This window comes from Legionella gresilensis (assembly GCF_900639865.1).
Taxonomy (GTDB): domain Bacteria; phylum Pseudomonadota; class Gammaproteobacteria; order Legionellales; family Legionellaceae; genus Legionella_C; species Legionella_C gresilensis.
On sequence record NZ_CAAAHX010000002.1, the window covers coordinates 173,014 to 230,684 of the forward strand.

The window sequence follows — 57,671 nt, forward strand, 5'->3', positions numbered from 1 at the left end:
TTGGTGCGTATATCGCTGATGCTTTATATTTTACTTTAGGTTATTGTTGCTTTTTTCTATCGATAGGTCTTCTTTACATTGCTTGGCTTGTTTTAAAAGAACAACGAATTATGCAATCTGTGAATAAGCATGTGCTTTTATTAAGATTTATTGGTTTTACTTTTGCCATTATTGGTGGCTGTGGTTTATTAAGTTTAGATGCGGTTATTGTTAATGCTAGTCATATTAGCAATGCAGGTGGCCTTTTGGGAAATTGGATTGCAAAAGGTTTTTATTATGCCTTAAATTTACAAGGTGCTTCTTTATTACTTTTAGCTATCGTGTTAGTCGGCGTAACATGGCTTACAGGCTTTTCTTGGTTAATGCTTTCAGAATCTATTGGTCTTTATACTTTAAGTGCTGGTAACTGGCTTATTTTAAAATTAAAAACCATGATAGTAAGCTTAACTCACTCTATTAAAGAGCTTATTAAATTTGATAAATCTAATGTACAACCAGTTAGGCAAGACAAACCACCTTCGCTTTCTATAAGAAGAGAGCCTGAGAGGAAAGAAAGGGCAGAAAAAACAATTCCTATTCTTATTTCTCCTACATCGCAAGCTGCGCCAATACCAGCGCTCAATGCAAATGAAAATTCATCGGCAGTAAATAATAAAGCTAACCCTTCAAAAGAAAAGAAAGCAAAATCGCCTATTGCAAGTGGATTGCCTTCATTAAGTTTGCTTGATAAAGGCCAAGTTGGTAAACCTTTAGGAGGATATACTCATCAGGAGTTAGAAAGTCTATCGCGTGAGGTAGAACAGCACCTATTAGATTTTGGAATTCAGGCAGATGTTGTTGCTGTGCATCCAGGACCTGTTATTACCCGTTTTGAATTGCAGTTAGCTGCAGGTATCAAAGTCAGTAAATTAACAGCATTAGCTAAAGATTTAGCACGCTCATTATCTGTGATTAGTGTTCGGGTTGTTGAAGTAATTCCCGGTAAAACGGTAGTAGGCCTTGAGTTACCTAATCAACATCGAGAAATTGTACGCCTTTCATCTGTATTATCAGCAGATGTTTATCAACATGCTATGTCACCGCTTACCTTAGCGTTAGGTGTTGATATTGCAGGTCATCCAATGATAGTTGATTTAGCAAAAATGCCTCACCTATTAGTTGCAGGTACCACGGGTTCAGGTAAATCTGTTGGTATTAATGCAATGATTTTAAGCTTATTATTTAAATCTAGCCCTGAACAAGTTCGCTTAATTATGATTGACCCTAAAATGCTGGAATTATCCGTTTATGATGGTATTCCGCATTTATTAACCCCTGTTGTAACAGATATGAAAGAAGCGGCTAGTGCCTTACGTTGGTGTGTCGCGGAAATGGAAAGACGATATCGGTTAATGGCTTCTATGGGTGTACGTAATTTAACGGGTTTTAATAATAAGGTAAATGAAGCTATTGAGAGAGGCGAGCCTTTAGCTGATCCCTTGTGGAAGCCAACTGATGGTGTAGATAGTAGTGCACCTTTATTACAGCCATTACCTTATATTGTTGTTGTTGTGGATGAACTTGCTGACATGATGATGGTTGTTGGTAAAAAAGTTGAGCAATTAATTGCTCGAATCGCACAAAAAGCACGTGCCGCAGGTATTCACTTAATTTTAGCTACGCAAAGACCTTCGGTTGATGTATTAACAGGTTTAATCAAGTCCAATATTCCTACACGAATGTCATTTCAAGTTTCTTCTAAAATTGACTCTCGTACTATCCTTGATCAGCAAGGTGCTGAACAATTATTAGGTCACGGCGACATGCTATACTTAGCTCCAGGTACAGGCGCGCCTCTACGCGTGCATGGCGCTTTTGTCGATGATAAAGAAGTGCATCGAATTGCTGATGATTGGCGCACACGTGGTGAACCTGATTACATTGATGAAATTACGCAAACGCTTGATAGTTCGGAGGGTGGGGTTGGTGATGATGGTCAAGAAACCGAAGATACAGATCCGTTGTATGATCAAGCGGTAGAATTTATTATACAAACTCGTAAGGCGAGTATCTCTTCGGTACAGCGTCGTTTTAAAATAGGTTATAACCGTGCTGCTCGTTTAGTAGAAGAAATGGAGCGTACAGGAATTGTTGGACCCTTAGATGGTGGCTATAGAGATGTTCTTGTATCAGCCGTACCTGATGAATAAAGAGGAAAAATATGAAAAAAATAATCATTTTAGCGTTAATTACTTGCCTAACTAGTGTTTGGGCGCAAACACCTGCTGAGGAAGTACAAGCTAAATTAAATGCAATCCGTAGTATGAGTGCAGGTTTTGATCAAATTGTAACCGCTGGTAAGCGTGAAGTTTCACAATCTTCAGGTAAAATGGCTCTGGTTAGACCAGGTCGGTTTCGCTGGGAAACCCAAAGTCCTTTAGAACAACTTGTTATTGCTGATAGTAAACGTCTCTGGGTTTACGATATAGATTTAGAGCAGGTAACTGTTAAAAAACAAGAATCAGGTTTAGGTGGAACCCCTGGCCTTTTTTTAAGCGGTTATGATGATAGCGTGACTCGCGACTTTGATGTGACAACAAAAGATAAAAAGGGAGTAAGAACTTATATCTTAAAAGCTAAGTCACCGAAAGAAAATTTTCAAACGGTACAGTTAACATTTAAGGGTGATGCACTAAGTGTCATTGAGTTTTTTGATCAACTTGGCCAACACACGATTGTTACATTAAAAAATGTAGAAACCAATCCGTCCTTGGCAACGAAGTTATTTCAATTTAAACCGCCTAAGGGTGTCGATGTTGTTGAGCAATAAATAAAAATGGAACAATTCATACCATTAGCGGAGCAATTAAGGCCTAAGCATTGGGATGAAGTCATTGGACAGACACACCTATTAGGGCCAGGTAAACCCTTACGTTTAGCATTTGTTTCTGGTAAGCCTTATTCTATGATTTTCTGGGGCCCACCTGGTGTTGGTAAAACGACATTAGCAAGATTAAGTGCTGAAGCTTTTGATTGTGAATGGATAGCGCTGTCGGCAGTATTAGCCGGAGTAAAAGATATTCGAGCAGCGGTTGAGCAGGCGCAAGTTAATTTAACCTATCACCGCCAAACATTGCTTTTTATCGATGAAATCCATCGTTTTAATAAATCACAACAAGATGCCTTATTGCCTTATACTGAATCAGGTTTATTAACTTTTATAGGTGCAACAACAGAGAATCCTTCTTTTGAAGTTAATTCCGCCTTACTCTCTAGAGCACAAGTTTACGTACTTAAGCCTCTGGCAGACGAAGAACTTAGTTTGTTAATACAAAGAGCGCGAGAAAAGGTTTTTCCTGATCTTCAATTTGAAACCAAAGCATTAGATTTCATTATCCATTATGCTGATGGCGATGCACGTCGACTTCTTAATCTTTTAGAGCAAATTAATACAGCCGCAAAAATGGAAGGTATTAATGATGTAACATTGTCTTTTTTACAGAATGTTTTAGCGCCAAGTGGCCGCCGCTTTGATAAAGGCGGAGAAAATTTTTATGATCAAATTTCTGCTCTACATAAATCAGTTCGTGGCTCAAATCCTGATGCTGCTCTCTATTGGCTAACTCGCATGCTTGATGGTGGTGTTGATGCTCGCTATTTAGCAAGGCGAATTATACGAATGGCATGGGAAGATATAGGGCTTGCTGATCCACGTGCCATGCAATTAGCAAATGATGCCGCATTAACTTATGAACGATTAGGGACGCCTGAAGGTGAGCTTGCTTTGGCTGAAGCTGTTATTTATCTTGCTTTAGCGCCGAAAAGTAATGCTGCTTACCTAGCATACAAGCAAGCACTCGATTTTGTAAAAAAAGATAAATCGCGCGAAGTTCCTTATCATCTTCGTAATGCACCCACTGCTTTGATGGATAAATTAGGATATGGTCACCAGTATCGTTATGCCCATGATGAACCCTTTGGTTATGCAGCTGGTGAGACTTATTTACCCGAAGGACTTAAGAGTCTTAAGTGGTATAAACCAGTTGATAGAGGCTTAGAAGTCAAACTCAATGAAAAGATGGCTTTTTTAAGATCACTAGATAACGAATATAAACAGAAAAATAATAAATCAAAAAAATAAATTCTCTTACCTAGCCATGCGCTTAAATATCCGATAACTTATCAATAGTGGCTTTAAAGTTAAGCTACTTCTTGATATGGCTGATTTCTGGATTCCGCGAACAAGTCGCGGAACGTAGGGAGAAGTGTGGGTAGATTGGGCTAAGCACAGTGCAGCCCAACAGTTTTAGTCTTAGGGCGTGAAGTTTAATCATAATTTGTTGGACTGCACTCTCCTTAGATAGCTTCCTCTAAATAGGCACCTTTTTCCTACCTACGTCCCGCGGCTTGTCCGCGGGATCCAGCAGGTAAGTTAGGCTAAACGCAGTGCAGACCAATAAGCATAAATAGTCTGCTTTATAACTGAAAAAGTGTGAAGGGTTTAACGTATGTTAACTTATAAAGGATAATAATAAATTAGGGATGAATAACTTACACCATGAAATATGCCAGCGTCTTCCTTGTGGTCTAGTGGTTATTAATGCGCAAGGTGTAGTTATATGGTTTAATCATATCGCCGAGGATTTACTGGGAAATGAACTAGAAGGCGCTATATGGTCAGATGTTATTAAGCGCTCTTTTGCTCCTAAAGAAGATGATGGCTATGAAGTATCTTTAGTAGATGGTCGACGAATTAGTGTAGCTATTTCCTCATTAAATAGCCTGCCAGGTGAGCTAGTAACTTTAACCGATTTTACAACCACAAGGCAATATGAAGAAGAAAAAGCTGAATATGGACGCTTTTTAGCTTTAGGCAGAATGACAGCTCAACTTGCCCATCAGATTCGTACGCCCTTATCCTCAGCAATGCTTTATACAGAGCATTTATTAAATTCAACTAAAGCACAAGAAGAGCGAACAGCTAAATGGATAAAGTTAATTCAAGATTGTCACACTAGTATTGAAAAACAAGTTCAAAATCTATTGTCTTTTGCGCGCGGCGAAGCCATTGAACTTGCAAATGTTAGTGTTGTTGAATGGGGAAGAGAATTAGAAAAAAGAATTTATTCTTTAGCGCTACCACCAACTTTAAAGTTAGTTATTGACAATCAACTTCAAACAGGCTCTTATTGTTTACATACTGAATCCCTAATAGGAGCAGTTTTAAATCTCATTACAAATGCAATTCAGGCTGGTGCAAATTGTATTGAAGTGGCACTGAGTTATATTAAAAATAATTTAATAATCAATATTAAGGATAATGGCTGTGGAATGACTGAATCCGTAAAAGCGCAGGCATTTGCTCCATTTTTCACAACAAAAGCAGAAGGAACCGGTTTAGGATTAGCTGTAGTAAAAGCGGTGGTAAGAGCCCATCATGGTGATATTAGTCTTGAGTCTTCTCCAGGGCAGGGATGTTGTATAAATATAAGTCTTACTCAATAGATTTCCAAAGAAGTCTAAAAGTTTTTTAAGGCGCTATTTGCCACAACATTAATAAAAGGAATATCAATGATGAATGGCGTATTAATTGTAGAAGATGATCCTGTTTTACGTGAAGCACTTGCTGAAACAATGAGTTTAGCAGGGCACTCTTATTTGGCTGCTAAAGATGGTAAAGAAGCATTAGCAATGCTAGAAAAATACAGCCCGGCGGTTGTGCTTACAGACATACGCATGGATAAGCTTGATGGCCAACAATTACTTAGTGAAATTCAGCGTCGCGCACCAGGTATGCCTGTTATTTTAATGACTGCTTATGGATCAGTTGAGGATGCTGTAAAAGCCATGCAACAAGGCGCTGTTGATTATCTAGAGAAACCATTTAGTGCACATAAACTTACTGAGAAAATTAACCTCTATATTGGTGCTACTTCCGGTGAAGAGGATAATGAACCTATTGCCAAAGATCCTAAAAGCCAAGCTTTACTTTCTATGGCCCTGCGTGTTGCTCAATCTGATGTCGGTGTGATGATTACAGGTGAGAGTGGGACAGGTAAAGAGGTACTTGCCCATTTCATTCATGATCATTCTGTGCGCAGGCAACAACCGTTTATTGCAATTAATTGTGCAGCAATCCCAGAGCAGATGCTTGAAGCAACTTTGTTTGGTTATGAAAAGGGTTCCTTTACGGGCGCTTATAAATCAACACCTGGAAAATTTGAGCAAGCACAAGGCGGTACAATTTTATTAGATGAAGTAAGTGAAATGAGTTTAAGTTTGCAGGCGAAACTGCTGCGTGTTATTCAAGAAAAAGAAGTTGAACGTATTGGTGCCAATAAGCTTATCAACTTAGATGTTCGAATACTAGCCACCAGTAATAGAGAATTAATAGAAGAAGTAAAATTAGGACGCTTTCGTGAGGACTTATATTATCGTTTGAATATTTTTCCACTACATTGGTTACCCCTAAGAGAGCGAATATGTGATATTATACCGTTGGCAAATTATCTGATTCGTCGTCACTGCAAAGGAAAATCATTAAGAATTCCTTTATTAAGTGAAGAGGCTATTCAATTGCTTTTAAGTTATTCTTGGCCAGGAAATGCCAGAGAATTAGACAATGTAATACAGCGGGCCTTGGTGTTACAAACAAATGGTATAATAAACCCTACTCATTTACAGTTGTCAACGTTAGGAACAGTTAAGCCTACGTTATTTGATGGTATTAAAATGAAAAATTTACAAGAACATGAGTTTGATGTCATTGCTCAAACTTTAAAAGCGCATGGGGGCAATCGCCAACAGGCAGCTGCAATTTTAGGAGTAAGTGAGCGTACCTTACGCTATAAATTAGCAAAAATGAGGGAAGAAGGTTATGTTGTTTAATCAAGAGCTTATTTTAATAAATAGTCTAGGCTCAAGGAGTGCCTAGGCTATATTTCTTTATAATTTATTTACTATGTTTCCAAGTTTAAAATCGTTTTTATCTAAATTTTTCAAACGTTGTTGGCTGATTTTTGCAGTTTGTATTATTGCTGGCGCTTTAATATCTAGTCTTTTTCGGGCTTTAACACCTTGGGCTAAACAATATAAACCGCAGCTGGAACAGCGTTTGACCACTCTACTAGGTGAGCCTGTTACGATTCAACGAATGGAAACAAGCTGGTTTTGGTTTGAACCCGTCATTAAATTAAAAAATATTAATGTTCAAAGTGCTCATAAAATCATTCACTTAAAAAAATTATTAGTGGGCATTAACCTTTTTGAATCACTTTGGCATTGGCAATTACAGCCAGGAATTTTATATGTTGAAGATCTTAACTTAACTTTACGTCAGTTAAATGATCAATGGCAAGTTGAAGGTTTAACAAATATTAATAAAGGTAATACAGTTCTTAGTAATGTTGCACATGCGCCTATTTTAGCGTGGATCTTTGAACAAAAGAAAATTATTATTAAAAATCTTAACTTACAAGTTTATTTACATGATAAAACGCTTTTACCCTTAAGGCACTTTAACTTAACAATTACCAATCAATCTGGCCAATATGCCATTAAAGGAAATGCTTACTTAGCTCAAAAGCCTCTTACGTCTTTTAAATTATTAGCAAAAATGCAGCTGGATCCCTATAAATTAAATAAAGCACAAGGGCAGGCTTTTTTTGCTGTAAAGCACTTACAACTTACTCAGTGGGATGTATTTTTACCGCCGACAAGGACGCAGATAAAAAATGGAAAAGCAAATCTTTTATTATGGCTTGATTGGCAAGCTGGGCGCCTAAAACAAATTCAAAGCAAAGTTGAGTTAAAGAAATTAGCATGGCTTGATAAACAAACTCAAGTCGAACAAAATCTTCCTTATTTTACAGCGAATTTAGCTTTAAAACCTACAGAATTGGGCTGGCAGTTTGCTGGAAATAATATAAAAATGCAATTAGAGGATGTAAAGTGGCCTGATAATGAATTCTTAATTAATTATAAGCGTAATGATCAAACCTTTGATATCTATGTTAAAAATCTTATCTTAGAATCATTATTACCCATCGTTCCTAGTTGGCCTAATCAATTTAATCCAATGCTTGCTGTTAGGCCGCAGGGTTCTTTACAAGATACACGACTTACATTAAAAAACTATGAGCCTTTATTGCTGTTAACTAAATTTAATCATTTAGGTTGGCTAGCTCAGAAATCAATACCTGGAATACAAAACTTAGCAGGTTATTTATATTGGACACCGAATGAGGGTAGCTTAAAGCTTGATAGTCATCAGCTAACTGTAAACTTTCTTGCGAAGCCTCCCATTGAACTTAGTCAATTAAACAGCTCTCTTAATTGGCAATCTTTAGCTCAGAATTTGCAAGTGAATTTAGAGCATTTCGTATTAACCAGGCCAGATTTAAAAGTCAATGCTGAAGGAAATATAAGCAATATCACTAAGCAGTCAACGGGACAGGTTAATTTGAATGCACAAGTAGTTGCTGATAATGCAGAGCAATGGTTGCAATACCTGCCTGCAAAATATTTGAAACACAGATTAGATTTGTGGCTTAAACAGGATATTAAGCAGATAAAACAAATGATCGCCGAAGTATCTATTCATGGTTTAGCATCTGATTTTCCTTTTGATGGTAAACCGGGTGAATTTACAATTAAAAGCTATATAGATGGAATGGATTTACGTTTTGCACCACATTGGCCTTTACTTAGTGATATTCAAGGTTATTTAAATATAAATAAACGTTTACTTGCGGCTAATATTAAACAAGCTAAAACAAACAATATCATCATCAAAGATGCTAATTTACAAATACCTGATGTTGGCTTAGATAAAGAGGCATTATTGGTAAGAACAACAATTAATACCACTGCTGATAGAGCGTTAGCTTACGTTCGTTCCTCACCATTAAAGCAAAAATTATCAGCTTTAAAGATATTACAGATGAGTGGGGAGATAGATCTAGATTTGCAATTAGAAGTTCCTTTTTACACCTTACCAGGTCATGATCATGTGTTAGTACTGGGCAATTTAGTTTTTAATAAAGACCAGGTGGCAGTAAATCATATTATTAATAATATTAAATTAGATAATCTAGAAGGCTCCTTACAATTTGATGAAAAAGGTATTTTAAATAGCAGCCTTAATGCCGCTATCATGAATTATCCAATTAATTTAGTCATTCAATCGGTTCGCAATCCTAATCCGTATACAGAAATAAAAATTAAAGCGACTACGACGAGTGATGTTTTAAGAGAAAAATTTAAATTAACATGGCTTTCATTATTAGAAGGTGAAGTAGACTTAGAAGGTATTTTAACGCTGACCAATGATCCTAACGATCTTGATCATTTGCAAATTAAAACCTCACTTTTAGGTATGGCAATTAATCTCCCATCACCAGTAGGAAAAGCAGCTTCAGCCTTAGCGCCGCTAACAATTGACGTTAACTTTAATCCACAAAAAGCGTTACGTTTACGTATTGCCTATGACAACAAACTTAATAGTGATCTGTGGTTCTCCTGGTTAAATAATCAATTTCTTTTAGAAAGAGGAGAGATTCGATTAGGTCAGGGTCAAGCCTTTTGGCGTGAACGTTCAGGCGTACAAATAATAGGTACCCTAGACACGTTTAATCTAGAGCAGTGGAAAAATGCATTAGCAAATATATCTTTTGATAATAAAAGTGCTAATAGTATTCCTATTAATTCAATTAATCTTTTATTAAAACAAGCAATATTAGGTAGTCAAAACTATCCTAATTTAAAAATAGAGGCTACAAAGGTAAATAATAGCGAATGGGCTATAGGGTTAAATCAACAAAAAATAGCTGCTAAATTACGTTATCAACTAAGAAATAATAACTTAAGCGGTACTATCGCTAGATTAAAAATTGATAAAACTTCATCACCACAAACTAATCATTTATCTTCTATCAAAATAAAACAAGTTCCAAATTTAAATTTAATTATTGAAGAATTACAATTCAATGGCCTAAATTTAGGTAGAGCAGCTATTAAAGCAATAGTCAAAGACGATGTCTTGCATATAGATACTTTTAATTTAAAAACACCGGAGTATGCTTTACAAGCTCAGGGCGACTGGCAGCAAACAGCAAAAAGTAATTTAACTAGTATGCAAGGATCGGTCTATATTAATAATTTAGCCCAGGCCTTGCACCGTTTTAAAATAAGTCCTGTTGTTGAAGCACGTCAAGGCAAGTTAAATTTTAAAGGGCATTGGCCCGGTGGTTTTCAGGATTTTTCCTTACAACACCTTAAAGCAGATTTATCCATTTACTTTAAAAATGGTCGTATTACAAATCTAAGCCCAGAAACAGAAGAAAAATTAGGCGTTGGGAAACTGTTAAGTGTTTTAAGTTTGCAAACGATCCCGCGACGCTTAAAATTAGATTTTAGTGATTTAGCGCAAGATGGTTATAGTTTTGATGAATACAGAGGCATGTTTGAAATTCATGATGGCATTATGTCTACCGAGCAAAGCCATATCGACGGGCCAGTAGCTTATGCAAGTATGAAAGGTAACCTTGATATTATTAATCAACGTTATAATCTAGATTTAGAAATTGTGCCACACATCACTGCAAGTTTACCTATTGTTGCCACCATTGCTGGTGGACCTGTTATTGGTATGGCGACTTGGGTAGCAAGTAAGATCATAAATCACGGTATGCAGAAGATAAGTGGCTATACTTATAAAATTTCGGGGCCATGGAAATCGCCTGTGGTAGAACAAATGAGTATTAAGAAAGTGAATTTAGCGTATAGCAAATTAATCCAGTAAAACTAACTAATCCTTTATTCTAAATTTGCATCAGATAAAATCTTAAAAATAATTAATAGTTTTTCTCAAGGAAATGGCTAAGCTTGGTATAAATTAGTTAAACCTTTTTATTGTAAACAACGCTAATTTATATAAAGTAATCAATACATGACTTGTGCCAATTTAATTGTTGGCCTAAACTTGTTCTTAATATTGCTGATGTAATTTATAGATACCTCTTTCAAACATTAAAGGTATATAAAGTGACTGACTTCAGTAAGTTAAGTCTTCTTTATCTTTTATATTTTTATATCTGACACAAAGATTTTTAATAAACAAAATGAGTCGCTGATATATTTATAAGTGTTTTTATTGATTGACTTAAAAGGCGTTAAGTTGAAATAAATTAATGCCATTAATAAATGGGAATGGTACTACTATGTGGGGCATCCTTTTAAAGCGCTATTGGCAAGTTACCATTTTGAAAGAAACGCCAGCAAATACACCTTATTCTTTCTTTTTATTAAGTTTAGTTACCTTACTTTATCTAATTATTTTAGTTACTCAATGGACAATAGCAGATGTAAAAGGCACTTATACTCTCACAAATTCTATCTTAACAGGCATATCTCTTTTGCTATCTTTCGGTGTTTTTACAAAAATAATTCTCTATTTATATAAAAAAGGTAATCGATTTGCACAAACAGTGACATCATTATTAATGAGTAACTTAATTATTCATTGCTTAGCTTTTCCTCTGTTATTTATGACTGCTTATTTCTTGCAGGCTGATTTCAAGCAAACCCATATGTTATTATTCACATTTATTTATATAATGAGCACTCTAATTTTAAGTATTTGGCAGTTTATAGCTATAACACATATCTATCGGTGTGCTTTAGAATTGAGTTTTTTCCCGGCGATGTTAGTTAGTGTTGGCTTGCTAGCAACTAATATTTTAACTGTTTCAATTTGGCGATGAGAAAATGCATTTACATATTTTAGGAATTAGTGGCACATTCATGAGCGCATTGGCTTTGCTAGCACGCGATGCTGGTCATCAAGTAACAGGGTGCGACGCTAACTGTTATCCGCCAGTAAGTGATTTATTAGAAGCAAAAGGTATTCGTTGGTCTGAAGGGTATGAAGACTCTACAGATGCTTTAAAAGCCGATGTTGTTATTGTTGGTAATGCAATTAAAAGAGGCATGCCTGTATTAGAAGCCGTCTTAAATGCAGGTAAAAACTATACATCAGGACCTCAATGGCTTGCAGAAAATATCTTACCTCGTTTTCGTGTTTTAGCTGTTGCAGGAACGCATGGTAAAACAACAACTACCTCTATGTTAGCTTATATTTTAGATCAGGCAGGTTTAAATCCTGGTTTTTTAATCGGTGGAGTTGCGCCTAATTTTAATACAAGTGCTAATTTAGGCCAGGGTGAATGGTTTGTTATTGAGGCAGATGAATATGATAGTGCTTATTTTGATAAACGGCCAAAGCTTATGCACTATCGACCTGAAATTGCTATTCTTAATAATTTAGAATTTGATCATGCTGATATTTATGCGAACTTAGAAGCAATACAACAGCAATTTCATTATTACCTAAAAACAATTCCTAGCAAAGGCATGATTATCAAACCGCGAGATGATGCAGCTCTAAATACTGTCATTGCGCGTGGGGTTTTTTCAAATTTAGAAGATACTGCTATTGATGGAAAAGCAAATTGGCGTGCTGAAATTTTAAACGACAGTGGTTCTGCATTCCGGGTTTTATATAAGCAAGAAGAAATAGCACAAATCACTTGGTCTTTAATAGGTCGATTTAATGTGGAAAATGGTTTGGCAGCAATGGCTGCGAGTTATCATGCAGGTGTAAAACCAGAAGTAGCAGCTCGTGCGCTCGCTTCATTTAAACCAGTAAAAAGACGACTTGAAGTTAGAGCTAATCAGTATGATGTTACTGTTTATGATGATTTTGCCCATCATCCAACAGCTATTTCTAAAACGATTCAAGCCCTACGCCAAAGTAAACGTCATAAACGTATTTTGGTCGTTTTAGAATTTGCTTCTTATACCATGCGTTCAGGCGTCCATGCAGAAAGTATGGCTAAGGCTTTAGCTCAAGTAGATAATGCTTTTATATTAAGCCCAGAGCAATTTGATTTATCAAATTTAGCGCATGATTGGACGTGTACTTTTAAAATTCTACCTAATACCCAGGCTATTATTGATACCGTCGTGCAATGTGTTGCGCCAGGTGATGCTGTCGTTGTGATGAGTAATCGGGGCTTTGATAATATTCACCAGCAGCTCATTAAAAATATTGCAAGCCGTTTTAGTATGGAAGAAAATTTTTCTGCTTAAATAATAGCTTTGAATGGGTGTATTTGCTTTGCCTATATCTGGCTGTTTTTATATTTATACTGTTAGGCTTACGAGTGATGGTTACTAACTTGCGTGGTGCGGCTTTTTGTTTTTCGTGCCACAATTCTTTACCCAACAACTTTATCTGTAGGTGCTATAAACCTTATCCTAGGTTTACGAACCCTTATCTATCAGTACAAGAACTTTCAGTCTATAGACGCTACTTTAACTTCAGGTACTACAAACCTATATACTTAAGTACAGAGTCTCGAATCTGTAAGTAACACAAAACTAATCCACACGCGCTAGAAACTCAAATCTGCAGTTGCCGGAAACCAATCTCTAGTTGCTACGAACCCATATCCCTACGTGCCGCGACTTGTTTGCGGCATTCAGCAGGGGGGAAAGTTAAATTTAAAGATTTATTTGTTAATTAATAAAAAAAAAATATAAGGTTTATAATAAATATAAAAATATACTTGTACTGACATTGATTGTTTATAAATGAATATGTATCTGATTAAGTATCTCTGGATGCCGCGAACAAGTCGCGGCACGTAGGCTTAGATAAAAGTCGATGCGTAAGTTTAGGTAGGAGTGTAAGGGCAAGGGAAGTTATGTGTAGGGCATACGGCGCATAATTTAGAAGGGAGATTTACGACAGGGTGCAAGATATTTATAACCCTCTGATTAAGATATTAGATTTATGGCTATTTAGTGTCTCCTTGCAAATTATGTTATACATTGTTATAAATAAATTGACAGGTAGATCGAGTAACGATCTAGAAACTTTCTTGAATAAGTCTGATATTCCGCATTTGTAGCTGCAAAAAGGTTCAAGAAAGTAAGAAATAAGTCCTGTCGAAGATTCAACCTTAGGCTACATGCTTGCATGTTCTCGTAATGTGAGTAATGAATTGCGGAGGAAATCTAATATGCTAACCTTTGCTCAGCTGCAGCAAAAAGCCGAGTTTTTACCTACAAAGCTATGCAACTCGTATACTAAGCTAGGTACATTAGGTGGTCTTTTTTGTTCTTGCCTTCCTCTTCTTCCTTCTCAACTATTTCAAGATGCCAACTTAATTCAAAATATTGCTAAAAGTCTAAATTACTATACTGCCTTAGAAAAAGAAAAATTATCGGTATTGCAAGGTGCTTATTTGTATATTTGGGAGCGTTATCAAAATTCACTTCAAAAAGTGCTTAATAAACCGCTTATAGATACTCTAAAGGCTCATTTAGAGATTGATTCAATAGAAGAACTGGATAAATATATCTATGAGGAGAGCTATCAAGCGTTAGATGATTTTTGTGGTTGGGTATATCGCAATCGTTCTCATCCTGAGTTAGGTGAATTGTATCGAGCTTTTCCTAATGATATGCAAGCAAACATTCAAATGCGCAATTATCAACCGCAAGAGGATGATACTTCATCATGGGGTTACACTATAACAAGCTTATTGAAGAATATAGGGATTAATAGGTTATTTTAAGGAGATCATATGCCATATGACGCCCCAGATTTTACATTCTTAAAAGATAAAACTGATAATTTACAGCAATCGTTTGCTCAAATAACAAAGCGATATATTTCTCCTAATTATTTAGATTTAAGGGAAAAATTATTAAAGCTAGAGGAATTATATAAAAAGAAAATAAAAGAGAAGCAAAAAGGACGTTGGATTAAATGTGAACCAGATAAAACTAGACTTGAGCAAATCGGATGTATCACTCAATTAGCTAATAATATGCCAAATGAGCAAATAACTCGTAATAAAGCAGTAAGCTTTGAGAGAGCGCAATCTATTCTAATAGGCTCTTGCTTATATCGTTATGCACGTATTAATCATTCCTATGACATACTGTTAGGTTTTTTTGGTCAAGCAGATGACAATAGTGCATTAAATATGGCTCTTCAGGATGTATTAGGTTTATCTAATGAAAATAATATGGATCCCTTAACTTGGGCAAATTGTTGTAGTGATTATCGTGATTATCTATTAAAAGATGATAATTATACCAGTTACAGCTACATAAATAATGATAAAGATATCTTTTTTTCTAACTTAGAAAAGATGATTGTCAGGGAGAAAATCAAAGCACAACCTATCGATAAACAAATTCAATATATTTTATTTATTCAGTCTACACTTAAAATGCTTAATGATTACCCGCAAAAAATAACGCAAATTACTAGTAAATTAAAAACCTTCCTTACTAGCCAAAAGTCAAAAATTAATTATCCGGTTGATAAAACTAAGCTTTTAGATTATTTAAAAAGCCTTAAAGTGGGTAATAATTTATATAATCTATTTACTCAGTTTCTGCCTGAAAATTATTATATTACCTTATCAGAAGCCAAATTAGTGGCGGTTGACGATAGTGAGGCGAAAGAATTAGAAAGTGATATCTTGGAAAGAATTACCATTTATCGTCAATATGCGCTGCTAGCAGCATATATTTTGGTTTTGACCAAAATAAATGAAGTGCAAAAAATAAATGGGTCTTATTTATATAATGTTGACTATAGCGAAAGAGGGCTTATTGAGGATTTAAAAAAAGCATTGAAATTTGCTATTTCAGAACATGGCAATAATCAAATAGAGGATGATACCCGTAACCTAGCTCTAACTGCTTTGCAAGTCTTTATTGATTTAAATGATCAAGTTGAAATTAATACAGAAGTTTGGGGCGGCTTTGAATTATTTAAAGGTGAGTTACATCGGCAATTAATTAATGTAAGGCATCGTTTAAGTGAGTCTATTGATGCTAATACCACTATAGCCTCCGTGATATGAAAAGAGTTTATTATGTTGATTTTAAAAGCTAACTGCGCAAAACATTAATCTTTGGGTTATCCACAAAATCTGTGGATAACGTTGTGTGGAATATGTTTAATGACTGAATATTAAATCCTTAAGCATTAAATGCTACTTCCGTTAATAATATCTTGTAAATCAAAGCCCTACTTCAGTAGACCTTTAATTTTGTTAAAAATTTAATCAATTTTCATTAAAAATTTACTCCAAGCGCTATACTATTAATAAAAAAGCAAGGAATATCTATGGATAAATATCAAGACCGACAAGCTGCCGGTAAAGTTCTTGCTAAGCACTTAAAGGAATATGCCAACAAAGCAAATACGATAGTGTTAGCACTTCCTAGAGGTGGCGTTCCAGTTGCGTATGAAATAGCAAGCGCTTTAAATTTACCGCTCGATGTTTTTTTAGTTAGAAAGCTAGGTGTACCTTGGCATAAAGAATTAGCAATGGGTGCTATTGCTTCGGGTGGCTGTAAATTTTTTAATCAAGAAGTGATAGAATCATTAATCATATCGCAAGATGATATTGATAAAGCTATCCTTAAAGAAGAAAAAGAATTAAAACGTCGTGAAGTACTTTATCGGGACAACCGAGCATTTCCTAGTTTTTATAATAAAAACATCATCTTAGTCGATGACGGTATTGCTACAGGTTCAACCATGCGAGCAGCAATTAAAGCATTAAAAAATAGAAAACCCGCTAGCATGTTAGTAGCTATACCTGTCGCAGCATTATCAACATTCAAAGAAATGACAAGTTTAGTAGATCGGGTTATATGCCCCTTAAAACCTGTGCATTTTTATGCAGTGGGTCTTTGGTATGCCCATTTCCCGCAGATTTCAGATACAGAAGTAACAGACTTACTTAGGAAGGCAAACGAAAATTACTTAGCAAATGCTTCATGAGGTAACTTATGGGTTTTCATTCTTTAGACAAAGCAAAGCAAATTACGATATTGACTGCTAATACTACTTTATCCGGCTTTTTATTTGTTCCTAAAGAGGCTATAGGGCTTGTTTTATTTGTTCATGGTAGTGGAAGTAGTGCACGTAGCAGTCGTAATCAATTTGTTGCAAGTTTTTTAAATGAGGCTAACTTAGCTACTCTTTTATTTGATTTATTAACGCCACAGGAGGAAAAGGTTGATAATATTACTCGGGAATTACGTTTTAATATTTCTTTCTTAGTAAAACGTTTAATAGAAGTGACACATTGGAGTATAAAACAGTTCCCTAGCTTAAATTTAGGTTATTTTGGCGCAAGTACAGGTGCTGCTGCCGCACTTGTTGCCGCAGCAAAAGAGCAAAAAATTATTAAGGCTGTCGTTTCTCGTGGTGGACGGCCAGATTTAGCGGGCGATTTTTTATCAGAAGTAAAAGCACCAACGTTACTTATTATAGGCGGAAGAGATAAAGTAGTTATTGATTTAAATCAATTAGCTTTGGAACATTTAACGTGTACTAAGCAATTAGAAATTGTGCCTGGTGCAACTCATTTGTTTGAAGAAAAGGGCGCTTTACCACAAGTTGCTGAGCTCGCAAAAAACTGGTTCACTACACATCTTTCTATTTAAGCAGCCTTATCGGAGGAGACATGGATGCCTACCATAAAGTCATTCAAGTATTAAATGAAGCAATAAAACCTTTGTCTGGCCATAAGCAGGATTATTCTGAATTGATTGCAAGAATAGGCGATAGACGTTTTGTTTTGCTAGGGGAAGCAACGCATGGCACTGAAGAATTCTACCAAGCTCGTATAGACATTACTAAACGTTTAATTGAAGAAAAAGGATTCATGGCAGTTGCCATTGAAGGTGATTGGCCTGATGCCTACGGCATCCATCGTTATATTCAAGGTAAAGGAAATATTAATGACAATGAGAAGTCATTAAGCCAATTTCAGCGTTTTCCTACGTGGATGTGGCGAAATACCACTATGTCACCTTTTGTCAAATGGTTGCGAATGTATAACGATAAATTAGCAGCAAATCAGAAAATTGGATTTTATGGACTTGATTTGTATAGTCTAAATGCCTCAATTACAGCTGTAATTAATTATCTAATGAAAGTTGACCCTAAAGCTGCCAAGCAAGCTATTGAACGTTATGGTTGCTTTGATTATCAACGTTTAGATGCTCAATCTTATGGCTATTTAGCTAACTTAGGTATTAAAAAGAGATGTATAAAAGAAGCCTTAGCTGTTTTAGTTGATTTACAGCAAAATGCGTTTGACTATTTACGTCAAGACGGGATTCAGCTTGAAGATGATTATTTTTTTGCAACTCAAAATGCTCGTATTGTAAAAGACGCTGAACATTATTATCGCTCTATGTTTGAAGGTTACGCTTCTTCATGGAATATCCGCGATCAGCATATGGCAGAAACAGTAAACGTTTTAGCTGATCATTTAGAGCGACGATTGCAAAAACCAGCAAAAATAGTTATATGGGCGCATAATTCTCACGTAGGTGATGCACGTGCTACAGAACGCAATGATCAGGATGAAATTAATATAGGACAATTAATAAGAGAACAACATGATTTAAGTACTTATTTATTAGGCTTTTCTACTTACGAAGGATCTGTTAGGGCAGCTTCAGATTGGGATGAGCCTTCAGAATGTAAGCAAATAGTACCCGGACTTAAAAGCAGCTATGAAGAATTATTTCATCAGTTAACTTACAAAAATTTTATTTTATATCTACCTGGGGATGAACAATTAAAGCACTTCTTGAAAATTCCCCGCTTACAACGAGCTATTGGGGTAATTTATAGGCCAGAAACAGAACGTTTTAGCCATTACTTTTTTACCCATTTGACTAATCAATTTGATTGCTTAATTCACTTTGATAAAACGAATGCTCTACAGGAGCTTGCAGTAGAGCAAGTAAGCTAATCTAGCTGTAACTTATAAGGTAACAGACTATAATTTAATTATATTTTTTTAGCAAAAATCATTGGCAATATGCTATTCGATTTATTTATTGGTGGCGCTAAGCTTACTTCCATTGCAAGGTTTTTAGGCTATAGAGGTGGGTAAATAATGGATAGAGACTTAGGTTATTGGGAAACAATTAAAGTTCTCATGCATGATTTATTTGCTGGTAATGATTTAGTTGTGGTGGCTTTAAGATTACAAGGAAACATCGAAGTTGATTTATTAAAGAAAGCCTTAAATTTAGGTTTTCAGCGCCACCCTTTATTACGCGCTACCATTAGACCTAAGGCTGATGGATATTGTTTTAAAGTTGGAATAGATTTCATGCAAGTGCCGATTCTTATTTTACAGCAAACACACCCAGACCAGCCGCTTGAAATCCTTGAAAAAGAGATAAAAACGCCTTTTCTAGTCGATCAATATCTATGGCGTGTTACTTTATTAAAAGCAAAAGAAAGCTGTCATTTAATGCTATCTTTTCACCATGCTATATGTGATGGCACGGCTATTTTTACTTTTATCCATGAACTATTATCTTATTATGACATGCTAGAGCATAAGTTAGAGCCTAAATTTAAAGTATTAGAGTTACTAAAGCCACAGGAAAATTTTCTTCTAGAAAAAATTAATTGGAGTAACTACTTAAAGCAAGTGATAAAATACCAAGCTATAAAGAGAAAAGGTTGGCAATTTGATACCCCTGCTCCACTGCAGCAGCGGGTACCTAAATTAATTATTAAAAAAATTTCCATAGAATTAATAAATAACTTAGAAAAACTGTGTAAAAAAAATAAGGTTTCGTTAAATTCTCTGTTTAATGCCCTTACATTAATAACCAAGTATAACTTAGATGGGTATCCTTATAATGGAACTTTATGTACTTGGGTTAATACTCGCGATATTTGTTATCCAGCTATAGAGCCACACAATTTTGGTTATTTCGTCAATTATATCGCCACTAAACATCATATTACTAAAAATACTAATATTTGGGATTTAGCTAGGGATTATCATTCACAGCTTAAAAGTCGCTTACCAGAATTAGGGGGCTTTCCGGGAAAATTTAATTTAAATCAAGCAAAAAAAAATTATAATATGAAATTTTTAGAGAAAACAGATCATTTTCTATACGATTTCACTTTATCTTATTTATCTAAAATACCATTAGCAACCCATTATGGTTCGTTAACGTTGGCGGATTTAAGTATAGGTGTAAATATCGTCTCAGGGTTCGCCGCTATGGTGCTAGAAATTTTTAATTTTCAAACAGAAGTAGCCTTTGCTTGTTGTTATGTAGAGCCACTAATTAATCGAGCATGGGTTGCAGAATATATGTCTAAATTTCAGGATATACTCATCAGCCTAGAATTTTGAGCAAATGGATTTAAAATTTCCAAATTAGAATGTTTTTTTATAAATGACGTAAAAAAACAAGATTTTTAATATTGCCTTAATGATAATTTTTTATAATATCCTTAATTGATAAAATAATTGGAAATAAAATGTCCGGTTCGGTCGGAAAAAAAATTAATAATTTATCTAATATTGATAAGCTTAATTTAAATTCATCAGTAACATCTCAATTAGATATTAGCAATAATAAAGAGCGTCATTTAAGTATACGTTTATTATGTAAAGCAGAGATTTCGCTGGCCATAGGCGCTTTTTGTGGCATGCTTGCTGTTATTTCTCTTGTATTCTTACCTATGTCTACTTTAGTATCACCTGTTATTATTACATCTACGTTTGTAGCTGCTGTATCAGCCATTACAGCACTAGTTCTGTTAGTGATTTCATCTTCTATAGTCGGTATAAAGAACAACAATATAATGGTAGAACAGGAACCGGTATCAATATATCAAAGCATTGCTGAAGCTAATTATATGGAAGAAGAAGTGGCTTAATTAAGGATATATACTTCGCTCTCAAACTAATCCTTTTTTTGTTTATTTTTAAGGTATTAACCTAGACTAAGGTAAATTAAAAACAGGAATAACAGAGTTCAGCAAATTAAAAATAAAGTAGAAAACCAATTTTGTGTTTTACCTTAAGAGAGGCTAATTAAGACAATAATTATTGTCAAGTGCTCAAGGACTTCTCGTATTATTAATTGGTTCCCTAGATTTAATCCTTAAGCAATTAATATTTAAGCCGAAATAATAAATAACACCTCTTTAATAAACATCATAATTAAGTAATACTCTACTATAGTTAGAGTTAATTATTTTTTTAAATATTGCTGTCTTAGGGAATGTATACCAATTAAATATGAAAAATACGGATAAAAAAAGGGATGTTACGCTGGGTTCAACTATCGCTGCATTAGGGGTTGTCTATGGCGATATAGGTACGAGTCCACTTTACGCATTGCGTGAGTCGATAGGTGGGCTACCCGTCAATGTAGTAGATGTTTTAGGAATTTTATCCCTCATTTTTTGGTCGCTGGTTATCATTATTTCAATTAAATATTTAACCGTTGTTTTTCGAGCAGATAATAATGGCGAAGGCGGTATACTGGCCTTACTTGCTCTTTTAAAACAAAAAAGTACTAAACACGAAAAATTTTTCTATTTATTAGCTATTTTTGGCGCCGGCTTACTTTTAGGCGATGGCATGTTAACGCCTGCTATTTCGGTCATGTCTGCTGTAGAAGGTTTAAAAACTTTTGCACCTGATCTTGATAGTTATATACTTCCTATCTCATTTTCTATTCTTTTTTTATTGTTTATCGTTCAAGAAAAAGGTACAGGTAGGATAGGGGCAATATTTGGCCCTATTATTCTTATTTGGTTTATTACTATTGCTTGTTTAGGTATAGCGCAAATCATTCACAATCCTAGTGTGTTACGTGCAATTAATCCTTCTTATGCTGTTCACTTTTTAATAAGCTCAGGTTGGCAGGGTTATTTTTTATTAGGTGGAGTTTTTCTAGTCGTAACAGGAGGTGAAGCGCTTTATGCTGACATCGGTCATTTTGGTAAAAATTCGATTCGTATAAGTTGGTTTAGTGTGGTCTTTCCTAGTTTAATTTTAAATTATTTTGGCCAAGGAGCTTATTTATTAATAAATCCTGAGGCTATTAGTAATCCTTTTTTTATGATTGCCCCCACTTGGTTTGGCATCCCACTTTTAGTCATTGCCACCCTAGCAACAATTATTGCCTCTCAAGCGGTAATAACAGCAACCTTTTCACTGGCTAGGCAAGCTATGCTGCTGGGCTTTTGCCCACGCATTCAAATTGTTCATACTTCTAAAGAATACCAAGGACAAATATATGTGCCTCAAATTAATTTTATCTTGGCATTAGGCACATTCTTTCTACTACTGACTTTTCGAAGTTCAAGTAACTTAGCACATGCTTATGGTATCGCTGTTAACTTAGATATGTTGCTAATTAGTTTAATGGTTGCTTATACAGCTTTGCATATTTGGAATTGGTCTTGGGCTAGAGTTCTTCTCATTTTTAGTGTATTTGTCTTCATTGATTTAGCTTATTTAGGCGCTAATTTACATAAATTCTTAACAGGCGGTTGGGTTCCAGTCTCCTTTGCTTTAGTAATAGGCTTTATTATGTACACTTGGACTAATGGCTTAGAATATTTAAGAAATAATGTTTACCTTAAGAAAGAGGATTTATCTAAGATACTTAAGCAGTTAAATTACAGAAAATTACATCAGTTAAGTGGGGTTACTTCTATTTTTATTACTGATATCTATGATAAAAGTGGTGGTAGTTTCCTTCATTTCTTAAAACTTAGTCATGCAATGCCTGAACATGTACTTATCGTAAGTTATACGGTAGAAAATATTCCTTATGTACATTACAGTAGGCGTTATGAAGTTAATTGTCTTAATGACAAAGTTTGTAAGTTAGTCTTACATTATGGGTTTATGGATGCTATATCAATTCCGGCAGCACTTAATCATGCCAATATTAGGCGAGTTTTACCCTTTTTAATCAATGTTGATATTGCTACCTTTATTGTTGAGGTGCCAAATATTTTTGCCTCTAAAAAGAAACGTACACTAATGTTTCATTTTCAAGAGAAGATTTTTGAATTCCTAATGCGTAATTATTCAGCAAATTTGAATATCGATTTTTATGATATACCTCATAATCGAACCATGGCTATTGGCGCATACTATATTGTCTAAACGTTATTATACTTTTATCTCGGCATAACTTTGTTGCGTGGATAATAAATGTCTTTCCCCATAGGCAGGAATCCATGTGTAAATTAGCCTCAGTGGTTATTGAGGGATAAATCCCCGTTTATACGGGGATGATAATGAATTTATAAGTGATAATATAGACACACTTTCGTTATAATTAGCTTTTAAACTTATTTACGCAACAATACCTCTCAGAATTGCCGAGATAAATGTTTTATTCAACACCAACTGTTACTTTACCTGCTGTATAAGAATGGGCGCCAATACCAGCCAGTTTACCTTCTTTAACTACTAAATAGTCATTACGAATAGGTCGACCAGCAAACCAGCATTCTAATATTTCGCGAGTTCCTGCTGCATAGCGGGCTTGTGCTGACAAAGAAGTCCCTGAGATGTGTGGCGTCATGCCATGATTTGGCATATAACGCCATGGGTGATTAGAGGGAGCTGGTTGTGGAAACCAAACATCTCCAGCATAGCCTGCAATGTGGCCTTCTTTAATGGCTTTTTCAATTGCTGCAGTATCACAAATTTTACCGCGAGCTGTGTTAATTAAATAGACACCGCGCTTCATCTTCTGAATTAAGGCTTTATTAAATAAGTGTTCTGTTTCAGGGTGTAGAGGAATATTGATAGTAACCACATCACAAAGTGGTAGCATTGTTTGTAAATCTGCGTGATAAACAAGCCCTAGCTCTTGCTCTTTTTCAAGCGGTAACCGATGTTTATCGGTATAATGCATTTTAACATCAAATCCTTTAAGCCGCTTCATAACGGCGATTCCAATACGACCGGCGCCCACTGAACCAATAACCATACCTTCAACATCATAAGAACGAGATACGCAATCAGCAATATTCCATCCACCATTGACTGCCCATTGATAAGAGGGAATATAGTTTCTAACAAGCGTTAGAATAACCATAACAACATGTTCAGCCACACTAATACTATTTGAATAAGTAACTTCAGTAACGGTTATGCCTTTATCCATTGCGGCTTGTAAATCAGTATGATCAGAGCCAATACCAGCTGTAATAACTAACTTAAGATTTTTAGCTTTTTCTAGGCGCTTAGCAGTTAAATAGGCAGGCCAGAAGGGCTGCGAAATAACAATGTCAGCATCGGGTAGTTCTTTTTCAAAAGTTGAGTTAGGACCTTCTTTATCACTAGTGACAATCAGAGTATGACCTTGTTCTTCAAGGAATTTACGTAATCCTAATTCACCAGAAACACTGCCTAAAAGTGTGCCTGGTTTAAAATCTACGTGACTTGGATTAGGTACGGAGCTGCCATCAGGGTAGTGTGTTATAAATGGTAAATCATCACGAGGATAGCTCGTAGGGTAGCCATTAACCGGATCTTCATAAAGGACGCAAAGTACTTTTGCCATAGATTTCTTCCTAGTCTTATTTTAATTTGATAAAAAATTAACTATAAGTTAATTTTGATGTTTATCCTAAGCTTGGCAAATACAAAGTCAAGAAAAATATTAGACTTCTTTAGAAACGCTACTGCAAAGACCAATTTACAGGCTGAACTGCTCAAATCCTCATGTATTTTATGTCTTCCACTTTTTTTGGCCACGTAATTCCAGATCCAATTACGCCTCTAGATCCTGCATAGGAATAGGGTAGGACATAGTGCATAAATAAGAAAAGGTTTAATCAAACAACTCTAAAATTTTTTCAGGCGGCCGTCCAATAACTGCTTTGCCTTTAAATGTAACAATAGGGCGCTGCATTAATGCAGGCTCTTCTACGATAGCTTGTAAAATTTTATCTTCGTCATTTAATGACAGCCCTAACTCTTTAAAGGATTTATCTGTGGTTCGCACAAAGTCTTCAAGCTTAAAATGTGAACGCAAACTCTTTAATTGATTAAATGTAAGTGGTGTTTTTAGGTATTCAACAACAGTAGGCTTAAAGCCCCTATCTTCTAATATTTCTAAAGCTTTTCTCGATTTTGAACAGAGTGGATTATAGTAAATAGTAATTTCTTGCATAGTATTCATTGCTTTTTTAGTGAGGGTTTATCTAAAATTGTTAGACAGCGTTATAGAACAAGCTACTTTTAATAGCAGCTTGTTCTAAGAATGTTTACTCATCATCCCAGCTTAATGTTCCACCAGCTTGATACTCAATAACACGCGTTTCAAAAAAGTTTTTCTCTTTCTTTAAATCCATAATTTCACTCATCCAAGGGAATGGATTCTCCGCGCCTGGGTATTGTTCAGGTAAGCCAATTTGGTTTAAACGTCGATTAGCTATAAACTGAAGGTATTCTTCAAACATATCGGCATTCATACCTAAAATACCATGAGGCATCGTATCTTTAGCATAAGTATATTCAAGCTCAACACCTTCTTTTATTAGTTGAATAATTTCTTCTTTAAATTCAGGTGTCCATAAATGAGGATTTTCAATTTTAATTTGATTAATGACGTCAATACCAAAATTCATATGCATGGATTCATCACGTAAAATATATTGGAATTGTTCAGATGTCCCAACCATCTTATTACGACGACCCATTGACAGAATTTGGGTAAAGCCTACATAAAAGAAAATACCCTCAAAAACAACATAAAAAGCAATTAAATCGCGTAATAAGCGTTGATCATCTTCTGGCGTACCCGTATGAAAGTTGGGATCGCTTAAACTTTGAGTAAATGGAAGCGCCCACGCTGCTTTCTTAGCTACTGAGGGAATTTCTCGATACATATTAAATACAGCTGCTTCATTTAAGCCTAAACTCTCAATAATATATTGATACGCATGGGTATGAAGGGCTTCTTCAAATGCCTGTCTTAATAAATATTGTCGGCATTCAGGGTTGGTAATATGACGATACACTGCTAAGACTAAATTATTAGCAACTAATGAATCAGCTGTTGAGAAGAAGCCTAGATTACGAAGAATGATTAAGCGTTCATCTTCTGTTAAGCCATTTGGATCTTTCCATAATGCAACATCTGGGCTCATATTAATCTCATTAGGCATCCAATGATTTGCGCAAGCGGTTAAGTATTTATCCCACGCCCAGGTGTATTTAAAAGGGACGAGCTGATTTAAGTCAGCTCGGCAGTTGATAATTTGTTTATCATCTACTTGAATACGATCAGCGCCCATTTCTAAGGGCTCTAGGCCTGTGGCATGTAATACATTTTCCGTAGCCATAGTTGGTTCACTCTGTAACTCTGTCATTTATTTTCCTCCTATTGGCAAGCTTCGCAGTCTGGATCGAGGATTGAACATACTTTAGGTTCTTCAATCTTTACTGCATTTAAAGCGCCATCATGAATAGTTGATTTTTCAGCATTACTAGCACCTAAACTACGTAAGTAATAAGTTGTTTTTAAGCCGCGTAACCATGCTTGTTTATACAGTTCATCAAGTTTTTTACCTGATGGCTTAGCCATATAAATATTTAATGATTGTGCTTGATCAATCCATTTTTGTCGTCTTGATCCAGCTTCAATTAACCACATAGGATCAACTTCAAAAGCGGTAGCATAACGTGCTTTAAGCTCCGCTGGAATTCGATTAATAGGCTGAACACTACCATTGAAATATTTTAAGTCATTAACCATGACTTCATCCCATAAGTTTAATGCTTTTAACTCAGCAACTAAATAAGGATTAATAACAGTAAATTCGCCTGAAAGGTTAGATTTTACATATAAGTTTTGGTAAGTCGGTTCAATAGATTGTGAAACACCACAGATATTAGAAATAGTTGCCGTGGGTGCAATGGCCATCACATTAGAGTTGCGCATGCCTTGCGTGCGAACTTTAATTCGTAAACTTTCCCAATCCATGCGTTGCGATCTATCTTGCTCTAAATATTTATCCCGCGATTGTTGTAATAAATTAATAGAATCAATTGGTAGAATACCTTTACTCCATAATGAACCTTCATAACTTGAATAGCTACCACGTTCTTGCGCGAGTTCACAAGACGCTTCTATTGCATAATAGCTAATCATTTCCATAGAAACATCAGCAAATTCTACAGCTTCTTGTGAGGTATAATTAAGTTTCAATTCGTATAATGCATCTTGAAAACCCATTAATCCTAAGCCAATTGGACGATGTTTTAAGTTAGAATTACGTGCTTGCGGGACAGAATAGAAATTAATATCGATCACGTTATCAAGCATTCGAATTGCTGTTTTAATTGTGCGTTTTAACTTTTCTTCATCAAGTTTACCATCGGTTAAATGCGCTGGTAAGTTTAAGCTACCTAAATTGCAAACTGCAATTTCATTAGCAGAGGTATTTAACGTAATCTCTGTACAAAGATTTGAGCTATGAACAACACCAGCATGTTGCTGAGGCGAACGTAGATTACATGGATCTTTAAAAGTAAGCCATGGATGACCAGTTTCAAATAACATTGATAGCATTTTACGCCATAAGGTTACCGCTGCAATTGACTTAGCATTTTTAATTTCACCACGCGCTACTTTTGCTTCCGCTCTCACATAAGCTGCTTCAAAGGCTTGACCATAAACCTCGTGTAAATCAGGTGTTTCATCAGGTGAGAAAAGCGTCCATTGGCCATCCTCATGAACACGTTTCATAAATAAGTCAGGGATCCAAACTGCGGTATTCATATCATGCGTACGACGTCTATCATCCCCTGTGTTTTTACGTAGCTCCAGGAATTCTTCAATATCACGATGCCAGCATTCAAGATACGCACACACAGCCCCTTTGCGCTTGCCACCTTGATTCACTGCAACAGCAGTAGCATTAACTACGTTTAAGAAGGGCACCACACCTTGAGATTTACCATTCGTGCCTTTGATATGGGAACCCATTGCGCGCACCGGTGTCCAATCATTACCTAAACCACCAGCAAATTTAGATAATAAAGCATTATCTTTAATAGCGCTGTAGATACCGTCTAGATGATCTGGTACCGTTGTGAGGTAACAACTCGATAATTGCGGTCTAACTGTACCTGAATTAAAAAGAGTGGGTGTAGAAGACATATAATCAAATGAAGAAAGCAATAAATAAAATTCAATTGCTTTTTCTTCTTTGTTTTGCTCACGAATAGCAAGTCCCATGGCCACGCGCATAAAAAAGGCTTGGGGTAATTCATAACGCACGCCATTTTCATGAATAAAATAACGATCATAGAGTGTTTGTAAACTTAGATAAGTAAACTGCATATCTCGTTGTGGCAATAAAGCCTGAGCCAATTTATCTAAATTAAATTCACCTAATTTGCTATCAAGTATACCTTGCTCAATTCCTTGCCCAATAAACACTTTAAAATAGGAAGGATAAAGCTTAGCCATCTCATCAAAAGTTGCTTCAGTTTGAATGTTAAGTTTATTTAAAGCTTCACTACGTAAACTATCAAGCAGTAATCGTGCCGTAACATAAGTATAGTTTGGCTCTTTCTCTACTAAAGTACGTGCAGCCATAATAAGGGCACGATGTACATCTTCTAGTTTTGCTTGATTATATAGATTACGTAGCGCATCTTTAACAACAGGCTCAGGATTAACATTCTCAAGATCACGGCAAGCTTCTTGTACAATGGTGTTTACTCTGGCCATATCTAATGGTCTAGCTTCACCATCAGGCATTACGATCAGAGGAACTTTACTATCTTTAGCTTGCTGCTGTTTTGCAGCTTCACGCGCTTTACGATGTTCTTCTCGATAAAGTACATAAGCACGAGCTACTTTATAATGGTGATTACGCATCAATGCTAATTCAACTTGATCTTGAACATCTTCAATATGAATCGTTCCGCCCGCAGGTTGACGACGTTTAAGCGCAGCCGTAATTTGTTGAGTAATTTCCTCAATTTGTTGATGAATGCGATTAGAGGCTACTGCATTATTGCCTTCTTCAGCAATAAATGCCTTGGTAATGGCTACTTTGATTTTATTATCATCATAACTAACTACCTTACCATTACGCTTAATGACTTTAAGTACACCTGGTGCATTTGTAGTTAGTTCAATTTGATTAATATAAGGCATAGTATCTACCGATTGCTCTGACATAGGTTCTCCATTCTATTTAATGAAGAAATCATAACTTAAGTATAGCACAAACACAATATATAGCGTTATTTTTAACTTTATTTAACTATATATTGTGTTTTTCCTGTAAAAAACTTGTGGATAACTTGTAGATAGTCTAAAAATTCTTTTTAAAATAAAGCCTAAACCAATAGGCTTAATTAAATTGGAGAGAAGTTTTAATTAAGCCTTGGAAAAGCGGAATATATTCAATGGGAAATAGTGGTAACTTGGTTAACTCAAGTACGCATAAACTATTTAATAGTACTTGCTTTAAGATTATTTAGCCAGTGTTGACGATTATCTTGGCCCATATCTGGCTGTTTTATAACATAGTGTAATAAATAAAGTCCTTTAGGCGTCTCAGTGATTTTCTGTAATTCATTTTGCTCTAAGTTAGCGGGGCTTGTTACTTTAAATTCAAAAATAATTTGCTTAGGTGTTTGCTCCCAGATAGTGATCTTGGGATTTAATCCTGTTTGTTTGAAGTTATTTAAAATAAGTTCTAAATAATCTTTAGGTGTGATTGGCTTTTGCCCATTAGGTATAAATTGGGTGGTAATAAGCTCTTTCCAGTTATCAATATTGTCGCCTGCAGGTAAATACTCAATTGTTGTTATCGTGTTATCTTGTTTCCCCCACGCTGCCTGCCAAACTCTGCTATCAAAAACTATATTTTGTTGTTCGCTATTTCTAATAGCGTCTGTAATGCTGGCATCATTAGTTTGTAATCGTTTAGTACTGCAGTAAGTATCACCTTTATAATTATAGTATTCTACGCATTGCGGATTATTTTCATTATTAACTTTAATTAAGTCGCTAGGATTAATAGAGCCATGGCTGATGGATATTAAAGTTAACAGACTAAAACCAAAAATAGTTTTTTGCACAAAAACTCCCTGTAAATAAGATTTAAGTGTAGCAAAGATAACGACCTATAAAGAGAGATTATGTCGAATCGCGTTAATTTACAGAAAATTAGCTATAGTTAAAGAAAAATAAACGATAAAAACTTTTATGATAAAAAAATTACTCTTCGGTGTATTTTTTTATATTGCTACTTGCAGCTCTCCGGCTTTTGCCGTAGTTAAGATAGGAACATTACAGTTTGATCCACCATTTGTGACCAATGGTCAGCATCTTGTGGCTGCTGGGTTTGATATTGAGCTCATGACAAATATTTGTAATAAATTAAACTGGGAGTGTAAATTTGTTGCTTTTAAAGATTATGACACTTTATTAACAGAGCTGATTAATCACAATATTGACTATGCCGTAAGTGGCATTGTAATTACGCCTTTAGATAATCCTAATTTACTATTTAGTATGCCTTATTTATTAAGTGCTGGTACTTTCGTGACACTAAAATCAAATACGCAACTGGTTGATTTAAATTCTTTAGCCAATAAAAAAGTTGGCGTTTTAGCTAATCGGGGATATGGTGAATATTTAATGCAAAATGCTAATTTAAATATGACCATTGCAGAGTATCACGACCAAATGGAGTTATTTGACGCTTTGTATAATGGAAAAGTTGATGCAATCTTTATGAATAATTATACAGCCATGTACTTACTGCATCGCTACCCCGATTATATAAAAATTTTTAATATGTCAATTAATTTTGCGAGTGGAATTGGGATCTTAAGTCGCGTTGATAATAAAGATAATTTAGATAAAATTAATGCACTATTAACTCAATTTGAGTCTGATGGCACTTTTGTGAAATTATATAATTACCATTTTGCCTTTTTTATTAAGCAATAAAACTAACTTTCACGCCCATGGCAGTTTTTATACTTTTTATTACTTCCACAAGGGCAAGGTTTATTACGAGAAATATTGGCTTTTCTTAATTTATTTGGTTTTAAAGAATCGGTGTAAAACCATTGATTGTTGAATTTACGAAATTCACTTTTTTCATGAATAGATTGTGTTTTCCCATCCAACTCATAAGAAGCAATAAATTCGACAAACTTGCAATCATCCTGCTTGACTTCAGGATAAGTATTAATGATTTCTAAACCAAGCCATTTAACACGTTTGGCCCAATTTTCAGCTTCAACATCATCAAAATTTATTAAAGGTTTTCCAGACATCGTTGCCCTAATATAAGCAATATTTGCTTCAGTGTATGCTGTGTAGCGAGAACGCATAAGTTTTTCGGGAGTTGGGGCTGCCTGGCCTTGTTCAATATAAAGGCCACAGCAATCTAAATAAGGTTGTTGTGATCCACAAGGACAAAAAGAATTCATGTTTCATATTATAACGAATTGTAAAAGGGTATTTTAATCGAAAGAATCTTTTTAAAATAGCCCTTAAGCTAATTTATACTAATTCCTTGCTTAAATATTAGAGGTCTATTCTACAAAGTTAATTATCTATTTCTTTCTTACTTTTTTATCAAATAAGCTTAAAAATGTAATTTTATAAGAGTTAACTTCACAATTTGCAATTTTTAAATTTTTTGTTAACATTTTTTCAATTTGTTGATCAATTATGGAGAATTAAATATGCCTATTATTGATAAAACTCGCTTACAAAAAAAAGAAAAAATTAAAGTGGAAATTAATAGTGATATTTTTAACAAAATAAATGATTATTGTGTATGGGCGAATATTAGTGATGTTGCATTTTTTATTGAAGAGGCCGCTAATTTTGTATTCGCAAAGGATAAAGATTGGAAACAGCATAATAAAGCGATTAAAAATAAACGAATTAAAACAGAATAGATTGATAATTTATCGAACAAATATTTAGCTAGCTAATATTAGTTTAAAGCAAAGCACTAACGTGAGGGTCATGGTACTTTAAGTTCATATAAATATATGTTCAATTTAGGTGTTTGCCTTCACAAAGCGTTATTATCAATAAGATTTTTCAAATATTTCTTGACAGTCTGTGAGAGCCTCATTAAACTGCCAATCTCTTTTGGGGCTATAGCTCAGCTGGGAGAGCGCTTGCATGGCATGCAAGAGGTCGGCGGTTCGATCCCGCCTAGCTCCACCACCATTAACGTTAGTTTTTGGTGGGAAAACTTAGGTCCCCATCGTCTAGAGGCCTAGGACATCGCCCTTTCACGGCGGTAACAGGGGTTCGAATCCCCTTGGGGACGCCATTTTGGCGTAAGTAAGTTTTAGAGATATTTAATAGTTTTAGGTCCCCATCGTCTAGAGGCCTAGGACATCGCCCTTTCACGGCGGTAACAGGGGTTCGAATCCCCTTGGGGACGCCAAATTAAACCTTTAATTTATAATAGGTTTCTTTTCTTGTTGAGTATCGTTAATTTTTAAAATAGATTTTATAATTGATGATAATCTATCATACTATACGCATTGAGCAATAATTAAGACGATTTTTAGATCATTTCCCTTGTGCTATATAAAGGCTATTGTTGGGGAAGATTGGATTGTACAACGTGATAACTCAGATAATTTAAAAATTGCATTGTATATTAATAGTTACCATTATTTATTGCCCGACTCAGCACAACTTAATTTTGCTCAAGGGTTAAATTAATTTCTTAAGAGCAGAGAACCTAACCCATTTTTCTCGCTTTTTTCCAATAATCATTGGTCATTTTTGCTTAAATATAGTATCGTTGCTTAAAGCTGTGTTTAATATTGGCAATTTGCATAAAAATTGTTAAAATAGACTAACTTTTAATATTTTTAAGGGTTGTATTATGAAACGTAAAAGTGTAGATAGAAAAATTAGTAAAAAGGAAGATAACGATATTAAAAAAAGAAAAACAAGTATAGAAACAAAGAAAAAATATAACAATGATGAAACTTTTGCGTATGGTACACCGGTAAATGATATTCCAAACGAGAGGCTTTTGGTATTAGATAATTATGCCTTTGACATAGACGAACTTAACCAACTACCAGAAAAAGATTTGTTCACTAATATGCATACACAAAGTGAATTTAGCGAAGAAGCAAAACAAATTTTAGCATCAAATTCTATTTTAGGAGAAAAAGTACAAAAGCTGCTACCGCAGACTGTTCTTCCTGAATCCCTTATGAAAAATGTATATGATTTAGCAATCACTTTACTTACATATGGTGATAGTAAGGAAAGTGAAGACGCCGTAAGTAATTTTCAATTAAAATTGGATTCTATGCATCCTAAAGATAAAGAGCCTTTATTAAATTTCATTATTAAGATGAATATGTATAATCAAAGAGCCCAAGCATACATTATGTCTAAAATGACTTTCGGGGAAGTTTATTCACAGTTAGTACGAGGTGATTTTTGTGTAAGAGCTGCAGGGAATTGGTTTGTTCAAGCAGTTAGGATGACTTATCCTGCAATGGTTAATGAGGAGCATGTAAGAAATTTAAATACTATTGCAACTCAAAAAGCTCAACAAGCACGATCATTTCCTTTTTTTGCACAAAATAGAGTTCAAGTTACCCATCCTCCGGAAATTATGCATCAAGAGCTAAATGAGATGATGAGAAAGAACCAAGAAAATCAGGAAAAATTAATAGATTTTGTTAATACTTTGTAATATGGAGCTATTGGGCCGCTTTGGCCCAAAAATTTAAATATAAGTTTCAGAGTCGCTCAAAAATTACTCGTGTATTAAAACCAAAAAGTCGCTCATGCATACGATGAGCATATTCATCCGTCATATTGGCAATATAATCACATACGATGCGAAGCGCTGCCTTTTCATCTGTTGCATCTTGATATAGTTTTCTATTTTTATGATCCAAGAGAGCACTAGGATTTGAGCTAATTGCTTCAAATAGACGAAGTACTACTGTCTGGCCGCCATATTCAAATATACGCGCCTCTTGCGAGTCAATAACATGCTGATAAATACACTGTCTTAAATAATTTAATAAATCTGCTGCTTCCGGTTGTAATACAACATTATATTTCAATAACATATTTTCAAAGCCGACATGCGTAATTTTAACTGTCGTAGCTGTAATAAAATAATTAACTATTTCACCAATGGTTTGTTTACGTTTATAAGCTTCAACAGCAAATAAAGTATTTAAAAGATTATCACCAAGGGTATTAAGTGGCGTCTGTTGCACCAGGCCACGAAATTCTCCATTGTCTAATTGTGAACGATTAATTAACCCTAAATGAATTGCATCCTCTAAGTCGTGAACGCCATAAGCGATATCATCAGCAATATTCATAATTGAGCAATCAAATGAACAAAAAGCAGATTCTCCATGGTTACTTGCTGTTGGCTGTTTAACCAGAGATTGGAATAACTCTCTATCTTTAGCACTTAAAACAGATAATAACCAATCAATTTCAGCTTGGTCGGCATCAAAATAACCTTTAGGTGGTAACCAATCATTAATACGAATCGTTTTATTTAAAGTAAATTGTGCGGGAGGAGAGTTAAGGGCCTGTACTTTGCTGTAAGCAACAGGATACTTTAAAATCCCAAGTAGAGAGCGTCTTGTTAAATCTAATCCAAAAGGGCCATAGGAATCTTCAACTTTGGTGAGCAATCTTAGCGTTTGGCCATTTCCTTCAAAGCCGCCATAATTGCGCATCGTAAAATTTAAAGCTACTTCGCCACCATGGCCAAAGGGTGGATGACCAATATCATGTAATAAGCAAATGACGCTGATTAAATCATCATTAGGAAATAAATCAGGCAGACCTAAGGTGTGATGATTCATCATCAGATTACGTACCATACTTCGGCCAATAGACGCTACCTCTAATGAATGTGTAAGTCGAGTACGATGGAAATCACCTTCATCTGTACCGAGAATCTGCGTCTTGCGTTGCAGTCGACGAAAGGCATGACAATGAATGACTCGAGTTCTATCTCGTTCATAAGGATCACGGTGATCATGGCTACCACGTTGATTAATCTGGCCGGAACGGCGATGAGTCCACATAGGTAATTAAATTTAATAAATAAATTAACTTTAGGTTAACTTTCTTTTAAATTAAAGTTTTTTTTAATTAAGCAGATACAAGGATAAGGAAAGTCTAGGGCATATCCCATCTAGATAAAGGGAGAAACAGGCTATGAATTCTCGTTTATTTCTTTATGTTAGTCTTAGTATGCTAGCATCTTGCGTGCGTATAACAGATACGCCATATCCACCTGCATATACTTCCGGATATAATGACATGAGGTATTACTCGCAAATATATTCACAAGGCGTTAACTATACAGAATATAATGATATTAACGATATTAATGCCGCTAATATGTATTCTGGTCGTGAAGTAAAAGTACCTGAATCTTATCATGTGGGTGCTTACCATTCACCAACCAGAGCTAAAGACCGTGACAGAAATTGGGTGAGTAATCAAAATCCACAAGGCTATACCATTGAAATTGCTGATGGTGAAAAACCAGCTCAAGTTGCTAAAAAATTATATTTAGCGCCTAAGAATGATCGAATGGCAGAAATTAAATATCAGCGTGATGGACGAGACTATTACAAAGGTTTATATGGAAGCTACTCAAGTAAAGAAGACGCAGAAAAAGCTTTAAATAATTTACCTGCAGAATTGAAACAAGGGGCAAATATAAAGGATTGGAGCTCAATCCAAAATACAGCTGGTGATTAATTTAGAATAAAGAGATCAGGGTATATATCACTAACCTGATGATGAGGTATCATTTAAATTAAATTAGGCTGCTTTGCTTGCAATAATCACTGTTAATTTAACCAAGCCAGGTGTAGCTGTTCTCTCTATCATGACTTGTTTTAAGGTTAGTGCATAACGGCTATTTAATTGCCATAACCAAGTTAAAAAAATCTTATAAGGAACTGTATCAAAAGATAACTGAATATCACCCTGGCTTGTTTGTTGTAATTGATAAGGTAATTTTTGGAAGTTTTGATTTTGACTTGTTAATTCAGTAGCAATAATGCTTAACAATTTACTGCTAGAAACAGCTTGTAAATGTTGATTGTTAGGCAACTGTTGTTTAACTTGTTGCATCCACACTAACGTTTCCCGTTTTTCTTTAAGTTGCTTTTCTTTCTCATTGACGGCTGAGGTAAGTGGAGAAAAGATTAATAAATAAAATAAATAAATGATTATGCAAGTAACCCCTAATCCTACTAGCCACTTTTCCCGCTCATTTAAATTATTCCAATAATTTATCATAGACTAAGCTCCAAAACCCCTACAACCTGACCATCTTTAGAGGAGGCTTGGGTTTGCCGTACATTAATTCGTTTTTGTTGTAAGCTAGTTTGTAATCCTTCAAGCGAGTTAAAATCATTGCTAATGACTGTTATTTGCATGATTTGATTTTGAAATCGTAATTGTTCAATGGTTGAATTATTATTGCTAAGTACTTCTGTTAGCTCGTTTAATAAAACCCAGAAGTTATTATCAGAGCCACTCTGACTTTTAAGTAATTGACCGATACGAAAACGAGGACTAATAACCTGTTGTGCTTGAGGAAAAAACTGGCGATAGATGACAGCAGTCTGACTATCTATGTCAGTTAACTTGGTATTAAGCGAGTAAATTTTAAGGCCTGTTAAAGTTAATAAACTAATTAACCATAAGAGGGTCATGGTAGCAGCAGCATAATACCATTTTTTTACTTTACTAGTGGTAGGATTATGGCTGAAAGGTCCTTGACAAAGATTAAGCAAATGACGAGTTTGCAAACGTTTAGCAATCCATACTAAAGGATCCTCATTAATTAATAATGATTGCGGTATCGTTATTGCTGGATTTTCATCAAAAATATAAACAGTTAAATCTGACGGTGTTTGTTTTAGATAAACATTTACTAATTCTAAATTTAATAAACCGTTAAAAGCTAAATCATCATGAACTAATAAATTATTATTGATAAGGCAAGCTTCATTATTATCTAAAGCAAACCAGTCAAGAGTAAACGAGTCAAATTGAATATTATGATTATCAAGTAGCGAAATAATTTGAGTTAAATAGCTTTTTTTACATACAGCTACTAAGTAATGGTCTTGATAATAATGATGTTTATCGAAACTAAAGTGTAATTCTTCAACATTTTCGGCTAATTTTTCTTCTAAAGCATAGGGAATTGCTGCGCGAGCTTTTTTTTCTGGCAACCAGGCTAATTCGACTCGATGAAAACTAAAGTATTCTGCGGGAGCAACTGCAATCATTTTTATAGAAGTGGTTTTTAATTGTTGAAGTTCTTCAAAGCTACGTTGAGCCAGCGGTGCGTCAAGAATACCTTGTGCATTTAAACTTAAGCTTAAACAGCCTTCATCAGTTAAATATTTTATAAATAGAAAACAGGTAGACACACTCATCCTTGTTCGTTTTAACGGTACTGTATCAATAGAAGTATACCGATAAAATTTAAAATGACCAAAATAGCTTAAAAGACTTTAAATTACCTAAAAAGCTTTTTAAATTCTATTAAGATGAATTAAACGTAAGCTGTTTTTTTCATCGTTAAAGTTGCCCATTGATGTTGTAATTCTTGAGCAAGTAAATAAACAGCAAGGGCATATTGTGGGCTATTATTATAACGAGTAATAACATAAAAATTTGGATAAGTAAGCCAATATTCAGAACCTTGAGCTGTATCTAGGGCAATTAAACCAACTTTATTAGGTTGAATTTTAATTTTTGCTAAGGGCTGAACACCAGCTGCTAAAAGTTGTTTAGGAGCATAGACAGCATTTTTATTTGCTGTATTAATTTGCTTGACTTTGGGGCTTGTAACGCGTGCTGGTTGAGCCACTTCTTGATTTAAATTCCAACCGTGTTTGTGAAAGTAGTTAGCCACACTAGCGATGACAGCCTGATCGTCATTCATGAGATCTTTTCTAACATTTCCTGAAAAATCAGCTGCATAATAGCGATAACTACTAGGCATAAATTGAGGCTTACCCATGGCGCCAGCGTAAGAACCAAAATATTGAGTGGGTGGGACATTATGTTCACGACAAAGTAATAAATATTCAGCAAGCTCTTTAGTAAAAAAGGCAGAGCGTTTTGGATAATTGAAAGCTAGAGTTGCTAAGGCATCAAGTACTCGGTAATTTCCCTGATGTTTTCCATATAATGTTTCAACACCAATGATAGCAACGATAACGCTAGCAGGGACATGATATTGCTTTTCAGCTTGCATTAAAGCCTTTTGATTAGCTTTCCAAAATTCAATGCCACCTTCAATACGCTGCTGAGTTAAAAAGAGTTGTTTATAAATGTCCCAAGGCTTCTTTTCATAAGGTTTTTCCATTGACTCAATGATTTGTGGTTGAATTTGCACATCCTTTATGACTTGAACAACATATTGCTTGCTAAAGCCATGCTTTTTTACCATAAAATCAATAAATTTTTGCACATCCGGATGTTCAATAAGTGCTGAATCAGCATAGCTAAAGAAAGTAAATACAGTAAAAATTAATGCTAAGATTAAACGCATGACAATCCTTTTATTTAAAAAGGACATTTTATGCAAGAAATTTAGCGACAACAATGCTCCTTGTTGACTTTATTTAAAATTTGTAGCCTTTAAACTTAAATACAACTTAAAACAGTCTTTCTGCAAGGCAATTAATAAGCTAGAATAGAGCCATTTTAATAATAGGTTTTTCACTTGAGCGACTTAGCGCAAATTCGTAATTTTTCAATTATTGCTCATATTGATCATGGTAAATCCACTTTGGCAGATAGATTTATACAGATTTGTGGTGGACTCACTGATCGGGAAATGGCGGAGCAGGTCCTTGACTCGATGGATATTGAGCGCGAGCGTGGTATCACTATTAAAGCACAAAGCGTTTCCCTAAATTATAAAGCGCGAGATGGTAAGACATATTTACTAAATTTTATTGATACGCCTGGGCATGTTGATTTTAGTTATGAAGTATCTCGCTCACTTGCGGCGTGTGAGGGCGCTATTTTAGTGGTTGATGCTGCTCAAGGCGTAGAGGCACAAACAGTAGCTGTTTGTTACACAGCGATTGAGCAGAATTTAGAAGTTTTACCTGTGCTTAATAAAATTGACTTGCCGCAAGCAGAACCTGAGCGGGTTATTAATGAGATCGAAGATATTATTGGCCTTGAGGCACACCATGCCATTCATGTGAGCGCTAAAAGTGGTTTAGGGGTTGAAGATGTATTAGAAGCTTTAGTCGAATATATTCCTCCACCAAAAGGTGATACTGATGCACCGCTTCAAGCTTTAATTATTGATTCATGGTTTGACAGTTACCTTGGCGTAGTCTCCCTTGTTCGTATTGTTAATGGAACTTTACGCAGAGGAGATAAAATTCGGGTTATGTCTACCGGCCGAGCTTATGAAACAGATCAAATAGGCGTTTTTACACCTAAGCGGACGAAAAAGGATATCTTACAAGCTGGTGAAGTAGGTTATGTTGTTGCTGGTATTAAAGATATTCATGGAGCGCCGGTAGGAGATACGTTAACTCTTGAAAAATTTCAAGCCGAAGCTCCATTACCTGGTTTTAAACGTGTAAAGCCACAAGTTTATGCAGGGCTTTTTCCCATTAGTGCCGATGATTTTGAAGCATTTCGCGAAGCATTAGCTAAGTTAAGTTTGAATGATGCATCGTTATTTTATGAACCTGAATCATCAGAAGCATTAGGTTTTGGTTTTCGCTGTGGGTTTTTAGGCATGCTTCATATGGAGATTGTTCAGGAGCGTTTAGAGCGAGAGTACAATCTTGATTTAATTTCTACTGCGCCTACTGTAGTTTATAAAGTTATCACTACTAAGGGTGAAACCTTAATGATTGATAACCCTTCTCAATTACCGCCTACTCAACAAATTAAACAAATGTTTGAGCCAATTGTTCGAGCGAATATATTGGTGCCGAATGATTACCTAGGACAAATTATTACACTCTGTGTTGAAAGACGAGGAGTCCAAGTCAATATGACTTATAGTGGACGACAAGTATCTGTGACTTATGACTTACCGATGAGTGAAGTGGTATCAGATTTTTTTGACCGGTTAAAATCAGTCAGTAGGGGCTATGCTTCGCTGGATTATAATTTTTTGCGTTTTGATGAAGCTGATTTAGTAAAATTAGACGTCCTTATTAATAGTGAAAAGGTTGATGCGCTGGCTGTAATCGTGCATCGTAGTGCTGCTCAATCCCGAGGCAGAGCATTAACTGATAAAATGCGTGAATTAATACCAAGACAAATGTTTGATGTTGCTATTCAAGCGGCACTAGGAAGTCATATCATTGCTCGGCAAACTGTTAAAGCCCTACGTAAGAACGTAACTGCAAAATGCTATGGTGGTGATGTGTCTCGGAAGCGTAAGTTACTTGAAAAGCAAAAAGCAGGTAAAAAACGCATGAAGCAAGTTGGCCACGTTGAAATACCACAGGAAGCATTTATGGCTGTATTTCAAACAGATAGAAAAAAGTAATTACTTCAATAACAGTTGATGAACTTTTTTATTAAGTTTCCTAGGTTAATTTTTTATTAGGAAAATAAGTATGAATTTTGCTTTAATATTAGTTATTCTTTCCTTTGTGAGCGGTATTATTTATCTGCTAGATATTTTGTTTTGGGAAAAGAAAAGAGCGCCAAATCAAAAACCCAACAAAATTATTGAGTATGCCCGCTCATTTTTTCCAGTTTTTTTTATTGTTTTATTATTGCGTTCATTTTTAATTGAGCCTTTTAGAATACCGTCTGGTTCTTTAGAGCCTACTTTACTAGTAGGTGATTTTTTAGCTGTAAACAAATTTGCTTATGGACTTCGTCTTCCTGTAGTAGAGAAAAAAGTGATTCCTATTGCTAACCCTAAGCGAGGAGAAATTGCTGTATTTCGTTGGCCACCTGATCCAACTTATGATTATATAAAGCGCGTTATTGGAGTTCCAGGTGACAAAGTTGCTTATCATAACAAAGTGCTAACTATTAATGGTCAAGAGATGAAGCAGACTTTTGTTGAGCGGACAATAGACGAAAGTTCAGGTAAGGCTGTGGTGAAGTATCGTGAAAATCTGAATGGCGTTGAACATGATATTTATGTTCGCCCTGATATCGCTGCTTACGATTTTGAAATAGAGGTCCCTAAAGGTCAGTATTTTATGATGGGTGATAATCGTGATGATAGCGCAGATAGTCGTTATTGGGGATTTGTATCGGATGAATATTTACGTGGTAAAGCATTTTTAGTCTGGATGAGTTGGAACGGTAAAACAGATAGTATTAGATGGTCGAAACTAGGACATTTAATTCGATAAGGATGGATAATGAATAAACAAAAAGGAATTACTTTAATTGGTTTTCTACTTACTGCAGCGATAATTGTGATTGTTGGTATTTTAGTGATGCGTGTGGTACCGGTTTATATTCAAAATTACGAAGTGAAAAGTTCTATTAAATCGCTTGGTAATATAAAAGGTGATGAGACATTAGATGCTGGTTCTTTAAAACAAAAGTTAATGAATCAACTCTATATCAATGGAATAAATGATATTCCTGCAGAGAATATAAGTGTTACACCGACTGATCAAGAAAATCTTTTTCTTGTCACCGTAAAATATGATGTTATTAGGCCAATTATTTCTAATGTAAACTTGTTATTTAAATTTAATGAGTCGCAAGAGGTTACTGTTGATTCCCATTGATTTATCTCGACTTTGTCGAAAAATAGACTATCAGTTTAAAAACATAGCTTACTTAAAGCAGGCTTTAACTCATTGTAGTGTTGGCACGGCGAATAATGAACGGCTTGAGTTTTTAGGTGATTCTATTTTAAGTTTTGTTATTGCGCATGCACTTTTTAGTCGCTTTGAGCAGGAAAGTGAAGGCCAATTAAGTCGCTTACGTGCTTTTTTAGTAAAAGGTGAAACACTTGCTGAAATTGCAGCAGAATTAAGTCTTGGCGATTACTTATATTTAGGTCAAGGCGAGCTCAAAAGTGGTGGTTTTCGTCGTGCATCTATTTTAGCTGATGCACTCGAAGCTGTATTTGCAGCCGTTTATTTAGATGGTGGCATGGAAGCTTGTCAAAACCTTATCCTCAAATTGTATGCTTCACGCTTAGAAAATAAAGAACTACAAACAAATTTAAAGGATGCCAAAACACAATTACAAGAATTTCTCCAAGCTAGGAAAAAACCTTTACCTGAATACAATTTACTGAAAATAGAAGGTGAAGAACATGAACAAGTTTTTTATATTTCGTGTACGGTAAACGGCATTGCTAAAACTACAATTGGATCTGGTTCAAACCGACGTAGGGCAGAACAGGAAGCAGCTAAAGAGCTTTTACAGTTCCTGAAGAAATAAGTAAATCTGTATTAGTACCTTTTATTTCAGTTTCTCTAAATTAATATTCTCAAATTAATCTGTCATTTTCGTATAGGCAGAGCTCTATATAAAAACTAACTTCAGTGCAAATTGATGTATAGATCCCCGCCTACGCGGGGATGACTGCCTCTACCGGTGCTCCTTGGTCAAACATTTAGATAAATCTCCGCCTATAGGATGACGAAATAATTAGCCTAGCTTGGTTGCGTGGCTACTGTATGTCTTTCCCGCGTAGGCGGGAACCCATGTGGCAATTAGCCACAATGGTAATTGAGAGTTAGCTCTCCGCCTATGGGATGACGAAATACTTAACCTAGCTTGATTGCGTGGCTACTGCATGTCTTTCCCGCGTAGGCGGGAACCCATGTGGCAATTAGCCACAATGGTAATTGAGAGTTAGCTCTTCGCCTATGGGATGACAAATAATTTTATAGAGAAAAACATAAATTTATATCATACAATTAAGGGAACGCTTAAATAGAAATCCTATTAAAATACTTTATTTGCACGGGTAATTGCAGTCAGTTGCTGCAAGCTAAGATTAAGTTCGTAATTGGTATAATATAGGAACCTTTTACAAAAAGATTAAGTTTAACCACCTATTTCCTCTAAAAGGGAGGCTGCAGTTAACCACTCTTCCTCTGCTATTTGCAGAAGTTTCTTAACCTTTTGTTGCTCTTTTAAAAGAGATTGCAATTTTTCTGAATGGTTGCTTGCATAAAGGGTTTCATCAGCTAAATCATTTTGAAGGCAATTTAAACGTTGTTGGCAGTTATAAGTTTCTTGCTCGAGTTTCTTTAATTTATTTTGTAAACTCTTACGTTCTTTATAATTATTATTTACATTATTTTCCTGAGCAACTTGCTTTTTGCTATTAGTTTTATCAGATAGCCAAATATAATAATCATCTAAGTCACCTTTAAAGGGGTGTACTTGTTTATTGTAAACTAGATAATACTCATCAACGGCGCTACGTAGAAGATGTCGGTCATGAGAAATTAAGATTAAAGCGCCTTCATAACTTTGTAAGGCAATTTCTATTGCGGAGCGCATACTTAAATCAAGATGGTTAGTGGGCTCATCAAGTAGTAAAAGATTAGGCTTTTGCCAAACCAACTTAGCTAAAGCTAATCGCGCTTTCTCTCCGCCTGAAAAGTAATGAATAGCATTAACAGCCATATCGCCTATAAAATTAAATCCGCCTAAAAAATCGCGAATACTTTGTTCAGTAGCAGTAGGAGAAAGTGCCTGAATGGTTTCAAGGGGACTTAATTTGGGATTTAACTCTTCTAATTGATGCTGAGCATAATAGCCAATATTTAAGTGAGCAGAGGATAAAATCTCACCTTTAAGAGGTAAAAGATTACCTGTAAGAGTTTTAATTAATGTTGATTTTCCCTCGCCATTTGGCCCTAATAAGCCCATACGTGCGCCAGAATTAATAATTAAATTGATTTGCTCTAAAATGGGTGTATCTGCTGCATAGCCGGCGGCGACTTGCTCACAACGAATAAGCGAAGAAGTAGCTTTTGGGCAAGGAAAAAATTCAAAGGAGAAGGGAGAATCAACCTGTGCTTGGGCGATTACTTCCATTTTTTCGATCATCTTAAGACGACTTTGTGCTTGTTTTGCTTTGGTCGCTTTAGCTCGAAAACGATTAACGAAAGACATCAAATGATTGATTTTTTCTTGCTGCTTTGTATAAGTTGCCTGTTGCAAAGCTAACTTTTGGGCCCGCGCCTGTTCAAATCTACTGTAATCACCTGAATAAAGAAATGTATTTTGCTGTTCGATATGAAGAATATGCGTTACAAACGCATCTAGGAATTCACGATCGTGTGAAATAACAATAATGCTACTAGGGCTTTGTCTAAGCCATCTTTCCAGCCAGAAAATAGCTTCCATATCCAAATGGTTAGTTGGCTCATCAAGTAAAATCAAATCAGCAGGATTCATCAGACAGCGGGCAAGACTTAAACGCATACGCCAACCGCCAGAGAAGCTATTGACGGGTTGTTGCTGCTCTCTAAACTCAAAGCCAAGGCCATCCATAATTGCTGCAGCTTTGGCAGGTTTGCTATAACCGCCTGTTTGGCTTAGCTGTTCATGGCAAGCTATTATTTGTGCATCGTTTCTTGCATCTTCTGCTTCTTTTAAGCGTTGTTGTAAAAGAAAATAATCTTCATCTCCGGCAAGAACGAAATCTAGGGCGGTTTCTTCGCTATCAGGTAATTGTTGAGAAAGGTAGCTGATACGTAATTGAGGGTTAAGCTGACACTCCCCTTCATCTGCGGTAAGTTGCCCTAAAATTAAGCTGAAAAGACTTGATTTACCACAGCCATTATTACCAACTAACCCAATTTTTTGCTTCTCGTGCAAGGCTAACGAAGCTTTGGTGAGTAAAACTTTATTACCTTGAGAGAGGGTAACTTGGCGTAAAGACAACATAGAATTAATACTTAATAATAATTAAAATATTATAGCAATACTCTTAACAGATTTATAGTCAGTAATACTAGGGATTAAAGTAGATAAAGGATGCTAAACTGACGTGTTAAGGCTATAATATAGTCAATATGATTAACAGGTTGTTTGATGAAGAGGCAAGATTTTTATTTTGATTTACCTGAGGAACTCATTGCTCAATTCCCTTTAGAAAATCGTCGTGACTCTCGTTTATTATTTTATAATAAAGAAGAGCAAATTTATAATCACCATCAATTTGACCATCTTCCTAAACTCTTAAAACCTGGTGATCTTTTAGTAATGAATAATACTAAGGTTATTCCTGCTCGTTTCTTTGGTGTAAAGGAAACTGGCGGACGGGTTGAATTTTTAATAGAACGTATTCAAGATTATCATCATTTTTTAACCCATATTAAAGCGAGCAAAGCACCCCGCCCCGGCATGACTATTTTTCTAGACTCAAATTGGCAGGTGCAAGTCATTGAAAAAGTTGATGATCTCTACCTCTGTCAGGTTGAAGGTAACATTGATACTATGTTAGAAGAAATTGGCAATATTCCTTTACCGCCTTATATAACGCGGCCTAATGAACTTAAGGATAAAGAGCGATATCAAACCATTTATGCTAAACATAAAGGATCTGTCGCAGCCCCTACAGCAGGTCTTCATTTTGATGAAGAGATTTTAACTGAATTAAAAGACCATGGAATAAAGATAGGTTACTGCACACTCCATGTGGGAGCTGGGACGTTTAGGCCTGTGCGCTGTGATAATATTACTGATCATAAGATGCATAACGAGCAGTATATAATTAGCGAAACCTTATGCGAGCTTGTTAAGCAAACCAAGTCACAAGGCAAACGAGTGATTGCTGTTGGTTCAACTTCATTACGAAGCCTTGAAAGTGCAGCTCAAAAAGGTCATTTAGAGGCAGGTCAGGGAGAAACTAATATTTTTATTTATCCAGGTTATAAGTTTAAAATTTGTGATGGTTTAATCACCAATTTTCATCTGCCTGAATCAACTTTGTTAATGTTGGTCGCAGCCTTTATTGGTTATGATCAAACGATGGCTTTGTACAAAGAAGCCATTGCTAGAAAGTATCGCTTTTTTAGTTATGGCGATGCCTGTTTACTATTGTAAATGGATTATAAAGATGCAAGAAAACGCTTTAAGTCAGTATATTCCACTTTTATCAAGTCACGCTGGTAGTTGTCTTACTTTTGCAAATTGGCAGAATGCTGGCGTCAGAACAATTGCGTATCAAATAGATGAATTGTTGGTAAAGCCTGGCTTACCTGTTTTGCAGAAACTAACGCAGTTACGAAATTATATTTCTTGGCCGGGGCAGCTTGTTTTAAATGCTTTACTAAAGCCTTCGCGTACAGAAGGAATATATGAAATTCGTTCTACTTATGATGGTCAACTTGTACAAATTTCTGTATCCGAGTTATCTAAGTTAATTAAAGCACTTAAACCAAATAAGGTCCTTCTTCCATTGGGAAGCGCACAATATTTTGAACAGTTTTGGCAGCCGCTCTTAGCTGAAATCGAGCTTTACCTAAATTTTGAAGAAGCCAAAGATGATATATCTACAACGGGTTATTATTGTAGCTTTAAAGAGCAACCCTTTAATTATCAGTATAATAATTTGCCAAACGCCAATAATAAGCTTTATCTTATCGGTGACTTTCAATTACACGAAATGCAACTTCTTTTGCAAAACAATTATAATTTTCAGTCAAATCAGCCTGCGGAAGATGGCATGCGCGGGGTGTTTTATAATGAAGAGGAAAAAATTAATATCCTTGAGCAAGAATTTCAACAAGATTATCTGACGCTTAAACAAAACTGCCAATGCCAAACTTGTAGCACGCAATTAACACGCGCTTATTTACATCATTTACTGCAGCATACACCTCTATTAGCACAGCGTTATTTAATCCAGCATAATGTTTATTATTGTCAAAATTATCTTATTAATCAAAATTAAAGAATTGAATTGTGTCGATGCTCATTTACGTCAGCGTAAAATCCCGATATGATGTCACGCAATTTTGTTCTGCCTTATATTTTAAGGTAACGATAAAATAGACCTTTTGCCTAATTTGCTCTTTGAGACCTTATGATGTTGTAAGGGCTTTGTAGTACTAAGTTTAGTATTTTTATTTTAGGTCATATTAATGTAAAAGGAATAAATTAGGCAAAAGGTCTAATGGCACATTTGAGGAGACCAATATGAGTTTTTTTATCACGAATGCAATGGCTGCAGCTACACCAGCACCTGCGAGCCAAGCTGATGGGGCATTTCCTTTAGTAATGCTAGTTGCTATTTTTGTTTTATTCTATTTTATGATAATAAGGCCAAATAATAAGAGGGCTAAGGAACATCGAGAGCTAATAAGTAACTTAAAAAAAGGAGATGAAATTGTTACTTCAGGGGGTATATTGGCAAAAGTAGCTAATATAGATGAACAATTTATTAGAATTAGCATTGCTGAGGGTGTAGATATTAACGTTCAACGTAATGCTGTTGTGGCAGTTTTACCTAAAGGTACTATTAAAGCCCTTTAAGCTGGTAGGGACTAGACTTATGATGCATAACAAATATCCGTTTTGGAAAAATATAGCGTTAGTTATTGTTGCTGTAATTGGTCTTATTTATGCTGTTCCAAACTTATATAGTGAGGATCCGGCTATCCAAATATCTTCGCAAACAACAATAGATATTGAGCAACTTAAACAGCAGGTAGCCAATCTTCTTGCTGAGGCTAAAATAAACTACAATTCGATAACTGCTAGTAATGAAAGCGTAGAATTAAGATTCGCCTCAACTGATACCCAATTATTAGCTCAAGATGTCCTTAAAAAAGGCTTAGGTCAAGGTTACACAATTGCTTTGAATTTAGCGCCTGCTACGCCTAGTTGGTTTAGTAAAATCAATGCTGAACCTATGAAGCAGGGCCTTGATTTACGTGGTGGTGTTCATTTTCTCTTAGAAGTTGATGTTGATAGTTTGATCAATCGTCGCTATGAAGGATTAATGAAAAATATTGGTCAAGATTTGCGAGAAAAGGGAATACGTTATGCAGGTATTCGTTATTTTCCAGATAAAGGTATCAATATTATATTTCGTACCCCTGAAGCGATTGACGATGCTGCTCTTGAGATTAAAAACAACTTACCAGGTATCGCAGTTAATAAATTAAAAGAAACAAACACACTAGTTGTTTCCTTAGCACCAACTGAGCTTAATAGTATAAGACAAAGTACCATCGAACAAACAATGAGTATTTTGCGAAATCGAGTTAATGAGTTAGGCGTTGGTGAAGCTGTTGTTCAGCAACAAGGCGCTACCCGAATAGCTGTTGACCTGCCTGGAATCCAGGATGCGGCCAGGGCAAAACAAATTTTAGGTGGTACAGCAACGTTAGAATTTCATCTTGTTGATCAAGAAAATGATCCGCAGGTTGCTAAACAAACGGGTGCGGTTCCGGTTAATAGTAAACTTTATATGATGGATGGCCATCCAATTTTATTAAAAAAACAAGTTGTATTAAGTGGCGATTCAATTACCAGTGCTGTTTCTAGCTTTGACCAACAAACTGCTTCACCAGCAGTACAGGTTCAACTTGGCGGTGGCGGCGAAAGTTTATTTACCAAAATAACACGTGAGAACATTGGTAAACGGATGGCAATTGTTTTCGTAGAAACGAAAACAGCTTTACAAACAATAAACGGCGTTGCAAAACGTGCTTCTCATCGTGAAGAACGCGTTATTAGTGCACCTGTTATCCAAAATGCGTTAGGAAATAACTTTCAGATCACCGGCTTAACAGATTCAAAAGAAGCCAGCAATTTAGCCTTATTACTTCGTGCAGGCGCCTTACCGGCAGTCATTTATCCTGTTGAGGAACGTACGGTTGGTCCTTCACTGGGTAAAGAAAATATACGCCGTGGAATTGTATCTTTAGAAGTTGGCATGGGTTTAATTTTAATACTTATGTTAGTTTACTATCGGTTTTTTGGTTTAGTGGCGAATATTGGCTTATTTTTAAACCTTGTTTTGTTAAGTGCGTTATTATCATTAATTGGTACTACCCTCACCTTACCTGGTATCGCGGCTTTTGTTTTAACAGTAGGTATGGCAGTTGATGCGAACGTTTTAATTTATGAACGTATACGTGAAGAACTACGTAATGGCATGTCACCGCAAGCAGCGATTTATGCAGGTTATGATCGGGCTTTCTCAACCATTATCGATGCTAATGTTACAACTCTAATTGTTGGTGTTGTGTTATTTGCGATAGGGACCGGACCAGTACGTGGTTTTGCAGTTATATTGTCATTAGGCTTATTAACTTCAATGCTAACAAGCATTACTTATACACGTGCGATAGTAAATTGGTACTATGGCGGACGGAATGTAAAAAAATTATCTATAGGTATTTAAGGCGAGAAATAGATGGAATTTTTTAATCCAAATTCAAAAATAGATTTTATGGGGGCAAGAAAGTGGACAGCTATATTTTCTGCCCTAATTTTCATTATTTCGATTAGTGCTTTGGTAGTTAATGGCTTAAAGTGGGGCCTTGACTTTACCGGTGGTACGCAAATCGAAGTGTCTTTTCCTGAGTCAGCTAATCTTACATTGATTCGTGATAATCTTTATCAAGCTGGTTTTAAAGAAGCACAGGTAATTAGCTATGGTACTTCAAAAGATGTCTTAATTAGTATTGCTCCACGAATGAATCAAGAGCAAAGCATCTTAGTTGATAAAGTTATGGGTGCTTTACCGCCAGGCGCTATTAAGCAACGAGTTGATTTTGTAGGCCCGCAGGTAGGTGAGGAATTGGCAACGAAAGGTGCCTTAGCTATTATCGTGTCTTTGTTAGGAACAATGATCTATATTGCCATGCGTTTTGAATACCGCCTTGCAGTAAGTTCTGCTGTTGCTTTAATCCATGATCCAGTGTTGATATTAGGCATATTCGCTATGTTTCACGTTGAATTTGATTTAAAAGCGCTAGCAGGTCTTTTAGCTGTAATAGGTTATTCTCTTAATGATACGATTGTCGTGTTTGATAGAGTAAGAGAAAATTTTGTCAAAATTCGTCGTGCTGAACCATTAGAAATCATGAATATTTCAATTAATCAAACGTTATCAAGAACTATCATGACTTCATTGCTTACATTATTTGTTGTTGTTGCTCTCTTTATCTATGGTGGTGAGACAATTCGTAGCTTCTCGCTTGCGTTAATAATAGGTATTGTTGTAGGAACATATTCTTCCATTTATGTAGCTGGCGCTTTAGCAGTTGGTATGGGACTTGATAGAAAAGATTTTCTTCCTAGTCAGCGTCGTGAAGTTGATGACCGGCCTTAACTATTAAATTTCGACATAAAAGGTTAAATTCTTTTATGTCGTCAAGAAAGCGTATCAGTTATTTAAGCTTCAATAGTTAAGTATTCAATGGTAAAAATAATTTTTTTGTCATGAAGTGCAGGCTATATACTTATTGAGTCCTAGAACTTTATAGTATATATCGTAAACCTATACAAACTAGGTATAATTCAACCTTTTATATTTAAAGAGCATATGAAGCTGTTGCGTGGTTTAGACTCAGTAACTGCCTTTAAAGCAGGAGCTGTAGCGACAATAGGAAATTTTGACGGTGTGCATTTAGGGCACCAAGCCCTTTTGGCAAAGCTTAAAGCTGAAGCTCTAAAACTTAAGCTGCCTTCTATCGTTTTAATATTTGAGCCTCAACCTGGTGAGTTTTTTTGTAAGGAAAAAGCGCCAGCACGCCTTACTAATTTAAGAGAAAAAATAGAAATCCTACAAAAAGTACAAATTGATTATCTTTATTGCCTCAGATTTAATCAAAAATTAGCAAATATGTTAGCGACTGATTTTGCACAAACTTATTTTTTTTCTCTACTACACGCTAAATATCTTTTGGTTGGTGAAGATTTTCGTTTTGGCCGGGGTAGGCAAGGAGACATTAATTTACTAACTAGTATGGCTAAAAACTCTGATTGTGTGATCGATATATTCTCCAATTATGTTTTAGATGGTCAGCGTATAAGTTCAACAAAAATTAGGAATTTACTTTCGCAAAACCAGTTAACAGAGGCACAAGACATGCTGGGTAGGCCATATAGTTTTTGTGGCAGGGTTATTGAAGGACAGAAACGAGGGCGTGAGTGGGGTATTCCTACAGCAAACCTAAATTTAAAACGTTTAACTTTACCTTTCACTGGCGTTTTTTGTGTTCAAGTCCAACATGAAAACGGTCAAATAATAAATGGTATTGCTAATTTAGGATGTAGACCAACAGTCGATGGTAAACGGAATGTATTAGAAGTACATTTATTTAATTTTAATGGTAATTTATATGGCAAAATGCTAAAAGTTATTTTTTTACATAAATTACGTGACGAAGTTAAGTTTTCTTCTATTGAAGACTTAGTTCAACAAATACACTATGATGTTAAAGAGGCAAAGTGTTATTTTAATGATTTAGTTGTTTAAATATTATAATATTATTTAATTTATATCGAGTAGTTATAGAATGGCAGAGTATAAAGATACCCTTAATTTACCTCATACAGCTTTCCCCATGAAGGCTAACCTTGCGCAGCGTGAACCTCAGTTTTTGAAGACATGGGATTCAATTAATATTTATAAAAAAATTAGACAAATACGAGCTAACGGCGAGCATTTTATCCTTCATGACGGCCCACCTTATGCTAATGGTCATCTGCACTGCGGACATGCTTTAAATAAAATTTTAAAGGATATTATTGTTAAATCAAAAACCTTAAGTGGTTTTGATGCACCTTTTGTGCCCGGCTGGGATTGCCATGGTTTACCCATCGAATTGAATGTAGAGAAAAAAATAGGAAAGGCTGGCGTAAAAGTAGACGCTAAAGAATTTCGAATTAAATGCCGCCAATATGCCGAAAGCCAGATTAATATACAGAGAGAAGAATTTAAACGTTTAGGTGTTTTCGGTGATTGGCATGAACCCTATGCAACTTACAATTACAATTATGAAGCGAATATTATTCGAGCATTAGGTAAAATTATTGAAAATGGTCATTTACAGCAGGGTTTTAAACCAGTTCATTGGTGTATTGATTGTGGTTCTGCTCTTGCTGAAGCTGAAGTAGATTATGAAGATAAAACATCATTCTCCATTGATGTTGCATTTTATGCAAATGATCCAAATGAATTTATTAGTCTATTTGGAAAAACACTCTCAATTAAACCTGTTATAGTTCCTATTTGGACTACAACGCCTTGGACTTTGCCAGCAAATGAAGCTGTAACGTTAAATCCTAAGTTAAATTATAGTTTAGTTGATAACGGTGAACATTATTTTTTAATTGTAGAAGAGTTAGTTGAACAAGTAATGAGTCGCTATGGATTTTTAAATTATCAATCTTATGGCAAGCTACAGGGTAAAAGTTTTACTCATCTAAAGTTACAACATCCTTTTTATGAACGACTCGTACCTATTATCACAGGCGAACATGTTACTACTGAATCAGGTACAGGTTGTGTCCATACTGCGCCTGCCCATGGCGTTGACGACTATACAGTAGGGCAAGCCTTTAATTTACCTTTAGTAAATCCTGTAATGGGTAATGGCTGTTACACAGGAGATGTTCAGTACTTTGGCGGCCTGTCCGTATTAAAAGCAAATGAACCGATAATTGAACTTCTTAGCGAAAGAAATAGTCTTCTCCATAAGACACAGATCATTCATAGTTATCCTCATTGCTGGCGCCATAAAACTCCGATGATTTTTTTAGCCACGCCGCAATGGTTTATCTCTATGGATCAAAATGGCTTAAGACAACATATTTTAAAGGAAATAGAACAAGTTAATTGGGTTCCTGAGTGGGGCAAACCACGTATTACCAATATGGTCGAGAACAGACCTGATTGGTGTATATCTCGGCAAAGAGCCTGGGGAACGCCTATTCCTTTATTTGTTCATAAAGCAACCCGGCAGCTACATCCCAATACTTTAGAATTACTAGAAAAAGTCGCTAAACGGGTAGAAAAAGAGGGTATCGAAGCTTGGTTTGCTTTAAACTCTGAGGAGCTTTTAGGCCAAGATGCTAATGATTATGATAAATTAAATGATACCTTAGATGTATGGTTTGATTCGGGTATTTCTCATTACAGTGTTTTGCTGCAAAATCAAGCATTAGGCTTACCAGCTGATGTTTATTTTGAAGGTTCAGATCAACACCGTGGTTGGTTTAATTCATCATTAACGACAGCAGTTGCAATGTATGGCCATGCACCTTATAAAACTGTCTTAACACATGGTTATACGGTTGATTCGGAAGGTAAAAAACTTTCTAAATCAAAAGGTAATTATGTTTCTTTAGATAAATTAATTAACCAATACGGTGCGGATGTATTACGATTATGGGTATCCTCAACCGATTATCGCAATGAAGTAAGTATTTCTGAAGAAATTATCAAACGTACTAGCGACGCTTATAGACGGATTCGTAATACAGCAAGGTTCTTATTAGCTAATTTAGTTGATTTTGAACCAGAAAATCACCTTATAGCGCCGGAACAATTAGTAGCCCTTGATAGTTGGGCTATTAAGCGAACCCAAATATTACAAGAAGAGATTTTAACTGCTTACAGGCAATACAATTTTCATATTATTTACCAAAAAATTCATAATTTCTGCGCTGTAGATATGGGTAGCTTTTATTTAGATGTGATTAAAGACAGGCAATATACTACCCCTAAAAACAGTTTGGCACGTCGTTCTTGCCAAACAGCTATGTATCATATTGTACAAGCTTTAACGCGTTGGCTTGCTCCTATTCTTTCTTTTACAGCAGAAGAGATATGGCAATGTATTCCTGGTCAAACGATAGGATCAGTTTTCTTAGAAACTTGGTACACAGCCTGGCCTGAAATTAACAATGTCGATATGATCTTATGGCAACGTTTGCAAAATGTTCGCAATGAAGTTAATAAAGCGTTAGAAGCTCAACGTCAACAAGGTATTATTGGTTCAGCCTTAGCAGCTGAAGTAACACTTTATGCAAGCCCAGATTTAGCAGAGCAATTAACTCAACTAGGTGAAGAGTTACGCTTTTTATTAATTACTTCTTCAGCGCTTGTTAAACCCTTAAATGATAAGCCAGCTGAAATTAACATCAATACGGAATTAGATTTAGCCATTGCTGTTAAAGCAAGTGAAATGGAAAAATGTGCACGTTGTTGGCATCGATCAGATGACATTGGTTTAAATCCGGAGTATCCTGATTTATGCAACCGCTGTATAAACAATATAACTGGAAAGGATGAGGTTAGATACTTCGCATGAAAAAATGGCCCTGGTTACTTTTAAGTCTATTAGTTATTTGTATTGATCAACTTTCTAAGTTCTGGGCTGCAACCCAACTTCTGCCTTATCAACCTGAACCTTTATTGCCAATGGTTAATTTCACCTTGGCATATAATACAGGCGCTGCATTTAGCTTTTTAAGCAATGCAGGTGGATGGCAACGTTGGTTATTTGCCATATTTAGCTTAGTAATGAGCGCTGTGTTATTAATATGGCTTTTACGAACGCCTAAGCACTTAAAACTACAATTAACAGGTATAAGCCTAGTTTTAGGTGGCGCCATAGGAAATTTATACGATCGAGCCATTGTAGGTTATGTCGTTGATTTTATTCAAGTCTATTATAAAAATTTTTATTGGCCTGTATTTAATATAGCAGATAGCGCCATTTGTATAGGCGCTTTTCTATTATTACTCGATTTAAGCAAAAATAGCTGTCGACAGCGTGTTTAATTGTGTAGCCTCTGGATTTAAAATACTGACTGCATCTACTGAAGGTAAAGATAAATAATGCTCAGCCTCATCCCACTCAACTTCTATTGGAAATAAACGTAACATAGGTAAGCATCTATTTAATAGCACGCAAAAAGATAGCGTTGAGGGATATGGACGTACTTGATAATAACCTAAAGCCATAACTTGCATTGCTTCAGAGATTGTAGCAACCCCTGGTAAATAATTAATTGAGTAAATTGAAGCAGTTTGAGCAATGGCTGGTAAAAATCCAGGGCTGGAAACAAAATGAACACCTGCTTGATAGCAATTCTCTAATTGTTGCGTATTAATAATATTAGCTGCACCGATACGTAATTTTGGGAATTGTTGCAGGATAGATTTTAGTAAAGTTTCATCATGGGTATTGATTTCAACAGCGGAGAAACCAGCTTGGGCAACTTGTTGAAGTCTATTAAAAAGTAATGCATCAACATCTAGCGTCACAATAATTGTTTGTGTGTTAAATAATTTATCAGTCATTATACTCTTCATGATCAAACGGCAATGCACTTATGGTAGAAGAGTTAGCGCTTCTTAGCAAGTATCTGAAGCAATTAGATTATCTTGATTATCATAAATAATTTTTCTTATTCATTCTTCTTTAAGGAATGAAAAAATTAAATTCACCTAGCGAAGATATAGCGCTACCCACTAAAGTTTATATTATATTGCAAGTTTGTTCGGGCCAGACCTGTACTTAGTTATACGCCTTCGCCTCACTCTCTTGCGTTTTGTCTAAAGCCTATAGCTTACATCTTTGGTGCCATTGTGGGTGTATAAATTTGCTGTCTTTGATAATCTTGTTTTCTTGTTGTTTCGATATCGTTAGTTACGGCGCGGCCAAGGATAGATTGTAGTGGTACATGTGAATCACTAGGTCTTGAAGATTGCATGCGCTGTGCTTTCTTTAAATCGTGATTAGGTCTACGTAACTCAGCTTCAATACTTGCCTTTGTCGCCTGTAAATGGGAAATTTGATTCTTTAACTGACTAATTTCTTGGTTAAGCGTATTTTGCCTTCCCCGAGTGCTGGTTGCGTTGATTGCTCGTTCTTGATGAAATTTATTTTCTGCTTCCTTGTTTTCTTTAACAAGACCAGGAATGACTACTAACTCGGGTTTACGTTTAATAAATTCTGCAGCAGCTTTTTCTTTCCAATTTTCGTTTTTATAATCCGTATGTTTATCAACTAGAAGGAACGTATTATTCTCCTTAATAAACTCTTGATCAGGCCTTAAAATGTAAGTAGCTTTGTCAAATGACCTTGTTTCATTACCATCTACATCGTAAAGTTTTTTCTTGCCTTCATATACGTCAAGCATATCTTTTAGCATGGCGCGTTGCATATGCAATTTATTATGCTCATGCATTAGGTCCATGGCCTTTTTTTCATCAGCAGGGTCTTTACTAGCAAGTAATGTATCAATCTTTAACGTTTGTTCCTGTAATTGACCGTCAATTTGATTTATACGGCTTGCAATATTAGCTTTAATCGCTTCGGTATTGCCAGGATCAGCTGTATCTTGTAATTCAAATTGATTAACTTCATCTAGGCCAGTTTCAAATGCGGCATAGCGCTTATCAATGGTGTCTTTATACTCGTCAATCTTTGCAAGTTCTTTGTTAATTAAAGCTATCTCTTCCTCTTTGCTCTTTAGCTCTTTTTGAGTTTTTTCTATAATTTTTTCAGCTAATTCTAAGGTTTCTTTTAATTCAATAGGATCTTCAGTGTTAAGAAGTTTTTGTACATCTTCTTCATGCTTAAGCAGTTTTTCAATTTGTTCTTGAGCATACTCACAAATTCTCTTATAATGCTCACTTTTTCTATTAGCCAGTTTATGAAGCAAATAAGCTAATATATGGTGGCGGCGTTCTTGTTGTTCCCTCATTTCTTGCTGTATGTTTTCTTCTTCATCAATTTCCTTAATGCACTCCGCTATAATTTCCTCCCGTAAGGTTTCGCCAGCCTTAGATTCCAAAAATTTCATGACATCTTTGGCATCTTTCAAACCACGCTGCGCTAAATCTCCTAATTCTTCTAAAAGTTTATTTGCTTCTCCTGAGAGGGTATTTTCATTTGAAGAGGATTCACGACTTGCTCGTTCCTGTAGGGTTTTTACAAGAAAATCGTATAAAATAGCATTATTTGGCCCTGTGGGTTCTTCTAATTCTATACTTGAAGTTAATCCTGCTTTATCTGTAAAAGCATGGAGAGAATCTGCAAGAAGCCGCGTTAATTGCTTTAATTTAGTCGACATAGCTAAACCTATTCATGTTCTAATATAATTATACCGAAGTAATTGTTTCGTTGGAAGCCTTATTGGTTATTTATAAAACAAATTTTAAGTTAACTTACCAACATCTAGAGGCAGGCCCTGTTGGTGCACCTCCGGGGCCAGCAGTAATACCTTTCACACCTAAGCTATTTAAAGTTAAGGTTTGGCAACGACTATCATTAGTTGCCTGCTGATTATTCGGTACAGCTTGTAGAGTGTAACTAGAAGGTGTTTGCGCTGTAATTGATAAAGTATACCATTGATCAGGAGATAAATTAGTTCCTCTTACATCAGTTGCATTACCGGTACCTATTGTTGCTGTTTGATAAGTATTTTGCTGAGTGTAGTATCGCTCCATGCGACTTGCTAAATCAAGTAAAGCAGCTTGCCCATCAGCACGCCTGCTGCGAGTAACATAATCACGATAACTAGGATAAGCAATCGCTGCTAATATAGCTGCAATAACAACCACAATCATTAATTCAATTAAGGTAAACCCTCTATTTAGACTTTTAACCCTTATCATGTTTAATTCCTTGCCTTAGAGCTCTTGCATAGGCTGTATCTTTGGATAAGAATTACCTAAATCCTTTGATAAATCAACGATACTTTCGTTAAAATTAGATAAAATACTTCAATATATGTTGCTAACTCTTCACCTT

General features: G+C 35.5%; 46 protein-coding genes and 3 tRNA genes (1 of these 49 running past the window's edge). 35 read left to right on the top strand and 14 right to left on the bottom strand.

The genetic code is table 11. The features are described 5' to 3' along the window. The 16 genes from E1P04_RS02605 to E1P04_RS02680 form a co-directional block, all read left to right on the top strand. Positions 1-2,189: the 3' portion of a DNA translocase FtsK gene (locus E1P04_RS02605; RefSeq protein ID WP_131781369.1), read on the top strand. Its footprint begins 211 nt before the window's first position; 2,189 of the gene's 2,400 nt are visible here — the last part of the coding sequence; the start codon falls outside the window, past its left edge; it ends in the stop codon at positions 2,187-2,189. An 11-nt stretch (positions 2,190-2,200) separates the two neighbouring features. Next, complete coding sequence (gene lolA / locus E1P04_RS02610) at positions 2,201-2,809, top strand: outer membrane lipoprotein periplasmic chaperone LolA (protein WP_131781370.1); 609 nt, start codon at positions 2,201-2,203, stop codon at positions 2,807-2,809. Between the two features lie 6 nt (positions 2,810-2,815). After that, positions 2,816-4,120 (top strand): replication-associated recombination protein A, encoded by a 1,305-nt coding sequence (locus E1P04_RS02615; protein WP_131781371.1) that lies wholly within the window; start codon positions 2,816-2,818, stop codon positions 4,118-4,120. Positions 4,121-4,521: 401 nt separating this feature from the next. Next, positions 4,522-5,484 carry a sensor histidine kinase gene (locus tag E1P04_RS02620; protein ID WP_131781372.1) on the top strand — a complete coding sequence of 321 codons (963 nt, stop codon included), beginning with the start codon at positions 4,522-4,524 and terminating at the stop codon, positions 5,482-5,484. 66 nt (positions 5,485-5,550) lie between these two features. Continuing rightward, a complete protein-coding gene (locus E1P04_RS02625) occupies positions 5,551-6,867 on the top strand; it encodes a sigma-54-dependent transcriptional regulator (protein ID WP_282433090.1) in 1,317 nt (438 codons plus the stop codon). 73 nt (positions 6,868-6,940) lie between these two features. Continuing rightward, positions 6,941-10,780 (top strand): YhdP family protein, encoded by a 3,840-nt coding sequence (locus E1P04_RS02630; RefSeq protein ID WP_131781373.1) that lies wholly within the window; start codon positions 6,941-6,943, stop codon positions 10,778-10,780. A 388-nt stretch (positions 10,781-11,168) separates the two neighbouring features. Then, positions 11,169-11,741 carry a hypothetical protein gene (locus E1P04_RS02635; protein ID WP_131781374.1) on the top strand — a complete coding sequence of 191 codons (573 nt, stop codon included), beginning with the start codon at positions 11,169-11,171 and terminating at the stop codon, positions 11,739-11,741. Positions 11,742-11,745: 4 nt separating this feature from the next. Further along, complete coding sequence (gene mpl, locus E1P04_RS02640; protein ID WP_131781375.1) at positions 11,746-13,128, top strand: UDP-N-acetylmuramate:L-alanyl-gamma-D-glutamyl-meso-diaminopimelate ligase; 1,383 nt, start codon at positions 11,746-11,748, stop codon at positions 13,126-13,128. A 935-nt stretch (positions 13,129-14,063) separates the two neighbouring features. Then, complete coding sequence (locus E1P04_RS02645) at positions 14,064-14,621, top strand: hypothetical protein (RefSeq protein WP_131781376.1); 558 nt, start codon at positions 14,064-14,066, stop codon at positions 14,619-14,621. A 9-nt stretch (positions 14,622-14,630) separates the two neighbouring features. Further along, on the top strand, positions 14,631-15,926 hold the full coding sequence (locus tag E1P04_RS02650; protein ID WP_131781377.1) for a hypothetical protein: 1,296 nt from the start codon (positions 14,631-14,633) through the stop codon (positions 15,924-15,926). 266 nt (positions 15,927-16,192) lie between these two features. Continuing rightward, positions 16,193-16,855, top strand: a complete 663-nt coding sequence (locus tag E1P04_RS02655; RefSeq protein ID WP_131781378.1) for a phosphoribosyltransferase — start codon at positions 16,193-16,195, stop codon at positions 16,853-16,855. Between the two features lie 8 nt (positions 16,856-16,863). Beyond that, the gene (locus E1P04_RS02660) at positions 16,864-17,523 is read left to right on the top strand and encodes a dienelactone hydrolase family protein (RefSeq protein WP_131781379.1); all 660 of its coding nucleotides are present in this window, start codon (positions 16,864-16,866) and stop codon (positions 17,521-17,523) included. A 20-nt stretch (positions 17,524-17,543) separates the two neighbouring features. Further along, positions 17,544-18,845, top strand: a complete 1,302-nt coding sequence (locus E1P04_RS02665; protein ID WP_131781380.1) for an erythromycin esterase family protein — start codon at positions 17,544-17,546, stop codon at positions 18,843-18,845. Positions 18,846-18,992: 147 nt separating this feature from the next. Next, positions 18,993-20,261, top strand: coding sequence for a condensation domain-containing protein (locus tag E1P04_RS02670; RefSeq protein WP_131781381.1), 1,269 nt, complete (start codon positions 18,993-18,995; stop codon positions 20,259-20,261). A 128-nt stretch (positions 20,262-20,389) separates the two neighbouring features. Continuing rightward, on the top strand, positions 20,390-20,791 hold the full coding sequence (locus E1P04_RS02675) for a hypothetical protein (RefSeq protein WP_131781382.1): 402 nt from the start codon (positions 20,390-20,392) through the stop codon (positions 20,789-20,791). 364 nt (positions 20,792-21,155) lie between these two features. Then, entirely contained in the window at positions 21,156-23,042 is a 1,887-nt protein-coding gene (locus E1P04_RS02680; protein ID WP_131781383.1) for a potassium transporter Kup, read from the top strand. Between the two features lie 232 nt (positions 23,043-23,274). Here E1P04_RS02680 and E1P04_RS02685 read toward each other — a convergent pair whose 3' ends face one another. The 5 genes from E1P04_RS02685 to E1P04_RS02705 form a co-directional block, all read right to left on the bottom strand. Further along, a complete protein-coding gene (locus E1P04_RS02685) occupies positions 23,275-24,453 on the bottom strand; it encodes an NAD-dependent formate dehydrogenase (protein WP_131781384.1) in 1,179 nt (392 codons plus the stop codon). 270 nt (positions 24,454-24,723) lie between these two features. After that, the gene (arsC, locus tag E1P04_RS02690) at positions 24,724-25,065 is read right to left on the bottom strand and encodes an arsenate reductase (glutaredoxin) (protein WP_131781556.1); all 342 of its coding nucleotides are present in this window, start codon (positions 25,063-25,065) and stop codon (positions 24,724-24,726) included. Positions 25,066-25,159: 94 nt separating this feature from the next. After that, positions 25,160-26,266: a ribonucleotide-diphosphate reductase subunit beta gene (locus E1P04_RS02695; protein ID WP_131781385.1), complete on the bottom strand. Its 1,107-nt coding sequence runs from the start codon at positions 26,264-26,266 to the stop codon at positions 25,160-25,162. Positions 26,267-26,277: 11 nt separating this feature from the next. Next, positions 26,278-29,067 (bottom strand): ribonucleoside-diphosphate reductase subunit alpha, encoded by a 2,790-nt coding sequence (locus E1P04_RS02700; RefSeq protein ID WP_427853123.1) that lies wholly within the window; start codon positions 29,065-29,067, stop codon positions 26,278-26,280. A 296-nt stretch (positions 29,068-29,363) separates the two neighbouring features. After that, complete coding sequence (locus E1P04_RS02705) at positions 29,364-29,999, bottom strand: hypothetical protein (RefSeq protein WP_131781387.1); 636 nt, start codon at positions 29,997-29,999, stop codon at positions 29,364-29,366. Between the two features lie 127 nt (positions 30,000-30,126). Here E1P04_RS02705 and E1P04_RS02710 point away from each other — a divergent pair, with 127 nt between their 5' ends. Continuing rightward, complete coding sequence (locus E1P04_RS02710; protein ID WP_131781388.1) at positions 30,127-30,876, top strand: transporter substrate-binding domain-containing protein; 750 nt, start codon at positions 30,127-30,129, stop codon at positions 30,874-30,876. A 2-nt stretch (positions 30,877-30,878) separates the two neighbouring features. Here E1P04_RS02710 and E1P04_RS02715 read toward each other — a convergent pair whose 3' ends face one another. Then, positions 30,879-31,364 (bottom strand): YchJ family protein, encoded by a 486-nt coding sequence (locus E1P04_RS02715; protein ID WP_131781389.1) that lies wholly within the window; start codon positions 31,362-31,364, stop codon positions 30,879-30,881. 258 nt (positions 31,365-31,622) lie between these two features. Between E1P04_RS02715 and E1P04_RS02720 the strand changes: the two genes are divergently transcribed. The 5 genes from E1P04_RS02720 (at position 31,623) to E1P04_RS02740 (ending at position 33,625) form a co-directional block, all read left to right on the top strand. Continuing rightward, positions 31,623-31,841: a hypothetical protein gene (locus tag E1P04_RS02720; protein WP_131781390.1), complete on the top strand. Its 219-nt coding sequence runs from the start codon at positions 31,623-31,625 to the stop codon at positions 31,839-31,841. Positions 31,842-32,042: 201 nt separating this feature from the next. Next, positions 32,043-32,118: transfer RNA gene (locus E1P04_RS02725), tRNA-Ala, on the top strand. Positions 32,119-32,151: 33 nt separating this feature from the next. Further along, positions 32,152-32,227 (top strand) — tRNA-Glu (locus E1P04_RS02730). Between the two features lie 41 nt (positions 32,228-32,268). Then, positions 32,269-32,344: transfer RNA gene (locus E1P04_RS02735), tRNA-Glu, on the top strand. Positions 32,345-32,794: 450 nt separating this feature from the next. Beyond that, positions 32,795-33,625, top strand: a complete 831-nt coding sequence (locus tag E1P04_RS02740) for a hypothetical protein (RefSeq protein WP_131781391.1) — start codon at positions 32,795-32,797, stop codon at positions 33,623-33,625. A 46-nt stretch (positions 33,626-33,671) separates the two neighbouring features. On the opposite strand, the gene E1P04_RS02745 is transcribed toward E1P04_RS02740, so the two are convergent. After that, the gene (locus E1P04_RS02745) at positions 33,672-34,994 is read right to left on the bottom strand and encodes an anti-phage deoxyguanosine triphosphatase (RefSeq protein WP_131781392.1); all 1,323 of its coding nucleotides are present in this window, start codon (positions 34,992-34,994) and stop codon (positions 33,672-33,674) included. Positions 34,995-35,127: 133 nt separating this feature from the next. Between E1P04_RS02745 and E1P04_RS02750 the strand changes: the two genes are divergently transcribed. After that, entirely contained in the window at positions 35,128-35,679 is a 552-nt protein-coding gene (locus E1P04_RS02750) for an SPOR domain-containing protein (RefSeq protein ID WP_131781393.1), read from the top strand. A 63-nt stretch (positions 35,680-35,742) separates the two neighbouring features. On the opposite strand, the gene gspM is transcribed toward E1P04_RS02750, so the two are convergent. The 3 genes from gspM to mltB form a co-directional block, all read right to left on the bottom strand. Next, on the bottom strand, positions 35,743-36,225 hold the full coding sequence (gene gspM, locus E1P04_RS02755; RefSeq protein WP_131781394.1) for a type II secretion system protein GspM: 483 nt from the start codon (positions 36,223-36,225) through the stop codon (positions 35,743-35,745). Then, a complete protein-coding gene (gene gspL / locus E1P04_RS02760) occupies positions 36,222-37,370 on the bottom strand; it encodes a type II secretion system protein GspL (protein WP_165482657.1) in 1,149 nt (382 codons plus the stop codon). Before gspL ends, gspM begins: the two co-directional genes overlap by 4 nt. A 125-nt stretch (positions 37,371-37,495) precedes the next feature. After that, positions 37,496-38,500 (bottom strand): lytic murein transglycosylase B, encoded by a 1,005-nt coding sequence (gene mltB, locus E1P04_RS02765; protein WP_131781396.1) that lies wholly within the window; start codon positions 38,498-38,500, stop codon positions 37,496-37,498. A gap of 174 nt (positions 38,501-38,674) precedes the next feature. Here mltB and lepA point away from each other — a divergent pair, with 174 nt between their 5' ends. The 4 genes from lepA (at position 38,675) to rnc (ending at position 42,357) form a co-directional block, all read left to right on the top strand. Next, the gene (gene lepA / locus E1P04_RS02770; protein ID WP_131781397.1) at positions 38,675-40,480 is read left to right on the top strand and encodes a translation elongation factor 4; all 1,806 of its coding nucleotides are present in this window, start codon (positions 38,675-38,677) and stop codon (positions 40,478-40,480) included. Positions 40,481-40,550: 70 nt separating this feature from the next. Further along, positions 40,551-41,306, top strand: coding sequence for a signal peptidase I (gene lepB / locus E1P04_RS02775; RefSeq protein ID WP_131781398.1), 756 nt, complete (start codon positions 40,551-40,553; stop codon positions 41,304-41,306). A gap of 9 nt (positions 41,307-41,315) precedes the next feature. Continuing rightward, positions 41,316-41,693: a DUF4845 domain-containing protein gene (locus tag E1P04_RS02780; protein ID WP_131781399.1), complete on the top strand. Its 378-nt coding sequence runs from the start codon at positions 41,316-41,318 to the stop codon at positions 41,691-41,693. Beyond that, the gene (gene rnc, locus E1P04_RS02785; protein ID WP_131781557.1) at positions 41,683-42,357 is read left to right on the top strand and encodes a ribonuclease III; all 675 of its coding nucleotides are present in this window, start codon (positions 41,683-41,685) and stop codon (positions 42,355-42,357) included. Before E1P04_RS02780 ends, rnc begins: the two co-directional genes overlap by 11 nt. Positions 42,358-42,969: 612 nt before the next feature. Here the strand turns inward: rnc and E1P04_RS02790 are convergent. Then, complete coding sequence (locus E1P04_RS02790; protein WP_131781400.1) at positions 42,970-44,826, bottom strand: ABC-F family ATP-binding cassette domain-containing protein; 1,857 nt, start codon at positions 44,824-44,826, stop codon at positions 42,970-42,972. A gap of 147 nt (positions 44,827-44,973) precedes the next feature. Here E1P04_RS02790 and queA point away from each other — a divergent pair, with 147 nt between their 5' ends. From queA to lspA, 8 genes are all read left to right on the top strand, one after another. After that, positions 44,974-45,987, top strand: a complete 1,014-nt coding sequence (queA, locus tag E1P04_RS02795) for a tRNA preQ1(34) S-adenosylmethionine ribosyltransferase-isomerase QueA (protein ID WP_131781401.1) — start codon at positions 44,974-44,976, stop codon at positions 45,985-45,987. A 13-nt stretch (positions 45,988-46,000) separates the two neighbouring features. Continuing rightward, entirely contained in the window at positions 46,001-46,837 is an 837-nt protein-coding gene (locus tag E1P04_RS02800) for a hypothetical protein (RefSeq protein WP_165482658.1), read from the top strand. Positions 46,838-47,082: 245 nt separating this feature from the next. Beyond that, a complete protein-coding gene (yajC, locus tag E1P04_RS02805; protein WP_131781403.1) occupies positions 47,083-47,418 on the top strand; it encodes a preprotein translocase subunit YajC in 336 nt (111 codons plus the stop codon). Between the two features lie 22 nt (positions 47,419-47,440). Continuing rightward, the gene (gene secD / locus E1P04_RS02810) at positions 47,441-49,297 is read left to right on the top strand and encodes a protein translocase subunit SecD (protein WP_131781558.1); all 1,857 of its coding nucleotides are present in this window, start codon (positions 47,441-47,443) and stop codon (positions 49,295-49,297) included. Between the two features lie 12 nt (positions 49,298-49,309). Continuing rightward, the gene (secF, locus tag E1P04_RS02815; protein ID WP_131781404.1) at positions 49,310-50,230 is read left to right on the top strand and encodes a protein translocase subunit SecF; all 921 of its coding nucleotides are present in this window, start codon (positions 49,310-49,312) and stop codon (positions 50,228-50,230) included. A gap of 213 nt (positions 50,231-50,443) precedes the next feature. Then, the gene (ribF, locus tag E1P04_RS02820) at positions 50,444-51,379 is read left to right on the top strand and encodes a bifunctional riboflavin kinase/FAD synthetase (RefSeq protein WP_131781405.1); all 936 of its coding nucleotides are present in this window, start codon (positions 50,444-50,446) and stop codon (positions 51,377-51,379) included. 40 nt (positions 51,380-51,419) lie between these two features. After that, entirely contained in the window at positions 51,420-54,218 is a 2,799-nt protein-coding gene (ileS, locus tag E1P04_RS02825; RefSeq protein ID WP_131781406.1) for an isoleucine--tRNA ligase, read from the top strand. Further along, the gene (gene lspA, locus E1P04_RS02830) at positions 54,215-54,691 is read left to right on the top strand and encodes a signal peptidase II (RefSeq protein ID WP_131781407.1); all 477 of its coding nucleotides are present in this window, start codon (positions 54,215-54,217) and stop codon (positions 54,689-54,691) included. Before ileS ends, lspA begins: the two co-directional genes overlap by 4 nt. Here lspA and E1P04_RS02835 read toward each other — a convergent pair. From E1P04_RS02835 to E1P04_RS02845, 3 genes are all read right to left on the bottom strand, one after another. Next, positions 54,659-55,216 (bottom strand): beta/alpha barrel domain-containing protein, encoded by a 558-nt coding sequence (locus tag E1P04_RS02835; protein WP_131781559.1) that lies wholly within the window; start codon positions 55,214-55,216, stop codon positions 54,659-54,661. The genes lspA and E1P04_RS02835 overlap by 33 nt on opposite strands. Positions 55,217-55,482: 266 nt before the next feature. Next, complete coding sequence (locus tag E1P04_RS02840; protein ID WP_131781408.1) at positions 55,483-56,991, bottom strand: hypothetical protein; 1,509 nt, start codon at positions 56,989-56,991, stop codon at positions 55,483-55,485. Between the two features lie 94 nt (positions 56,992-57,085). Next, positions 57,086-57,535: a type IV pilin protein gene (locus E1P04_RS02845; protein WP_131781409.1), complete on the bottom strand. Its 450-nt coding sequence runs from the start codon at positions 57,533-57,535 to the stop codon at positions 57,086-57,088. Positions 57,536-57,671 lie beyond the last annotated feature (136 nt).

Bases quoted from the DNA above. Each gene is read 5' to 3' on its own strand.
- lolA (WP_131781370.1), top strand. From the start codon at position 2,201: ATGAAAAAAATAATCATTTTAGCGTTAATTACTTGCCTAACTAGTGTT.
- E1P04_RS02615 (WP_131781371.1), top strand. From the start codon at position 2,816: ATGGAACAATTCATACCATTAGCGGAGCAATTAAGGCCTAAGCATTGG.
- E1P04_RS02620 (WP_131781372.1), top strand. From the start codon at position 4,522: ATGAATAACTTACACCATGAAATATGCCAGCGTCTTCCTTGTGGTCTA.
- E1P04_RS02625 (WP_282433090.1), top strand. From the start codon at position 5,551: ATGATGAATGGCGTATTAATTGTAGAAGATGATCCTGTTTTACGTGAA.
- E1P04_RS02630 (WP_131781373.1), top strand. From the start codon at position 6,941: ATGTTTCCAAGTTTAAAATCGTTTTTATCTAAATTTTTCAAACGTTGT.
- E1P04_RS02635 (WP_131781374.1), top strand. From the start codon at position 11,169: ATGCCATTAATAAATGGGAATGGTACTACTATGTGGGGCATCCTTTTA.
- mpl (WP_131781375.1), top strand. From the start codon at position 11,746: ATGCATTTACATATTTTAGGAATTAGTGGCACATTCATGAGCGCATTG.
- E1P04_RS02645 (WP_131781376.1), top strand. From the start codon at position 14,064: ATGCTAACCTTTGCTCAGCTGCAGCAAAAAGCCGAGTTTTTACCTACA.
- E1P04_RS02650 (WP_131781377.1), top strand. From the start codon at position 14,631: ATGCCATATGACGCCCCAGATTTTACATTCTTAAAAGATAAAACTGAT.
- E1P04_RS02655 (WP_131781378.1), top strand. From the start codon at position 16,193: ATGGATAAATATCAAGACCGACAAGCTGCCGGTAAAGTTCTTGCTAAG.
- E1P04_RS02660 (WP_131781379.1), top strand. From the start codon at position 16,864: ATGGGTTTTCATTCTTTAGACAAAGCAAAGCAAATTACGATATTGACT.
- E1P04_RS02665 (WP_131781380.1), top strand. From the start codon at position 17,544: ATGGATGCCTACCATAAAGTCATTCAAGTATTAAATGAAGCAATAAAA.
- E1P04_RS02670 (WP_131781381.1), top strand. From the start codon at position 18,993: ATGGATAGAGACTTAGGTTATTGGGAAACAATTAAAGTTCTCATGCAT.
- E1P04_RS02675 (WP_131781382.1), top strand. From the start codon at position 20,390: ATGTCCGGTTCGGTCGGAAAAAAAATTAATAATTTATCTAATATTGAT.
- E1P04_RS02680 (WP_131781383.1), top strand. From the start codon at position 21,156: ATGAAAAATACGGATAAAAAAAGGGATGTTACGCTGGGTTCAACTATC.
- E1P04_RS02685 (WP_131781384.1), bottom strand. From the start codon at position 24,453: ATGGCAAAAGTACTTTGCGTCCTTTATGAAGATCCGGTTAATGGCTAC.
- arsC (WP_131781556.1), bottom strand. From the start codon at position 25,065: ATGCAAGAAATTACTATTTACTATAATCCACTCTGTTCAAAATCGAGA.
- E1P04_RS02695 (WP_131781385.1), bottom strand. From the start codon at position 26,266: ATGACAGAGTTACAGAGTGAACCAACTATGGCTACGGAAAATGTATTA.
- E1P04_RS02700 (WP_427853123.1), bottom strand. From the start codon at position 29,067: ATGCCTTATATTAATCAAATTGAACTAACTACAAATGCACCAGGTGTA.
- E1P04_RS02710 (WP_131781388.1), top strand. From the start codon at position 30,127: ATGATAAAAAAATTACTCTTCGGTGTATTTTTTTATATTGCTACTTGC.
- E1P04_RS02715 (WP_131781389.1), bottom strand. From the start codon at position 31,364: ATGAATTCTTTTTGTCCTTGTGGATCACAACAACCTTATTTAGATTGC.
- E1P04_RS02720 (WP_131781390.1), top strand. From the start codon at position 31,623: ATGCCTATTATTGATAAAACTCGCTTACAAAAAAAAGAAAAAATTAAA.
- E1P04_RS02740 (WP_131781391.1), top strand. From the start codon at position 32,795: ATGAAACGTAAAAGTGTAGATAGAAAAATTAGTAAAAAGGAAGATAAC.
- E1P04_RS02745 (WP_131781392.1), bottom strand. From the start codon at position 34,994: ATGTGGACTCATCGCCGTTCCGGCCAGATTAATCAACGTGGTAGCCAT.
- E1P04_RS02750 (WP_131781393.1), top strand. From the start codon at position 35,128: ATGAATTCTCGTTTATTTCTTTATGTTAGTCTTAGTATGCTAGCATCT.
- gspM (WP_131781394.1), bottom strand. From the start codon at position 36,225: ATGATAAATTATTGGAATAATTTAAATGAGCGGGAAAAGTGGCTAGTA.
- mltB (WP_131781396.1), bottom strand. From the start codon at position 38,500: ATGCGTTTAATCTTAGCATTAATTTTTACTGTATTTACTTTCTTTAGC.
- lepB (WP_131781398.1), top strand. From the start codon at position 40,551: ATGAATTTTGCTTTAATATTAGTTATTCTTTCCTTTGTGAGCGGTATT.
- E1P04_RS02780 (WP_131781399.1), top strand. From the start codon at position 41,316: ATGAATAAACAAAAAGGAATTACTTTAATTGGTTTTCTACTTACTGCA.
- E1P04_RS02790 (WP_131781400.1), bottom strand. From the start codon at position 44,826: ATGTTGTCTTTACGCCAAGTTACCCTCTCTCAAGGTAATAAAGTTTTA.
- queA (WP_131781401.1), top strand. From the start codon at position 44,974: ATGAAGAGGCAAGATTTTTATTTTGATTTACCTGAGGAACTCATTGCT.
- E1P04_RS02800 (WP_165482658.1), top strand. From the start codon at position 46,001: ATGCAAGAAAACGCTTTAAGTCAGTATATTCCACTTTTATCAAGTCAC.
- yajC (WP_131781403.1), top strand. From the start codon at position 47,083: ATGAGTTTTTTTATCACGAATGCAATGGCTGCAGCTACACCAGCACCT.
- secD (WP_131781558.1), top strand. From the start codon at position 47,441: ATGCATAACAAATATCCGTTTTGGAAAAATATAGCGTTAGTTATTGTT.
- secF (WP_131781404.1), top strand. From the start codon at position 49,310: ATGGAATTTTTTAATCCAAATTCAAAAATAGATTTTATGGGGGCAAGA.
- ribF (WP_131781405.1), top strand. From the start codon at position 50,444: ATGAAGCTGTTGCGTGGTTTAGACTCAGTAACTGCCTTTAAAGCAGGA.
- ileS (WP_131781406.1), top strand. From the start codon at position 51,420: ATGGCAGAGTATAAAGATACCCTTAATTTACCTCATACAGCTTTCCCC.
- lspA (WP_131781407.1), top strand. From the start codon at position 54,215: ATGAAAAAATGGCCCTGGTTACTTTTAAGTCTATTAGTTATTTGTATT.
- E1P04_RS02840 (WP_131781408.1), bottom strand. From the start codon at position 56,991: ATGTCGACTAAATTAAAGCAATTAACGCGGCTTCTTGCAGATTCTCTC.
- E1P04_RS02845 (WP_131781409.1), bottom strand. From the start codon at position 57,535: ATGATAAGGGTTAAAAGTCTAAATAGAGGGTTTACCTTAATTGAATTA.